The organism is Stenotrophomonas sp. YJH_SMC_65, from assembly GCF_059369475.1.
Genome location: NZ_JCAFSR010000002.1, coordinates 335,961 through 392,958, shown reverse-complemented (window position 1 = coordinate 392,958; position 56,998 = coordinate 335,961). Strand labels below are relative to the sequence as shown.

At 68.0% G+C, this 56,998-nt stretch carries 49 protein-coding genes (2 of these 49 only partly in view); 23 read left to right on the top strand and 26 right to left on the bottom strand.

The window, feature by feature from the left end; all coding sequences use genetic code 11:
* On the bottom strand, window positions 1–448 hold the start of the coding sequence (locus tag AC5P7A_RS04840; protein ID WP_495219930.1) for a serine hydrolase. The gene continues 1,115 nt to the left of window position 1, outside the view; only the first 448 of its 1,563 coding nucleotides appear in the window; the start codon lies at window positions 446–448; its stop codon lies off the left edge, out of view.
* Window positions 449–558: 110 nt separating this feature from the next.
* On the opposite strand from AC5P7A_RS04840, the gene AC5P7A_RS04835 reads away from it, so the two are divergent.
* Together AC5P7A_RS04835 and AC5P7A_RS04830 are read left to right on the top strand one after the other, a co-directional pair.
* Window positions 559–1,002, top strand: a complete 444-nt coding sequence (locus tag AC5P7A_RS04835) for a VOC family protein (RefSeq protein WP_014646472.1) — start codon at window positions 559–561, stop codon at window positions 1,000–1,002.
* Window positions 999–1,874 (top strand): DUF72 domain-containing protein, encoded by an 876-nt coding sequence (locus tag AC5P7A_RS04830; protein WP_111206628.1) that lies wholly within the window; start codon window positions 999–1,001, stop codon window positions 1,872–1,874. The genes AC5P7A_RS04835 and AC5P7A_RS04830 overlap by 4 nt, the downstream gene beginning before the upstream one ends.
* Here AC5P7A_RS04830 and AC5P7A_RS04825 read toward each other — a convergent pair.
* Window positions 1,795–2,409, bottom strand: coding sequence for a Pr6Pr family membrane protein (locus tag AC5P7A_RS04825; RefSeq protein ID WP_049441536.1), 615 nt, complete (start codon window positions 2,407–2,409; stop codon window positions 1,795–1,797). The two genes, AC5P7A_RS04830 and AC5P7A_RS04825, sit on opposite strands and share 80 nt — an antisense overlap.
* Window positions 2,410–2,488: 79 nt before the next feature.
* On the opposite strand from AC5P7A_RS04825, the gene AC5P7A_RS04820 reads away from it, so the two are divergent.
* Complete coding sequence (locus AC5P7A_RS04820) at window positions 2,489–3,436, top strand: DMT family transporter (RefSeq protein ID WP_014646470.1); 948 nt, start codon at window positions 2,489–2,491, stop codon at window positions 3,434–3,436.
* A gap of 30 nt (window positions 3,437–3,466) precedes the next feature.
* Here the strand turns inward: AC5P7A_RS04820 and AC5P7A_RS04815 are convergent, their stop codons facing one another.
* The 6 genes from AC5P7A_RS04815 to AC5P7A_RS04790 all read right to left on the bottom strand — a co-directional run bounded on the left by AC5P7A_RS04815 (window position 3,467) and on the right by AC5P7A_RS04790 (window position 13,048).
* The gene (locus AC5P7A_RS04815; RefSeq protein WP_014646469.1) at window positions 3,467–4,627 is read right to left on the bottom strand and encodes an AAA family ATPase; all 1,161 of its coding nucleotides are present in this window, start codon (window positions 4,625–4,627) and stop codon (window positions 3,467–3,469) included.
* 122 nt (window positions 4,628–4,749) lie between these two features.
* The gene (locus tag AC5P7A_RS04810; RefSeq protein ID WP_329768023.1) at window positions 4,750–5,820 is read right to left on the bottom strand and encodes a GGDEF domain-containing protein; all 1,071 of its coding nucleotides are present in this window, start codon (window positions 5,818–5,820) and stop codon (window positions 4,750–4,752) included.
* A 117-nt stretch (window positions 5,821–5,937) separates the two neighbouring features.
* Window positions 5,938–6,660: a pseudouridine synthase gene (locus AC5P7A_RS04805; RefSeq protein ID WP_014646467.1), complete on the bottom strand. Its 723-nt coding sequence runs from the start codon at window positions 6,658–6,660 to the stop codon at window positions 5,938–5,940.
* Window positions 6,661–6,694: 34 nt separating this feature from the next.
* Window positions 6,695–8,359: a sensor domain-containing diguanylate cyclase gene (locus AC5P7A_RS04800; protein ID WP_049441532.1), complete on the bottom strand. Its 1,665-nt coding sequence runs from the start codon at window positions 8,357–8,359 to the stop codon at window positions 6,695–6,697.
* Window positions 8,360–8,468: 109 nt separating this feature from the next.
* On the bottom strand, window positions 8,469–10,892 hold the full coding sequence (locus AC5P7A_RS04795; RefSeq protein WP_053495335.1) for a putative bifunctional diguanylate cyclase/phosphodiesterase: 2,424 nt from the start codon (window positions 10,890–10,892) through the stop codon (window positions 8,469–8,471).
* Window positions 10,893–11,110: 218 nt separating this feature from the next.
* Entirely contained in the window at window positions 11,111–13,048 is a 1,938-nt protein-coding gene (locus AC5P7A_RS04790; protein WP_262224931.1) for a DEAD/DEAH box helicase, read from the bottom strand.
* 266 nt (window positions 13,049–13,314) lie between these two features.
* On the opposite strand from AC5P7A_RS04790, the gene AC5P7A_RS04785 reads away from it, so the two are divergent.
* Window positions 13,315–13,536 (top strand): RNA-binding S4 domain-containing protein, encoded by a 222-nt coding sequence (locus AC5P7A_RS04785; protein ID WP_014036469.1) that lies wholly within the window; start codon window positions 13,315–13,317, stop codon window positions 13,534–13,536.
* Window positions 13,537–13,547: 11 nt separating this feature from the next.
* Here AC5P7A_RS04785 and ubiM read toward each other — a convergent pair whose 3' ends face one another.
* From ubiM to AC5P7A_RS04765, 4 genes are all read right to left on the bottom strand, one after another.
* On the bottom strand, window positions 13,548–14,726 hold the full coding sequence (gene ubiM, locus AC5P7A_RS04780; RefSeq protein WP_049407006.1) for a 5-demethoxyubiquinol-8 5-hydroxylase UbiM: 1,179 nt from the start codon (window positions 14,724–14,726) through the stop codon (window positions 13,548–13,550).
* A gap of 79 nt (window positions 14,727–14,805) precedes the next feature.
* Window positions 14,806–15,195, bottom strand: coding sequence for an MAPEG family protein (locus AC5P7A_RS04775; RefSeq protein ID WP_495219929.1), 390 nt, complete (start codon window positions 15,193–15,195; stop codon window positions 14,806–14,808).
* 11 nt (window positions 15,196–15,206) lie between these two features.
* Window positions 15,207–15,752 (bottom strand): DUF4019 domain-containing protein, encoded by a 546-nt coding sequence (locus tag AC5P7A_RS04770; protein ID WP_197557005.1) that lies wholly within the window; start codon window positions 15,750–15,752, stop codon window positions 15,207–15,209.
* A 58-nt stretch (window positions 15,753–15,810) separates the two neighbouring features.
* Window positions 15,811–16,974 carry a COG3904 family protein gene (locus tag AC5P7A_RS04765; protein WP_041863185.1) on the bottom strand — a complete coding sequence of 388 codons (1,164 nt, stop codon included), beginning with the start codon at window positions 16,972–16,974 and terminating at the stop codon, window positions 15,811–15,813.
* Between the two features lie 470 nt (window positions 16,975–17,444).
* Here AC5P7A_RS04765 and AC5P7A_RS04760 point away from each other — a divergent pair, with 470 nt between their 5' ends.
* From AC5P7A_RS04760 to AC5P7A_RS04750, 3 genes are all read left to right on the top strand, one after another.
* Window positions 17,445–18,923, top strand: coding sequence for a DNA-3-methyladenine glycosylase 2 family protein (locus tag AC5P7A_RS04760; protein WP_014646458.1), 1,479 nt, complete (start codon window positions 17,445–17,447; stop codon window positions 18,921–18,923).
* Window positions 18,920–19,411: a methylated-DNA--[protein]-cysteine S-methyltransferase gene (locus AC5P7A_RS04755; RefSeq protein WP_005408696.1), complete on the top strand. Its 492-nt coding sequence runs from the start codon at window positions 18,920–18,922 to the stop codon at window positions 19,409–19,411. The genes AC5P7A_RS04760 and AC5P7A_RS04755 overlap by 4 nt, the downstream gene beginning before the upstream one ends.
* Before the next feature lie 418 nt (window positions 19,412–19,829).
* Window positions 19,830–21,080 carry an alkaline phosphatase family protein gene (locus AC5P7A_RS04750; protein WP_046429675.1) on the top strand — a complete coding sequence of 417 codons (1,251 nt, stop codon included), beginning with the start codon at window positions 19,830–19,832 and terminating at the stop codon, window positions 21,078–21,080.
* 130 nt (window positions 21,081–21,210) lie between these two features.
* On the opposite strand, the gene AC5P7A_RS04745 is transcribed toward AC5P7A_RS04750, so the two are convergent.
* Together AC5P7A_RS04745 and AC5P7A_RS04740 are read right to left on the bottom strand one after the other, a co-directional pair.
* Window positions 21,211–21,390, bottom strand: coding sequence for a 30S ribosomal protein THX (locus AC5P7A_RS04745; RefSeq protein ID WP_004150462.1), 180 nt, complete (start codon window positions 21,388–21,390; stop codon window positions 21,211–21,213).
* Between the two features lie 110 nt (window positions 21,391–21,500).
* Entirely contained in the window at window positions 21,501–21,914 is a 414-nt protein-coding gene (locus AC5P7A_RS04740) for a MerC domain-containing protein (RefSeq protein WP_008264835.1), read from the bottom strand.
* A 136-nt stretch (window positions 21,915–22,050) separates the two neighbouring features.
* On the opposite strand from AC5P7A_RS04740, the gene AC5P7A_RS04735 reads away from it, so the two are divergent.
* The 4 genes from AC5P7A_RS04735 to AC5P7A_RS04720 all read left to right on the top strand — a co-directional run bounded on the left by AC5P7A_RS04735 (window position 22,051) and on the right by AC5P7A_RS04720 (window position 27,863).
* Window positions 22,051–24,261 (top strand): TonB-dependent receptor, encoded by a 2,211-nt coding sequence (locus AC5P7A_RS04735; RefSeq protein ID WP_329768020.1) that lies wholly within the window; start codon window positions 22,051–22,053, stop codon window positions 24,259–24,261.
* Window positions 24,262–24,460: 199 nt separating this feature from the next.
* Window positions 24,461–25,027, top strand: a complete 567-nt coding sequence (locus AC5P7A_RS04730; protein ID WP_014646454.1) for a TetR/AcrR family transcriptional regulator — start codon at window positions 24,461–24,463, stop codon at window positions 25,025–25,027.
* Window positions 25,027–26,700 carry an MFS transporter gene (locus AC5P7A_RS04725; protein WP_495219928.1) on the top strand — a complete coding sequence of 558 codons (1,674 nt, stop codon included), beginning with the start codon at window positions 25,027–25,029 and terminating at the stop codon, window positions 26,698–26,700. Before AC5P7A_RS04730 ends, AC5P7A_RS04725 begins: the two co-directional genes overlap by 1 nt.
* A gap of 8 nt (window positions 26,701–26,708) precedes the next feature.
* Complete coding sequence (locus AC5P7A_RS04720) at window positions 26,709–27,863, top strand: HlyD family secretion protein (RefSeq protein WP_049420618.1); 1,155 nt, start codon at window positions 26,709–26,711, stop codon at window positions 27,861–27,863.
* Between the two features lie 111 nt (window positions 27,864–27,974).
* Here AC5P7A_RS04720 and AC5P7A_RS04715 read toward each other — a convergent pair whose 3' ends face one another.
* The 7 genes from AC5P7A_RS04715 to creB all read right to left on the bottom strand — a co-directional run bounded on the left by AC5P7A_RS04715 (window position 27,975) and on the right by creB (window position 35,818).
* On the bottom strand, window positions 27,975–28,466 hold the full coding sequence (locus AC5P7A_RS04715; protein WP_004150412.1) for a Fur family transcriptional regulator: 492 nt from the start codon (window positions 28,464–28,466) through the stop codon (window positions 27,975–27,977).
* Between the two features lie 34 nt (window positions 28,467–28,500).
* Window positions 28,501–29,904 (bottom strand): glutamate--tRNA ligase, encoded by a 1,404-nt coding sequence (gltX, locus tag AC5P7A_RS04710; RefSeq protein WP_014646451.1) that lies wholly within the window; start codon window positions 29,902–29,904, stop codon window positions 28,501–28,503.
* A gap of 154 nt (window positions 29,905–30,058) precedes the next feature.
* Entirely contained in the window at window positions 30,059–31,651 is a 1,593-nt protein-coding gene (locus tag AC5P7A_RS04705; RefSeq protein ID WP_227863654.1) for a M20/M25/M40 family metallo-hydrolase, read from the bottom strand.
* A 155-nt stretch (window positions 31,652–31,806) separates the two neighbouring features.
* Window positions 31,807–32,217 carry a hypothetical protein gene (locus AC5P7A_RS04700; RefSeq protein ID WP_164077456.1) on the bottom strand — a complete coding sequence of 137 codons (411 nt, stop codon included), beginning with the start codon at window positions 32,215–32,217 and terminating at the stop codon, window positions 31,807–31,809.
* Window positions 32,218–32,227: 10 nt separating this feature from the next.
* Complete coding sequence (gene creD / locus AC5P7A_RS04695; protein ID WP_049441519.1) at window positions 32,228–33,547, bottom strand: cell envelope integrity protein CreD; 1,320 nt, start codon at window positions 33,545–33,547, stop codon at window positions 32,228–32,230.
* 81 nt (window positions 33,548–33,628) lie between these two features.
* Window positions 33,629–35,089 carry a two-component system sensor histidine kinase CreC gene (gene creC, locus AC5P7A_RS04690; protein ID WP_046429643.1) on the bottom strand — a complete coding sequence of 487 codons (1,461 nt, stop codon included), beginning with the start codon at window positions 35,087–35,089 and terminating at the stop codon, window positions 33,629–33,631.
* 3 nt (window positions 35,090–35,092) lie between these two features.
* Window positions 35,093–35,818, bottom strand: coding sequence for a two-component system response regulator CreB (gene creB, locus AC5P7A_RS04685; RefSeq protein WP_075076204.1), 726 nt, complete (start codon window positions 35,816–35,818; stop codon window positions 35,093–35,095).
* A gap of 35 nt (window positions 35,819–35,853) precedes the next feature.
* Here creB and AC5P7A_RS04680 point away from each other — a divergent pair, with 35 nt between their 5' ends.
* The 4 genes from AC5P7A_RS04680 to AC5P7A_RS04665 all read left to right on the top strand — a co-directional run bounded on the left by AC5P7A_RS04680 (window position 35,854) and on the right by AC5P7A_RS04665 (window position 41,629).
* Window positions 35,854–36,711: a 23S rRNA (adenine(2030)-N(6))-methyltransferase RlmJ gene (locus AC5P7A_RS04680; RefSeq protein ID WP_014646445.1), complete on the top strand. Its 858-nt coding sequence runs from the start codon at window positions 35,854–35,856 to the stop codon at window positions 36,709–36,711.
* Between the two features lie 95 nt (window positions 36,712–36,806).
* Window positions 36,807–37,352: a GNAT family N-acetyltransferase gene (locus tag AC5P7A_RS04675; protein WP_014646444.1), complete on the top strand. Its 546-nt coding sequence runs from the start codon at window positions 36,807–36,809 to the stop codon at window positions 37,350–37,352.
* A 149-nt stretch (window positions 37,353–37,501) separates the two neighbouring features.
* A complete protein-coding gene (mfd, locus tag AC5P7A_RS04670) occupies window positions 37,502–40,966 on the top strand; it encodes a transcription-repair coupling factor (RefSeq protein ID WP_014646443.1) in 3,465 nt (1,154 codons plus the stop codon).
* A 45-nt stretch (window positions 40,967–41,011) separates the two neighbouring features.
* On the top strand, window positions 41,012–41,629 hold the full coding sequence (locus AC5P7A_RS04665; RefSeq protein WP_014646442.1) for an HD-GYP domain-containing protein: 618 nt from the start codon (window positions 41,012–41,014) through the stop codon (window positions 41,627–41,629).
* Window positions 41,630–41,829: 200 nt separating this feature from the next.
* Here AC5P7A_RS04665 and AC5P7A_RS04660 read toward each other — a convergent pair whose 3' ends face one another.
* Window positions 41,830–43,923, bottom strand: a complete 2,094-nt coding sequence (locus AC5P7A_RS04660; RefSeq protein ID WP_046429631.1) for a M13 family metallopeptidase — start codon at window positions 43,921–43,923, stop codon at window positions 41,830–41,832.
* Between the two features lie 137 nt (window positions 43,924–44,060).
* Here AC5P7A_RS04660 and AC5P7A_RS04655 point away from each other — a divergent pair, with 137 nt between their 5' ends.
* Window positions 44,061–44,522, top strand: coding sequence for a hypothetical protein (locus tag AC5P7A_RS04655; protein WP_346601126.1), 462 nt, complete (start codon window positions 44,061–44,063; stop codon window positions 44,520–44,522).
* 110 nt (window positions 44,523–44,632) lie between these two features.
* On the opposite strand, the gene gpmA is transcribed toward AC5P7A_RS04655, so the two are convergent.
* Window positions 44,633–45,382 (bottom strand): 2,3-diphosphoglycerate-dependent phosphoglycerate mutase, encoded by a 750-nt coding sequence (gene gpmA, locus AC5P7A_RS04650; RefSeq protein WP_014036448.1) that lies wholly within the window; start codon window positions 45,380–45,382, stop codon window positions 44,633–44,635.
* Window positions 45,383–45,475: 93 nt separating this feature from the next.
* Here gpmA and nfi point away from each other — a divergent pair, with 93 nt between their 5' ends.
* Complete coding sequence (nfi, locus tag AC5P7A_RS04645) at window positions 45,476–46,150, top strand: deoxyribonuclease V (RefSeq protein WP_346601127.1); 675 nt, start codon at window positions 45,476–45,478, stop codon at window positions 46,148–46,150.
* Between the two features lie 38 nt (window positions 46,151–46,188).
* On the opposite strand, the gene AC5P7A_RS04640 is transcribed toward nfi, so the two are convergent.
* A complete protein-coding gene (locus AC5P7A_RS04640; protein WP_032958024.1) occupies window positions 46,189–47,169 on the bottom strand; it encodes a cation diffusion facilitator family transporter in 981 nt (326 codons plus the stop codon).
* A 180-nt stretch (window positions 47,170–47,349) separates the two neighbouring features.
* Entirely contained in the window at window positions 47,350–49,599 is a 2,250-nt protein-coding gene (locus AC5P7A_RS04635; RefSeq protein ID WP_495219927.1) for a TonB-dependent siderophore receptor, read from the bottom strand.
* A 286-nt stretch (window positions 49,600–49,885) separates the two neighbouring features.
* Between AC5P7A_RS04635 and AC5P7A_RS04630 the strand changes: the two genes are divergently transcribed.
* Window positions 49,886–51,301, top strand: a complete 1,416-nt coding sequence (locus AC5P7A_RS04630) for a GGDEF domain-containing protein (RefSeq protein ID WP_032958025.1) — start codon at window positions 49,886–49,888, stop codon at window positions 51,299–51,301.
* Window positions 51,302–51,396: 95 nt separating this feature from the next.
* On the opposite strand, the gene AC5P7A_RS04625 is transcribed toward AC5P7A_RS04630, so the two are convergent.
* Window positions 51,397–52,599, bottom strand: a complete 1,203-nt coding sequence (locus AC5P7A_RS04625; protein ID WP_495219926.1) for an MFS transporter — start codon at window positions 52,597–52,599, stop codon at window positions 51,397–51,399.
* An 89-nt stretch (window positions 52,600–52,688) separates the two neighbouring features.
* Here AC5P7A_RS04625 and AC5P7A_RS04620 point away from each other — a divergent pair, with 89 nt between their 5' ends.
* From AC5P7A_RS04620 to AC5P7A_RS04600, 5 genes are all read left to right on the top strand, one after another.
* On the top strand, window positions 52,689–53,138 hold the full coding sequence (locus AC5P7A_RS04620) for a winged helix-turn-helix transcriptional regulator (RefSeq protein WP_495219925.1): 450 nt from the start codon (window positions 52,689–52,691) through the stop codon (window positions 53,136–53,138).
* Between the two features lie 73 nt (window positions 53,139–53,211).
* A complete protein-coding gene (locus tag AC5P7A_RS04615) occupies window positions 53,212–54,339 on the top strand; it encodes a metallophosphoesterase (protein WP_495219924.1) in 1,128 nt (375 codons plus the stop codon).
* 133 nt (window positions 54,340–54,472) lie between these two features.
* Window positions 54,473–55,156 carry a response regulator gene (locus AC5P7A_RS04610; protein ID WP_014646433.1) on the top strand — a complete coding sequence of 228 codons (684 nt, stop codon included), beginning with the start codon at window positions 54,473–54,475 and terminating at the stop codon, window positions 55,154–55,156.
* Window positions 55,153–56,532 (top strand): sensor histidine kinase, encoded by a 1,380-nt coding sequence (locus AC5P7A_RS04605; RefSeq protein ID WP_049441505.1) that lies wholly within the window; start codon window positions 55,153–55,155, stop codon window positions 56,530–56,532. Before AC5P7A_RS04610 ends, AC5P7A_RS04605 begins: the two co-directional genes overlap by 4 nt.
* Before the next feature lie 80 nt (window positions 56,533–56,612).
* Window positions 56,613–56,998: the beginning of an alpha/beta hydrolase gene (locus AC5P7A_RS04600; protein ID WP_032958029.1), read on the top strand. 451 nt of this gene lie beyond the right edge of the window; only the first 386 of its 837 coding nucleotides appear in the window; the start codon lies at window positions 56,613–56,615; its stop codon lies off the right edge, out of view.

The following is a 56,998-nucleotide window of genomic DNA, read 5'->3' as shown; positions in this document are numbered from 1 at the left end:
AGGTGGTCGGCCAGAACAACAGGTCACCGGCGCCCAGGCTCAGGCCGCTGCGATGCGACAGCAGGTCGCGGATCGTCATCTGCCCGGTCACGAACGGGTCGGACATGCGGAACGACGGCAGGTGGTCGATCACCTTGTCGTCCATCTTCAACTTGCCCTCTTCCGCCAGCAGGTTCAGCGAGGTGGCCGTGAACGCCTTGGTGTTGGACGCAATGGCAAACAGCGTATCGGCCTGCACCGGTTCCGGCTTGCCCTGCTCGCGCACGCCCCAGCCGCGCTCCAGCACCACCTCGCCATCCTTGACCACCGCTACGGCAATGCCGGGCACGTCGAACTGCGCGCGCACGCGCTCGACGGTCGCATCCAGGTCCTGCAGCGGCGGCGGGGTCGCCGCGCTCGCCATGGTCGTGCACGCCAGCAGCACGGCTCCTCCGATCCAGGGTTTCATCCAGCACGATCTCCGAACAGGGGTGGCGGCCATGTGCAGGCCGTCACCGGGGTTTCGCGGGATGGTAACGTCCGGCGGCGCATCCTGCCCTGTGCCATAGGAGGGGTGTCATGGGCGAGAACGGCCAACCCAGCAGCGGCTCCACGATCATTCCGTGCCTGCGCTATCGCGACGCGCAGGCCGCCATCGACTGGCTGCAGCGCGCCTTCGGCTTCCATGCCCAGGCCGTCTACGCCGATGGCGATACGGTCTTCCATGCGCAGCTCACCTTCGGCAGCGGCATGATCATGCTGGGCTCGGCCAGCAACCAGAGTGCGTGGAGCAAACACGCTGCCCTGCCTGACGAGGTCGGCGGACGCCAGACCCAGAGCGCCTGCGTGATCGTCACCGATGCCGATGCGCACTACGCGCGGGCCAAGGCCGCCGGTGCCCGCATCGTCATCGACATCGCCGACCAGGACTATGGCGGACGCGGCTACGCCTGCGCCGACCCGGAAGGCTACCTGTGGTGGTTCGGCAGCTACGACCCGTGGCGCACGGACCACGGCCAGTGACCACGGCCGGCCGGCAGGCAGAGATCCGCTGCGGCATCGGCGGCTGGGTGTTTCCCGGATGGCGCGGCGGTGTGTTCTATCCAGCAGGCCTGCCGCAGCGGGAGGAACTGGCCCACGCCAGCCGCACCCTGCGCTGCATCGAGATCAACGGCACGTTCTACCGCACGCCAACTGCGGCCCAGTGCGCGCAATGGGCTGCGCAGACACCCGACGGTTTCCGCTTCTCGATGAAGGCGCCGCGCTACCTGGTGCAGCGACGCGACCTGTCCAGCACCGTGGAAGCGGCCACACCGTTCCTGCAGGCGGCACTGGCGCTCGGTGACCGGCTCGGCCCATTGCTGTGGCAGTTCGATCCGCGCCACCCGGCCGACGCCGATGCACTGGAGGCGCTGATGGCACAGCTGCCTAAGCAGCTGGACGGGGTGCCGCTGCAGCATGCGCTGGAGGTCCGCAACGCCGAGGCACATGGCCCGGCACTGGTCGACGCCGCCCGCCGCCATGGCGTGGCGCTGGTGATCGAGGACAGCGACGAGGCGCCATTGCACGGTGATGTCAGTGCCGGCTTCGTCTATGCGCGGATCAAGCGCAGCCAGGCCCGCTTGAACGAGGGCCTGCCGGCGCCCGTGCAGCAACGCTGGGCCGAACGCGCACGCCGCTGGTCACGCGGTGAACCAGTGGATGACCTGCCCTGCCTGGCCGGGCCCGCTGCGGAGGCCCCGCGCGAGGTCTACCTGCTGTGCATCGGCGCAGGCAAAGCGCGCAACCCGGCGGCAGCGATGGCCCTGCAGCGCCTCATCGACAGCGCCAGCGGTCCAGCCCCCACAGCAGGGTCCACCCCACCACGAACACGCTCGCAACGCGCAGCACGTTGAGCAGGAACGCCGCCAGCCCCAGGCGTTGCAGTTCGAGGAACGGATACGGCGCCTGTCCTGTCACTTCGGCCACCAGCATCGCCCAGCCCAGGTACACCAGCGGTACCAGCAGCACCCCGCCCAGTGCGCGCCAGCGCAGCGCGCCATGCGGCAGCAGCCACCACCACCCCAGCAGGTACAGCGCCGGCACAGCGTAGTGCAGGCCGGCATCGACCCACCATTGCAGCCCGGTGGGTTGCCACAGCCCCTGCAACGCCAGCACGTAGATGCACGCGGTCACCCCGATGCACAACGCGATCACCGCGGCGACAGTCGCGTTCAGCACACCCGCACGGATCAGCCAGACGCATCCCAGGCACACCGCCAGGTTGCTGAGAATCGTGAAGTAACCAACGAAGCGCAGCGTCGCCATGCCGACCCCGGCAGCCGCCCCGGGGCCATGCAGCAGCAACAGGTATTGCAGCAGCAACGAGGTGGCCGCCATCAGTGCAGTCAGCGCTGCCCATGCACGCTGGGCGGAACGGTTGGCAGCCATTGCGGGGTTCCCCTGGGGAGTTTCCGCGAGCATGCCACAGGCATCGCCGGCGGCCGTGCGATTGCCGCACAATAGGCGGATGAGCACACCCGACACCCGCAAAGCGTTGTGGCAGATTCACTTCTGTGTCCTGCTGTGGGGCGTCACCGCCATCCTCGGCAAGCTGATCACCCTGCCCGCACTGCCGCTGGTGTGGTGGCGCATGCTGCTGGTGACGGCGATGCTGGCGCTGCTGCCGCGGGTCTGGCGTGGACTGCGTACGCTGCCAGTGCGGCTGGTGGCCGGTTATGCCGGCATCGGCGCCCTGGTCGCCCTGCACTGGCTGACGTTCTACGGCGCGGTAAAGCTGGCCAATGCGTCGGTGGCCGCCACCTGCATCGCGCTGGCGCCGGTGTTCACCTCGATCATCGAACCGTGGGTGGCCAAGCGGCCATTCCAGCTGCGTGAACTGGCGTTCGGCCTGGCGGTGCTGCCGGGTGTCGCGCTGGTGGTCGGTGGCGTGCCCGACGGCATGCGCCTGGGTGTGCTGATCGGCGCGATCTCGGCGCTGCTGGTGGCAGTGTTCGGCTCGCTCAACAAGCGCATGGTCAGCCACGCCGATCCGCTCACGGTCACCGCGCTGGAGCTGGGTGCGGGCACCCTCACCCTGACCCTGCTGGCGCCGCTGATGCCCTACCTGCTGCCTGCGCTGGCCAGCCCGTTGTGGGTGGTCCCGGACCTGCACGACGGCATCCTGCTGCTGGTGCTGGCCGGGTTCTGCACGCTGCTGCCGTTTGCCCTGGCCCTGGTCGCACTGCGCCACCTGAGCGCCTACACGGTGCAGCTGGTGACCAACCTGGAGCCGGTCTATGCGGTGGTGCTGGCGGTGGTGCTGCTGCGCGAGCAGCACGAAGTCACCCCGTGGTTCTACCTCGGCGTGGCGATCATCGTAGGCGCCGTGTTCCTGCATCCGCTGCTGAACCGCCGCAAGCCGGTGCAGCATCCGGAGATTCTTGGCACGGCCGAGGCGCGCAACATCGCCGATTGAGTGCATCCACGCATGACGTGGATGCCCGTATCAACGCTGCGGCCAGTGCCATGCAGGTGCATCCAGCAGGCCCTGCCCGCTCAACAGCGTGCGGCCCTGTTCCTTGTACAGATGCAGCGAATGGCACCCTGGCGCCTGTTCCAGCGCCGCGATCAGCCGGCTGGCGTGCGACACCACCCATACCTGGCTGCGCGCACTGGCTGCGATGATCAGCCGCGCCAGCGCCGGCAGCAGGTCCGGATGCAGGCTGGTCTCCGGCTCGTTGAGCACCAGCAGCGGCGGTGGACGCGGCGTGTGCAGCGCAGCGGCCAGCAGCAGGAAGCGCAGCGTGCCGTCGGACAGTTCGGCCATCGACAAGGGCCGCAGCAGCCCAGGCTGGTGGAAACGCAGCGCCAAGCGTCCATCCAGCTCCTCGAAGCCGACCGTGGCGCCCGGGAACGCATCGTCGACGCTGCGTGCCAACGCCACCGGGTCACCGATCTCGAGGATGGTGACCCAGGCCGCCGCCAGATCCCGGCCGTCGTGATGCAGCACCGGCGTGCGCGTGGCCATCGCCGGTTGCCGCGCCGGGGCATCGGCATCACTGCGGAAATGATCGTAGAAGCGCCAACGCCGGATGTACTCGCGCAGGGCGATGGTTTCCGGCAGGCGCTGCGGATCGCCGACCTGGGTGAACAGGCTGTCGAACAGCGACAACCGGTCATCCACCAGATCCCAGCCGCGCGCATGGCGTTGCCGCACCATCGCTCCACGACGGTCGACCAGCAGGTTGGCGCTGCGCAGGAACGGGCCGGCCCAGATCGCCTCGGCCTTGATCTGCGGGTCCAGTGCGAAGGCCGATCGACTGGGCGGCGGGTAGCCCAGATCGATGGCGTAGCCGAATTCGTCAGTGGCGAAGCCCAGCTTCAATCCCACCGATTCCTGGCGTGGGCCGCCCTGCAGGGGGATTTCGCCGGCAGCAACCCGACGGTCCATCTTTTCCGGACCCGCCCACAGCGCCGAGCCCAGCCCGCCTTCGCGGGCCAGCACCGCCGCGACGCCGCCCTGCGCGGTCTCGGCCAGCAGGCGCAGGGCACGGTACAGGCTGGACTTGCCACTGCCGTTGTCACCGGTCACCACGTTCAACTGCTGCAACGGCAGTACGAGCCCGTGCAGCGAGCGATAGTGGGCGATGGCCAGGGTCTGCAGCATGGTCGGCGTCCGTGGGAACAGGAGCGGCATTTTCGCCGGGCGCAATCGCACAGGCCGCGACACGGCGTGATCCAATCGGCAAAAGCATCCACGCATGGCGTGGATCTACTGCATGCAGGGCTTCAGCCCGCCCGTTCCACCCGGTTGCGGCCATTGCCCTTGGCCCGGTACAGCGCCTTGTCGGCACGTGCCAGCGTGTCATCCACGCTTTCACCGGGCTGGTGCTGGGCCACACCAATACTGATCGTGACCGGGAATCCAAGCGGCAGATCAGCCACGGCCAGGCGCAGGAACTCGCACTGCAGTTCGGCGGTGCGCAGGTCGGTAGCCGGCATCACCGCCACGAATTCCTCGCCGCCATAGCGCGCGGCCATGCCGCGACCGGCGAAATGCGAACGCAGCAGCACGCCCAGTTCGGCCAGCACGCGGTCACCGGTGGCGTGGCCCTGGAAATCATTGATGTGCTTGAAATGGTCGATGTCCAGCAGCGCGACGCAGGCCCCCCCGGGCTGGTCTCCGTTCACCGCCACCGCCTCTTCCAGCGCTGCCGCCATCGCACGGCGGTTCGGCAGGCCGGTCAACGCGTCGGTGCGGCTCTGTTCGGCCAGGTCGGCATTCTGCGCGAGCAGTACGTCCTGGTACTCAGACAGCAGTCGCTCGTAGTCATCGCGCTCCAGCATGTGTTTCTGGATGTCGAGCGCGAAGCGGCGCAGTTCCATCACCAGCATCACCTGCCGCGACAGCGCCGCCAGCGCTTCAGCCTTGTCGCTGGCCAGGTGCTGTGGCTGCGCATCGAATACGCACAGCGTGCCCAGCGGCAGGCCATCGGAGCTGATCAGCGGCGCGCCCGCATAGAAGCGGATGTGCGGATCGCCCACCACCACCGGATTGTCGTGGAAGCGGATGTCCTGCAGCGCGTCCTCGATTACCATGACCTGCTGCGGTTGCAGGATCGCGTGGCCGCACATCGATTCGCTGCGCAGGTTTTCTGCCGCATCGATGCCCTGGATCGACTTGAACCATTGCCGCTCGACGTCGATCAGGGTCACCGCCGCCATCGAGGTGCCGCAGACCGCCTTGGCGATCACCACCAGGTCGTCGAAGGATTTTTCACGCTCCGAATCGAGGATACGGTAGCGGTACAGCGCCTCAAGCCGAAGGGCTTCATTGGCAGGCTTGTCGGGCTTGATCATGCAGCGTCACGTTCCGGCAGGTCACCGCGAAGTCTAGCTGATGTAGAGCCGAGCCCATGCTCGGCTGCACCCGGACAAAAGAGCAGCCGAGCATGGGCTCGGCTCTACAGAAGCCGTTTACCAGTCCAGCTGCCTCGGCAGCAGGCCCTGCAGCTCCTGCTCGGTCAGGTTGCGCCACTGGCCCGGCTTCAGCGCACCGATCTTGATGTTGTCGATGCGCACGCGACGCAACTGGGTCACCCGATAGCCGAACTCGGCCGCCATCAGGCGGATCTGTCGGTTCAGGCCCTGCTGCAGGGTGATGCGGAAACCGAACTTGGCGATGCGCGAGGTCTTGCACGGCAGCGTCATCTGGTCGTGGATGCGAACGCCACGGGCCATGCCACGCAGGAACTCGTCGGTGACCGGCTTGTTCACCGCCACCAGGTACTCCTTCTGGTGGCCGTTCTCGGCGCGCAGGATCTGGTTGACGATGTCGCCGTTGCTGGTCATCAGGATCAGGCCTTCGGACTCCTTGTCCAGGCGGCCGATCGGGAAGATGCGCTGTTCATGGCCGACGAAGTCGACGATGTTGCCCTTGACCGAGGTCTCGGTCGTGCAGGTGACGCCGACCGGCTTGTTCAGCGCGATGTAGACATGGCGGCGGGCACCGGGCTTGCGGGCCACGCGCGCGCGCAGCGGCTGGCCGTCGACCAGCACCTGGTCTTCCTCGCCCACCACCGCGCCGGTGCCGGCCGGATGGCCGTTGACGGTGACCCGGCGGGCGGCGATCAGGCGATCGGCCTCGCGGCGGGAGCAGAAGCCGGTGTCGGCGATATGTTTGTTGAGTCGGGTGGTCATCGCCCTATTATCCGGCATCCCCGCCCGCTGCGCTTCATGCCGGGGCCGGCGGATCGAGTTCTTCGCCGTCGAATACCCGGTTGCGGCCGGCACGCTTGGCCACGTACATGGCATGGTCGGCCCGGCGCAGCAGCGCGGCGAGATCGTCCTCGCCCGGCCGCCACTGCGCCAGGCCGATGCTGGCGGTGACCTCCAGGCCGGGCACCTGCAGCGCCCGGGCCGCCTCGGTGAGGTGCTGGCGCAGGCGATCCAGGCGCGCCGATGCCGCCTCGCGCGGCATGCCCGGCATCAGCAGCAGGAACTCTTCGCCGCCCATCCGCACCACCTGGTCCTGGCTGCGGACCGCGGCACGCAATGCACGTGCCACCGCCACCAGTACCTGGTCACCCACGGCGTGGCCATGGCGGTCATTGATGTCCTTGAACAGGTCGATATCGAGGAAACCGATCACCAGCGGGCCGCGCTCGCGATCAACCCGTTCCAGATGCCGTGCCAGCTGCTGCAGCCCGGCACGGCGGTTGGGCAGACCGGTCAGGCCATCGGTCTCGGCCAGCTGGCGAAGTTCATCGCGCTGCTGGCGCAGGCGGCCCAGCCGCTGGTTCAGCGCATAGGCAGCCATCATCAGCAGCCAGGTCACCGACAGTTGCAGTGCCTCCACGCGGTACTCCAGCAACCACGCAGCGCGGCAGGCGTCGGCCAGGATCAACACCAGCATCGGTGCCAGCGCCGCCAACCCCGCCTGCGCCCAGCGGTCGCCGCGCAGCCATGCCCACACCCCGGCCATCAATGCCAGGCCGCAGCCCAGCAGGTAGGACACCTGCAGGCCCTGCGCCACCCAGGCCAGGCTGTCCCGCTGCAGCCAGGGCACCCACGCGGCCAGCGCCAGCAATCCCCACAGCGCCAGCAGCTGCACCGGGCGCGATCGCGGCAGCAGGCGGTCGCCGCCGTTCAGTCGCCACAACGCGGGCAGCACCAGCGCCTGGGATGCAGCGGTCAACGACAGCAGCCACCACGCGCTGCGCTCACCCACCGGCAGCCATGGCTCGGGGTAGCCGCTCAGCCCGCCGAGAATGGCCTGCCACAGCACCAGCACGGCGGTACCGGCGATGTAGACCAGGAAACTGCGGTCGCGGGTGGTAAGGAAGGCCATCAGGGCCGACAACGCCAGTGCGATTGCCACGGCGATGCAGGCCGCGCGCACCAGCAGGCGGGCGGTATCGTTCTGCTGCACGGGACTGGGCGCGCCCAGCCGCAGGGTCGGTACCCAGCGCGCCTTCAGCGGCGTCTGCCATGACACCAGGAACGGTTCATGGCTGCCCGCCGGCGGCACCGCGACCAGGCCGATGCCTGCGCGGAACCGGGAATCACGGGTACGGGCATCGTGCATGTTGCCGCAGATTTCGCGATCCCCATGCTGCACGCGGACTTCGCCCGCGAACACATTGAACACGTCCAGTGCCTGCGGCTGGCCCGACCAGCCGCCCGCTGGCGCGGACACCTGCACCTGTTGCCGTGGCCCCGCCAGCATCTCCGGCGTGCATGCGCGATGCGGGGTGGGTTCATCGGTCGCCGCACCGACCAGCAGGTAGTCACGCCCGGCTTCGGCTACGGCCGCCGACAGCGGCCACGGCATTGCCAACCACACCAGCAGCACGACCAGCACCGCTCCCGTTCCGTACTGCCCCTGCCTGCCGCCCACGCCACGTCCTGTTCCTGCTTACGCCCGCGCCCACTGCGCGTCGCCCCTGCCGGGCATTATCGCAGCCGCGGCTGCAGCCCACGTGTAGACCAAAGTCGCCGACGGGCGTTCAGCCAGCGGCGGGCGGACCTTTCACCGCCACCAGGCGCACCGGCCGCAGGTCGGCCAGGGTCATCCGCTCCAGCGGTTGCGGCCGCTCGACCGCATAACCCTGCAGGCCCTGCACCCCAAGCCGGGTCAGCGCGGCGGCGACGTCGGCAGTCTCCACCCATTCGGCCACCACCTCCATCTGCAGCTCGCGCCCCAGTTCACTGATCGCGCGCACGGTGGCATGGCTGACCGGATCGGTATCCATGTCGCGCACGAAGGCCCCGTCGATTTTCAGGATGTCGGCCGGCAGCTGGCGCAGGTAGCCGAACGAGGACAGCCCGGAACCGAAATCGTCCAACGCCATCCGGCAGCCACGCGCCTTCACTGCATCGATGAAGGCACGCGCCTGGCTGAGGTTGCTGATCGCAGCGGTCTCGGTGATCTCGAAGCACAGCTTGGAGGCCAGCGCGCGGTTGCGCTCCAGCAGGTCGCAGACGAAGGCGAGGAAGCCGGGCTCGGCGATCGACTGCGCCGAAACGTTGACGTTGCACAGGCCCAGCTGCCGCACGTGTGCCGGGCACACCTGCAGGTGCCGGAACAGCAGGCCAAGCACGTGCCGGTCCAGCGCCACGGCCATGCCATAGCGCTCCACCGCCGGCATGAACTGGCCCGGCAGGTGCAGGCTGCCATCGCTGCCACGCATGCGCACCAGTACCTCGTAGTGCAGGTAGGAGGGATCGCCGACGCGGGCGATGCGCTGCGCATACAACACCATGCGGTTTTCGGCCATGGCCAGGCTGACGCCCTGCAGCCGCTCGGCTTCCTGGCGCCGTTCCTCCAGCGCCATGCGGTTCTCGTTGAAGCAGTGCACGCGGTTGCGGCCGGCCTGCTTGGCCGCATAGCACGCGCTGTCGGCGGCGCTCATCAGCCAGTTCACATCCGGCGCATCGGCGCTGACCTCGACCACGCCGATGCTGCAGCTCAGCTGCGGGCTGCCTTCGCTGACCGGGAACGTCGCCTGCCCCAGGTTGCGGATTACCCGCTGCAGCACGCGCTTGGCCTCGTCCTGCCCGGCATGGGCCAGGAACACGGCGAACTCGTCCGCGCCCAGCCGGCCCACCCAGTCGCCATCGCGCACCGCCGCCACCAGGTAGTCGGCGAAGCTGCGCAGCATCTGGTCGCCGGCGGCGTGACCGAAGCTGTCGTTGACCAGCTTGAAATGGTCCAGGTTGATGTAGCACAGCGCGTGCGTGCCACCTTCGCTGCGCACCTGCAGCAGCGCGCGTTCCAGCAGCCGTTCGATCTCGCGGCGATTGATCAGGCCGGTCAGCGGGTCGTGGCTGGCGTGGTGCTCGATCTCGCGCGCCAGTGCATGGTTCTGGCTGACGTCTTCGATGATGGCGAACACCGACAGGCCACCGCCGGTGCTGCGCACGCCGGTGCCGCTCCAGCGGCCCCAGACAAGGCTGCCATCGCGACGGCGGAAGCGCAGTTCGCTCGGGCGCAGCTGGCGGTCCCAATCGATGCGGCCCACCCCATCGATGACCAGCTCGCCGTCCATCAGCAGGTCGCCCAGCGACAGCTGCAGCAGCATGTCACGACGATGGTCGAGGATATCGGCCATCGCCTGGTTGGCCTCGATCACCTTGCCTTCGGCATCGAGCTTGAGCATGCCGACGTTGGCCTGGTAGAACGCCGCGCGGAAACGGCTCTCGTGTTCGGTCAGGTCCTTGCCGACGCGGCGCGCCAGGGCGACCGCCATCAGGCTGATCGCCAGCACCGACAGGCCCGCCACCATCAACGTGGCCAGCCTCACCAGCGTCGCCATCCGCAGCAGCGCCTGCGAGAACGCCTGGCTCTGCACCTTCATCCGCTGGTCCAGGTCACGCAGCTGCTGCAGGTAGCGGTCGCGTGCGGCAACGGGCACCAGGTTGCCGTCGTGCCGCAGCTGCAGTTCATCGATCAGTCGCTGCAGCGCCATCAGGTCGCCATCGGTCTGCCGCCACAACGCGCTCGCTTCGCGGAATGCACCGATGTCGCGCGCGTAGCGGAACGAGAACACCAGGCGTGGGATGTCGGCACGCGCATTGCCGCCCTGCAGGAAGCCCTGCCTGGCCTTCTCCTCGTCCGGTTCGGCCTGTTCCAGCGCCAGTCGCGCCTGCAGATCGCCCAACGGCACCTGCAGGGCCTGGCGTGCGTCGTCCAGGTCCTCGGCATCGCCACGCGCCAGGTAGCGACTGAGTGCGGCAGTGGCATCCTGCTGGCCACGCGACCAGTAGCCCTGGCCGGCGATCCAGGCAGTAGAGGCCGCCTGCAGTTCCTGGATCAGGGCGGACAGTGCGACCAGTCCGATCGCCATGCCGGTCAACAGCGCAAATCGCAGTCCCAGCCCCCGGGTCATCGGCACCCGCCGGCTGTGTTGGTCCGTGCCACTCCTACCCATCCCGGATCCCCCTGAATGTGCTGCGGTGACAACCTCCTTAGGAACCGGCCCAGCCTAGGACCGGCAATGTGTGGGCCATGCGAAAAAGGGGACGGAGGGGATTAAGTCGTTCTTGGCACAGGCGCATGACCAGCCAGATACGACTTAATCCCCTCCGTCCCCTTTTTCTGTCCGCCAGCCCGGGGGCTGGCGGTGGTGTGGACGGCTGCGGGTGCGGCTTAGAAGCTGCGCGGGCCGCGCGGCTTGAAGCCGTCACGACGCGGCGGGCGACTGTCGCGGTCACCGCCGCGGTCGCCACCCTGGCCGCCCGGGCCGCCACGACGCGGGCCACCCGGACCGCCCGGGCCACGCTTGTCGAAGCGCGGCTTGAACGGGCGCGGGGCCGGGTTGGTGTCTTCACCCGGAGCCAGCGCACGCATCTGCAGCTGCTGGCCGGACACCCAGACCTTCTGCAGGTGCGACAGCACGTCCGGCGGCATCTGTGCCGGCAGGTCCAGCAGCGAGAAGTCGTCGTGGATGTCGATGCGGCCGATGAAGCGGCTTTCCAGGCCGGCTTCGTTGGCAATGGCGCCGACGATGTTGGCCGGCTTCACGCCATGCTGGTGACCGACCGAAATACGGTAGGTCTCCATGCCCTGCTCCGGTGCACCACGCGGCGGAACCTCACGGCGCGGACGCTGTTCAAAACCACCTTCGGCGTCGTCACGGCGCGGGCCACGCTCGAAGCGCGGACCCCGTTCGTTGCGGTCGAAGCGATCACCACGTTCCGGGCGGTCACCACGGTCGAAGCGCTCGCGCGGTGCGCGCTCTTCGCGCGGGGCACGCACCGGCGGCTGCAGCAGGAACGGGGTATCGCCCTGCAGCAGCTTGGCCAGCGCGGCAGCGATCTCGATGGCCGGCACGTTCTGCTCGTTCTCGAAGCGCTCCAGCAGCTGGCGGTAGAAGTCCAGGCCACCGGCGCCGAGGGTTTCGCTGATGCGCGAGGTGAACTTGTTGATGCGGGTGTCGTTGACCGCTTCCACGCTCGGCAGCTGCATCTCTTCGATCGGCTGGCGGGTGGCGCGCTCGATCTGGCGCAGCATGCCCTTCTCGCGCGGGGTGGCGAACAGGATCGCCTCGCCGCTGCGGCCGGCACGACCGGTACGGCCGATGCGGTGCACGTAGCTTTCGGTGTCGTACGGGATGTCGTAGTTCAGCACGTGGCTGATGCGCTCCACGTCCAGGCCGCGCGCGGCCACGTCGGTGGCGACCAGGATGTCCAGCTTGCCTTCCTTCAGCATGGCGATGGTCCGCTCACGCTGGGCCTGCTGCATGTCACCGTTGATGGCGGCAGCGGCCAGGCCACGCGCCTGCAGCTTGCTGGCCAGTTCTTCGGTGCCGGCCTTGGTCCGCGCGAAGATGATCATCGCGTCGAACGGCTCGACTTCCAGGATGCGGGTCAGCGCGTCCAGCTTGTGCATGCCGCTCACCCACCAGTAACGCTGGCGGATGTTGGCCGACGTAGTGGTCTTGGCCGCGATGGTCACTTCCACCGGGTCCTGCAGGTAGGTCTGCGCGATGCGGCGGATCTGCGGCGGCATGGTGGCCGAGAACAGGGCCACCTGGCGCTGCTCCGGCAGCTTCTTCAGCACCGCTTCGACGTCGTCGATGAAGCCCATGCGCAGCATTTCATCGGCTTCGTCCAGCACCAGCGTCTTCAGCTCGGACAGGTCCAGGGTGCTGCGGTCCAGGTGATCGATCACGCGGCCGGGGGTACCGACCACGATATGCACGCCGCGGCGCAGGGCCGACAGCTGCTGGCCGTAGGGCTGGCCGCCGTACACCGGCAGCACGCGGAAGCCGGGGATCTTCGACGAATAGGACTGGAACGCCTCGGCAACCTGGATGGCCAGTTCGCGGGTCGGCGCCAGGATCAGGGCCTGGGGCTTGATCTGCTGCAGGTCGATGTTGGACAGTACCGGCAGTGCAAAGGCAGCGGTCTTGCCGGTACCGGTCTGGGCCTGGCCCAGCACGTCGCGGCCTTCCAGCATCGCCGGGATGGTGGCGGCCTGGATCGGCGACGGGGTTTCGTAGCCGATGGCGGTGACGGCCTGCATCACGGGCTCGGACAGGCCGAGCTGCGCAAACTGCAGCGGCGCTTGGGAATCTTGGGACATGGGGAACTCCGAAGGCACTGCCGTCTTCCTGGCAGTGCGATAAAAAAGGTGATGGTCCGCGCTTTGGGCGCCCTTCTTATCGCGTGCCCTGGCGCTGCTCGGTCGGAGGAGATTTCACTCGCTCAGAGCGGAATGATACCGCATTGATGCTGAACGAGGCATACAGCTTTCCTCACAGATGCCGTCGGGCCCGTGCTGGCGCACAATACGCGCCCTCTTACCGGCCCGGCCGCTGGCCTGCGCCCTCTTCCCAGGAACCCCGCTCCATGCAGATTCTCGAATTCGACCTCGACGGTGACTACGTCGAACTCAAGCAGCTGCTCAAGCTGGCCGATCTGGTCACCAGTGGCGGCGAGGCCAAGATGGTCATCAGCGAGGGCCAGGTACGGGTCGACGGCGAAGTGGAACTGCGCAAGGCCTGCAAGATCCGCGCAGGCCAGGTGGTCGAATTCGCCGACAGCCAGATCCGGGTGCTGGCTGCAGGCTGATCTGAAGCTGTTCAGGCCACGCGCTGGGTCAGGTGCGAGGCAATCAGCTGCCTGAACGGTGCCACGCCCTGCGCCAGGCGCAGGCCGGCCGCACGCAGCAGGCGCGCCGGGCGACGGTCGTCGGTGTACAGGCTGGCGATCGCATTGGTGGCCTCGTACAGCGGCCGCGACGCCAGCCGATGACCACGCTGGTAACTGGCCAGCATGCCGGCGGCGGCAATGTCGGCACCACGGCGCTGCTGCGCGACGATGCCCTGCGCCAACCGCTGTGCGCTGGCCAGGCCCAGGTTGAAGCCATGCGCGGTGACCGGATGCATGCCCACCGCGGCATCACCGATCAGCGCAGAACGCTCGCCGACGAAGCGATCCGCGTACACACCCACCAGCGGATACGCCTGCGGCGTGGCCACCGGCTGCATCCGGCCCAGGCGGTGTTCGAAGCAGGCACTGATGGCCTCACCGAAGGCTACCTCGTCCATCGCCAGCAGCGCCTCGATCTGCCGCGGCGGCAGCGTGATCACCGCCGATGCCTGGCCCTCGTTGAGCGGCAGCAGCGCCATCGTGCGGCCGTAGCCGAACCACTCCCAGGCGGTGTGGTGATGGTCGCGCTCGACCTGCATGCGGCACACCAGCATCGACTTGCCGAAGTCGCGCATCTGCGCACCGATGCCGAGCATGCGGCGGGTGGCGGAGAAGCGGCTGTCAGCGGCCACCAGCAGCCGCGCATGCAGTTGGCTGCCGTCATCGAGTTTGACCACGTGGCCCTGCGCATCGGCCTGCACGCCCAGCACCTTGCGCCCGTCGAACAGCTCCAGGCCGTCCTGGCCCTGCACGGCATCCCACGCGGCGCGACGGATCAGATGGTTGGGTACCAGCCAGCCCAGCGGCTGGCCGTCGACCTGGCTGCTGGCGAAGGTCAGCGCGAACGGCGAGCCGCCGTTCATCACCCTGGCATCGCGCAGATCAGCAATTTCAGCGTGCGGCAGGCGCTGCCACAGCCCCAGCTGCTCCATGCTCTGCCGCGAGGCATGGGTCAACGCGATCTCACGGCCATCAAAGGCGGCCTCGGCCAGCGCCTGGCGCGGCTGCACTTCGACCAGCCCGACCTGCAGCCCGCTGCCGGCCAGCGCGCGCGCGAAGCACAGACCTGCCGGTCCGGCGCCGACCACCACCACGTCCATCCTGCGCATGCGCGCCTCCTGCCGTTGATCCAGTCCGCGCCAGCATAGCGCCGCGCGCCTGAGCGGCCTTGATCTGGATCAGGCCGACTTACAGGAGTGCGAACACCAGCGCCAGGATCGACAACAGCGACACCAGCCACACCAGGCTGCGCACGTAGGGCACGCCCGCGGCATACAGCGGCAGATAGACCACGCGCGCCCAGAAGTAGGCCTGCGCGGCCAGCGCCGTGGTGTCGTTGCCGCGCCCGGCCACGACCACTGCGATGGCGGCGGCGGCGAAGAACGGGAAGGTCTCCAGGAAGTTGGCCTGCGCACGCTGCAGGCGACCGGCCAGCGGGCTGAGCGGCTTTGCATCGCCATCGCGTGCCGAAGCATTCCACTTCATCCCGCGCTCGCGGGTGACCACCGTGGAGGTGGCGAAGATGTGCACGAAGCCCAGCAGTACCGACCAGGCCAGCATCGTCAGTTCAGTTGCCATCATTCACCTCCTCAGGGTGCCGACGCGCGCAGGCTGTAACCGGCCAGGCGCCACACCTGGTCCTCGTCGAAACGGAACGAGACCAGCTCGCGCACCGGCTGTGCGCTGTTGGCGAAACGGGTCGGGAAGCTGACGTTGATGTACAGCCCTTCCGGCACTGCTGCACCGGCGCTGTACTTGACCCGGGTGATGGTCGGCTGGCCACGCCCGGCCAGCGCACCCAGGCGCGTGCGCTCGGCGGCCAACTGGCTGACGAAGGCGGCCTTCGGCACCGCACGACGCGCGACGGCCGAAGCGCCATCCCACAATTCGCCGGCGCGGTTGGCGTCGACCAGTTGCGCTGCCTTCACTGCGGCGGCGCCCATTTCCGCGTCCTGTTTCTGCACCTGCGCCTGTTGAGCAGCGGTCAACGCAGGGGAACCGGCGGTAGCGGGCTTCGCAGCTGCCGGCGAGGATGGTGCCGGGCGTGCCGGGGCCGGTGCAGGCGTGGCCGGCGCAGGGGCCTGCGCCAGCACGGTCAGGGGCAGCAGGGACAGCAGCAGGAACGCGCGCTTCATGGACACCGCCGGTTTTCTGGAGAGAACCGCAGTCTACGCCAGCGCGGTGACTACGCCGTCAGCGTGCCGGAGCGTTGCCCTCCACCGCTGCCGCATCAGCTTGCGCGGCGGGCGCGGCGGTGTTCGCTGGCGGCTGCTCGGCCACCGGCGGCGGCTCCGACGGTGCCGGTGGCAGCGTCGCCACATCGATCTCCGACAGCGGGCTTTCGTCCGGGCATACCGCATCCGGGAAACCGAAGCGCTGCTTCAGGGCCTGGCCGCAGCTGTTGATCGATTCCATGTCGGCGCCGTCGCGCTTGCACTGCTGGTCGAAGGCGATCAGGAACGCGTCCTTGCGCTGCACGAAGTCATCGCCGCAGGCGCGCATCTGCTTGATCCGTTCCAGATCGTCCTGCACCGCGTTGGTGCCATCCAGGCCGTACTGGCGCAGCTCATCCGGCGTCAGCAGGCGCAGGCTGCGATTGGGCACGGTCATCATCAGATCGGCCACGCCCACCGCCACGCCATTGCGCTGCAGGTAATCCTTCACGTTGTCGTAGACTTCGTGCAGCTCGCGGTTGAGCTCGGCGCGCGAGGTGGCCTTGGAGCTGATCCGCATCATGCGGTGGATGCCGACCTTGCCCGACAGCAGGCGGTTGTCACCGGCAGCCAGCACGAACACGCAGGCGCTGTGGCAGATGGAGCCTTCGCGCACCCAGATGGTCCAGCCCGATTCACCGATGCTGTCACCGGCCACGATCGCCGACTCCACCTGGCCACCACTGGAGTCCAGGTCGAGGATGCGCTTGTGGATCTTCAGTTCGTCAGCGACCACCGCCAACCGCCACATCATTTCGGCGAAGCCCGGATTGATCTTGCCGGCGTAACGCACGCGCATCAGCCCACGCTCGGCACACGGCGCCAGGGCCTGGGTGATCTGCTCGCGCTGCAGCCCTTCCAGTTCGGCACCGTCGCCGGCATCGCCCGCATATTCCGTGCTGCAACTGACCCACGCACGCCCATTTTCCAGCTGCGCCTGCGGCCACGGCCGACCCGCCTGGCTGCGCGGTGGTGCCGGTGCCGGTGGCGCGTCGGCGGCATTGATCGAAACCATGTTCTCGCCATCACTGGCCGGCGCCCGCGCTGCCTTGTCGGCAGCGGTCACGTTGCCCGGATTCTCCAGCTGACTGCAGCCCGCCAGGGCCAGGCACAACAGGGGCAACCAGCGGAATTTGGCGGACATCGGGCAACCGGGATTCATGGGACCAAGAGCCACAGTCTACCCGTCCAGGCCGCGCATTCAGCGCGTGGCACTGAACCCCTTCTGACCCTTGGGAAAGCGTGTCGACCAAGGTCGGCACCTACCAACAGCCTCAGGAACCTGTCGAAGGCGTGGTGGGTCCGGTGGCAGGGGTGCGAGCGGCATGGATGCCGCGACCAAGTCCCCAGGGGTGAGGGCGCTTTGCTTGCGAAGCACTGCTTCGCAAGCGCCCGAACGCACAGCCGCCAGCGGCTGGGCCGGTCTGGGGGTTCACGGCGTCCCCTGCCACCGGACCCACCACGCCATCCCACAGGAATCCCGCTTCTGCTGTTGCTGTTGCCGGCCAGCGGCCGGCACTACCGCGGGTCCGGGCGCAGCCCGGCGTGACCCCCTTCAGCATCCATGTCCGAATGTGGCGAGTATCCCCGCCCGCACCCGCCTAGACTGCCGCCATGGACACCGCCCTCGCCCTCGACACCGCCGCCTGCGACCGCGCCCGCCTGGCCCGCGACGCACGTTTCGACGGCGTGTTCTTCACCGCCGTGCGCAGCACCGGCATCTATTGCCGCCCGGTCTGCCCCGCACCGCCCCCGAAGCCGCGCAACATCACCTACTACCCGACCGCCGCGGCCGCCGCGGCCGCCGGCTATCGCCCGTGCCTGCGCTGCCGCCCGGAGCTGGCACCACAGGCCCAGCAGGCACTGGCCGGGCAGACCGTACAGCGCGCCCTGGCCCTGATCCACGGCGGCTTCCTGCAGGAGCAGCCGGTGGCCGATCTTGCTACGAAGCTCGGCCTCAGCGCGCGCCAGCTGCAGCGCCTGTTCGTCGAACGCCTGGGCGCGACGCCCGGGCAGATCCACGCCACCCATCGCCTGCTGCTGGCCAAGCAACTGCTGACCGAGACCACGCTGGCGGTGACCGACGTCGCACTGGCCGCCGGATACAACAGCCTGCGCCGCTTCAATACGGCATTCCTGCAGGGCTGCGGCATGGCCCCCACCGCACTGCGCCGCCAGCATCAACCGCTGGCCGCCGACGATGGCGGCCTGGTGCTGCGCCTGGGCTACCGTCCGCCGCTGGACTTCCCGCGCATGCTGGCGTTCCTGCGCAAGCGCAGCCTGCCCGGCATCGAACTGATTGGCGAGGACAGCTACCAGCGCGTGCTGGGCACGCCGGAGCGCCCCACCCTGCTGCGCGTCACTGCCGACCCGAAGCGCCCGGAGCTGCGCCTGCAGCTGGGTGCGGTGGATCCGCGCCTGATCCCGGACATCGTGCGCCGCGTGCGTCGCGTGTTTGATCTGGATGCCGACCTGCAGCAGGTGCACGCCGCATTGGGTGAGGAACCCTTGCTGGCGCGCGGCATCGCCGAGCGCCCGGGGCTGCGCGTGCCCGGCGGCTGGGATGGCTTCGAAGTGGGCGTGCGCGCCGTGCTCGGCCAGCAGGTTACTGTTGCCGCCGCCACCACCTTCGCGCGGCGGCTGGTCGATGCCTATGGCGCGCACCTGCCGGGCATGTCGTCCGACTTTGATCGCCAGTTCCCGGCACCCGAGGTATTGGCCGAGGCGCCTCTGGAATCAATCGGCCTGCCGCGCAGCCGCGCCGCGACCGTGCGTGCACTGGCCACCGCCTGCGCCAGCGGCCAGCTCGACTTCGGGCCCGGCCAGGCGCTGGAAGAGTTTGTTGCCCGCTGCGTGGCACTGCCCGGCATCGGCCCATGGACCGCGCAGTACATCGCTTTGCGTGGCCTCGGCCAGCCCGATGCCTTCCCGGCCGGCGATCTTGTACTGCAGCAGGTCCTCGGCCACGCGCAGGGCCAGCGCCTGAGCGAACGCGCAACCGAAGCGCGCTCGCAACCGTGGCGTCCCTGGCGCGCCTACGCCGTGCTGCACCTGTGGCACCTGTCCGGCACATTCGTTGGAGAACCGACATGACACTGTTGTTCGATCGTTTCGACAGCCCGATCGGCGTGTTGACCATCGCCGGCGACGAGCGTGGCCTGTCACACGTGCTGTTCCCGGAGAACCGCCACCCCGCGCGCGGGCGTGATGACTGGCATTACGCACCGGATGCCTTGCCGGAAGCACGCGAGCAGCTGCTGCAGTTCCTGCACGGCGAGCGCAACAGCTTCGACCTTGTGCTGGCGCCGCGTGGTACGCCGTTCCAGCTGCGCGTGTGGCAGGCGCTGGCGCTGATTCCGTTCGGCCAGACCTGGAGCTACCTGCAACTGGCGCAACACCTGGGACAGCCCAGCGCGACCCGCGCGGTGGGCGCGGCCAACGGGCGCAACCCGTTGCCGATCATCCTGCCCTGCCACCGCGTGATCGGCAGCAACGGTGCACTGACCGGTTTCGGCGGTGGCCTGGAAACCAAGGCCGCGCTGCTGCGGCTGGAACAACGCCAGGCCCCGCTGTTCGCCTGAGAGGGCCGGCCGGGCTGCGCCCGGCACCCGCAGAGGCTAGAGCAACAGCAACAGCGGGCTTCCTGCCGGGAGGCAGGGTGGGTCCGGTTAGGGGACGCTGCAAGTACGTCCCTGTAAGCTCGGTCGCGCCATCCATGGCGCTCACGCCCCTGCAACCGGACCCACCCCGCCTTCGACTGATTCCTGCGATCTGTCGGGGTGGTGCACTGCGCAACTGTTGGTAGGTGTCGACCTGGGTCGACACGGTAGATCCACGCGATGCGTGGATGGAGGCACCTGGAATATGTCTGGAGAAAAGCCTCCTTCTTGTTGAAGGGGGCGCGCCGACAGGCGCGGGGATAAGGAAAAATGCGCGGACACGGCACGCGGTAGCGCGCCGTGTCTTGGGCCGGTAATTGCACCGGCTTATCATGCACGGATGACTTCCGTACGCCTGACCTGTTCGCTGGCGCTGCTGCTGCCATTGGCTGCCTGCACCACTGCGCCTGCCCCTACCGCCTCCGTTCCCACGTCCGTCGCATCGGCCGCACCGCCGAAGCTGCTGCTGATCTCCATCGACGGCCTGCGCGCCGATGCGCTGGACCGCGGGCTGACCCCGAACCTGCAGCGGATGATCGACGGCGGCGTGCGCGCCCGCTGGATGACACCGTCCTATCCTTCCCTGACGTTTCCCAACCACTACACCATCGTCACCGGCCTGCGACCGGACCACCATGGCATCGTCAACAACAGCATGGACGATGAAGCGCTGGGCCGTTTCGAGCTGAGCAACCGCGAGGCCGTCACCACCAGTGCCTGGTGGGGCGGTGAACCGATCTGGGTCGGCGCCGAGAACGCCGGCGTGCGCACCGCCACGACGTCGTGGCCGGGCAGTGAATCGGAAATCCGTGGTGTGCGCCCCAGCCAGTGGCGCATCTACGACGGCAAGGAACCGCTGGAGCAGCGTGCCGGTATCGTGCTCGACTGGCTGGCACAGACCGACGCCGATGCCCCGCGACTGACCACGCTGTACATGGAGCACGTGGACAAGGCCGGGCACAACTACGGCCCCGGGTCGAAGCAGTACGCCGACGCCATCGCACGCGCCGACCTGATCGTCGGCCAGGTGCTCGACGGCCTGCAGCAGCGCGGCCTGGCCGCCACCACCAATGTGATCGTGGTGTCCGACCACGGCATGGCCAGCGTCGCCGACGGCCACGTGATCGCCACCGAATCGATGGCCGACCCGTCCATCGCGCGCAACGTCAGCCAGGGCCAGTCGGTGGGCTTCGCGCCAGTGGCCGGTCGTGAGGCTGAGGCCGAACGCGCCCTGCTCGGCCGCCATGCGCACTACGAGTGCTGGAAGAAGGAGAACCTGCCGGCGCGCTGGCACTACGGCACGCATCCGCGGGTTCCGGCCATCGTCTGTGCGATGGATGAAGGCTGGGATGCGCTGCACCGCGAGAAGATCGCCAAGCGCGCGAAGCAGGACCGTGGCTCGCACGGCTACGACAACGCCCTGCCCTCCATGCGCGCAGTGTTCGTGGCCAGCGGCCCCTCGTTCCGCCAGGGCCTGGTGATCGACGGCTTCGACAATGTCGACGTCTACCCGCTGCTGGCCCACCTGCTGCAGGTGCCGGCCGCGCCGAACGATGGCAATCCGGAAACGCTGAAGCAGACCCTGCGCTGAATTCCCTGTAGAGCGAGCCCATGCTCGGCTGCATTACGCCAGCCGAACATGGGCTCGGCCCTGCAGGAACGTGCATAAAAAAACGCGGCGCCAGGCGCCGCGTTTTCCTTGGACCGGTCGGTCGGCCTGATCAGGCCTTGGCGACGGCCTTCTTCGCCACGGCCTTCTTCGCCGGAGCCTTGGCCACGGTCTTCTTGGCAACCGGGGCGGCGGCGCCTACGGCGACCTTGCTCGCGGTGTGCGAACGGGCGTTGCCGTAGCTGGCGTTGTAGCGCTTGCCCTTGGCGGTCTTGCGGTCACCCTTACCCATGTCTTCAACTCCTCAAGTGTGAAATCTGGTTACCCCGTACTGACACGGGTTCGGCGGGGCCGCCTTGCTGGGCGCCCCCGCGCACGATCGGAAATCCTATCACGGCGTGCCTAGTGCGCGCAGCTTGCGTCGTGCACGTGGCCGTGGTTGAGGCGCAGGTTGACCAGGTGGGCAACGCCCACCAGCAGGCCGCCGATGGTCATCACCACCGCATGCGGCACCGCATTGTGGTGCAGCGGGTCGTACAGCACGCCGGCCCACAGCGCGACCAGGCCGGGGATCAGGAAGCCGAGCGCACGCAGCGCACCGTGGCGGCGATAGCCCCAGACCAGGCTGAACAGCCCGAGCAGGGTCACGAACACCACCAGCGCCTGTTCCACGCCATCGCTCAGCCAGAACGACAGGCCCAGCGACGGCGCCGCCGCCAGCAGCACGGGGATCACCGCGCAATGCACTGCGCACAGCATCGAACCAGTGGCACCGAAACGGTCGAGCAGGTGGCGCAGGCGTGAGGACAGGGACATGACTTCCAGCAGGGTCGGCGAATCGTTATGGAATAATATAACATCCCTCTCCGAACCGCACGGTTTTCCCTCCCCCTGTCCCCTCGACGGGATTCGTGCGCCCTGCGATTGATACATTGTAACAAAGGACCTGCCCATGCCCGCCCACACCCCTCGGCTCAAGCCGCATTCCCTGGCCCTGGCCCTCGCCGCCCTGTTGCCGTCCGTCGCCTTTGCAGCCGGCCAGGACACCTCCCACCGTGACCGCCACCTGACCGAACTCTCCTCGGTACAGGTCACCGCGTCGCCGCTGCAGGGCGATGCCGAATCCCTGGCGCGCCCGGTGGACGTGCTGGCCGGTGAGCGCCTGGACGAGCAGAAGGCCGGCACCCTGGGCGATACCGTGGCCAAGCTGCCGGGCGTACAGAGCACCTTCTTCGGCCCCGGCGTCGGCCGCCCGATCATCCGCGGCCAGGAAGGCCCGCGCGTTGCCGTGCTGTCCAACGGCATGGGCAACATGGACGCCTCCACGGTCAGCGCCGACCATGCCACCAGCATCGAGCCGTTCCTGGCCGACCAGATCGAAGTGCTGAAGGGTCCGGCCACGCTGCTGTTCGGCAGCGGCGCCATCGGTGGTGCGGTCAATGTGGTGGATGGCCGCATCGCGCGCGAACTGCCGGAGCGCCCGCTCAGCGGTCGCGCCGAGCTGCGCGGCAACTCGGTGAACAATGAGCGCAGCGGCATGTTCCGCCTCGATGGTGTCAGCGGCAATGTCGTGCTGCACGTGGATGGCCTGGTGCGCAATGGCGACGACTACCGCATTCCCGGCTACGCGGTGATCGACAGCCTTGAAGACCACCATGACCACGATCACGACCATGATCACGATGCAGCCGAGGGCGAAGAACCGCGCCGCGGCCGCCTGGACAACAGTTCGATCCGCACCCGCGCCGGCGGCGTCGGCGCAACGTGGCTGGGCGACGGTGGTTACTTCGGTGTGTCGGCCAGCACCTATCGCACCAACTACGGCATTCCCAACGGCGCGCACGTGCATGCCGATGGTGATGACCATGGCCATGACCACGGTCACGACCACGGCGATGAAGAGGAAGGCGGCGACGAGCATGACGTGCGCATCGACATGGTGCAGAACCGCTTCGAGACCAAGGCCGGCATCTACAACCCGGTCTCGTTCCTGAAGAACATCAACGCACGCGTGGCTTACACCGACTACGAGCACGTGGAGCTGGAGGCCGGCACGCCGTCGACGCGCTTCACCAACCGTGGTATCGAAGCGCGCCTGGAAGCCGTGCAGCAGCAGATCGGCGGCTGGGACGGCGCGTTCGGCCTGCAGTTCGGCAACAGCGATTTCGGCGCCAAGGGCGAAGAGGCGTTCGTACCGGATACCGGCACCAGGAACATCGGCCTGTTCGTGCTGCAGGAAAAGCAGTTCGGCCCGTTCAAGCTGGAACTGGGTGGCCGCCACGACCAGGTCAAGCTGGACCCGACCGGTGACTACCGTCGCCGCACGTTCGGTGCCACCAACCTGTCTGCCGCCGGTATCTGGAAGCTCAACGATGCCGTTGACCTGCGCATCGGCGTGGACAGCTCAGAGCGTGCACCCACCAACGAAGAGCTGTACGCCGCCGGCGCGCACATCGCCACCCGCTCGCTGGAGATCGGCGACGCCAACCTGAAAACCGAGCGCGGCCAGCGCGTCGAACTGGGCATCCATACCCACAGCGATCGCCTGGACTTCTCCGCGTCGGTCTACCAGACGAAGTTCAAGGACTTCATCTACCTCGCCGACACCGGTGTTACCGAAGGCCTGCCGGTCCGCGCCTGGACCCAGCAGGACGCGGTGTTCCGCGGCGCCGAGGCCGAAGCGCTGGTGCACCTGTTCGAGGGTGGCGCCGGTGACTGGGATCTGCGCCTGTTCGGTGACTATGTGAAGGCCAAGCTGGATGGCAGCGGCAGCCGCAACCTCGACATCGCCGTGCCGCACGGCGACCACAACCACAATTACAACGTGGAGCTGGCCAATACCGGCTACCTGCCGCGCATCGCCCCGGCCCGCGTCGGCGCCGACCTGCGCTGGTCGAAGGACGGCTGGCGCGCCTCGGTCGGTGCGGTGCGTTACAGCCGCCAGAAGGACGTCGCCCAGAACGAAGCCCCGAGCGACGGCTACACGCTGGTCGACGCGCACCTGGCCTACCGCTGGGATCGCAACGCGGGCAACAGCTACGAGGTGTTCCTGGATGGCAGCAACCTGACCAACCGCGAAGTGCGCCCGCATACCTCGCTGCTGCGCGACTACTCGCCGCTGCCAGGCCGTGGTGTCGCATTCGGGATCCGCGCGTTCTTCTGATCGCGCTCGGCGGGGTCGGATCCCTTTCCGAAGGAAAGGGCTCTGGCCCCACCCCATTCCACGGGGGCCTTCGGGCCCCCGTTTTCATTCCGCCCCGCGCCATCACACATCCGTCACAAAGGTGTGCGTACGACAACAACCGGACAATCCCGTCACTCAAAGTCTCGCCAATCGGACACTTTTGTCCGAAAATGATTCCATGACCGCTCAACGTGCCGATGCTGCTGCCCGCCGTGCCCTCATCCTCGACGCCGCCGATCATGTCTTCGGCCAACATGGCGTCACCGCCCCGCTGGATCTGGTGGTCGAACGCGCCCAGGTGGGCCGCGCCACCCTGTACCGCAACTTCCCCGACCGCACCGCGCTGATCCAGGCGCTGCTGCAGCGCACGGTCGACCGCATCCGGCGCCAGGTCGAACAGCTCGGTGACCGCGATGACGCCCTGTTCGAGGTGTTCGAGGGCATGGCCCAGCGCATCATCGATTCGCCGGCACTGGCCGATTACTGGCGTGCGGTTGATTCGGACGTGCCGTCCATGCGCGCCGCGCGCGAGACCGTGCGCGACCTGCTGGAGGAACCGATCGCGCGCGCCAAGGCCGCCGGGCTGTGCCGTGACGACCTGGAAAAGACGGATATTTCACTGATCTCGGGCATGCTGGGTGCGGCCCTGCGCGGCAAGACCCGCGACGAGCGCGCCCAGTTGGCCGGGCGTGCCCTGCAGCTGCTGCGTGGGGGTCTCCAGGGAGCTGCCAGCGAGGCCCGTTGATGGTCCAGCCGTATCTGAAGCCGGTTCCGGATTGGGAGGAGCATGAGAAGCCGACCATGCCCGGCTCGGCGTCGATGCCTTGGCACCCGCCGTACCGGCGCGCGGCCTATGCGCTGGTATCGTTGCTGGTGGCGATCACCGGCGGCCTCGGCAATGCGCTGGTCACCGCCAACCTGCCGTTCCTGCAGGGCCAGCTGGCGCTCACTCCGACCCAGGGCAGCTGGCTGGTGGCCGCGTATGCGATGGTGAATGTCACCGCCAACCTGCTGGCCTTCAAGTTCCGCCAGCAGTACGGCATCCGCCTGTTCGCCGAGATCGGCCTGGGCCTGTATGCGGCGCTGGCGGTGCTGCACCTGTTCGTCGGCAGCTTCGAGACCACGATGCTGACCCGAGCCGCCAGCGGCTTCGCGGGTGCGGCCTGTTCCACACTGGGCACGCTGTACATGCTGCAGGCGCTGCCGCGCCGATTCACCGGCAATCTCCTGGTGGTCGGTGTCGGCCTGTCGCAGCTGGCGGTGCCGATCGCCTGGATCGTTTCACCAGGCCTGGTCGATACCGGCCAATGGCACCAGCTGTACTCCTTCGAAGCCGGCCTGGCCCTGTGCGCGTTCGCGGCAGTGGTGGTGCTGAAGCTGCCGCCGGGCATCCAGGTAAAGGCGTTCGAGCCATTGGACTTCCTCACTTTCGCCCTGCTCGCGCCGGCGGTCGCGCTGCTGGTGATCGTACTGGCGCAGGGCTACACGCGCTGGTGGCTCAACACCCCATGGCTGGGCTGGGCGCTGGTCGCCTCGATCGTGCTGTCCACCACCGCCTTCATCATCGAACACTACCGGCGCAATCCGCTGCTGCAGATCCGCTGGCTGTCGAAGCTGCCGGTGCTGCACTTCATCGTCGGCGCGTTCCTGATCCGCTTCCTGACCACCGAGCAGTCCTACGGCGTGGTCAACCTGATGCGCACGCTGGGCATGGGGCCTGACCAGATGCGGCCGTTGTTCGTAGTGATCCTGGCCGGGGTGATCGTCGGCATCGCCGGCGCCTCGCTCACCTTCGGACCGAAGCGGCTGATCGCGCAGCTGCTGATGGCGATCCTGCTGCTGGGCGCCGCCGCGTTCTTCGACCAGCACCGCACCAGCCTGGACCGGCCGCACGACTTCTACGCCAGCCAGTTCCTGGCCTCGGTCGGTGCCGGCATGTTCATGGGCCCGCTGATCATGCTCGGCATCTCCGCCGCGTTGAAACAGGGCGTCGACCACATGATCACCTTCCTGGTGACGCTGTCGATCACGCAGACCCTGGGTGGCCTGGCAGGTTCGGCGCTGCTGGGGACCTTCCAGCTGCATCGCGAGCAGCTGTATTCCAGCGCGCTGACCAGCCAGCTCGATCCGGCCGATCCGGTGGTCGCGCAACGGCTGCGCATCCAGCAGCAGCTGTACGCTGCGCAGATCACCGACCCGGTGCTGCGCAGTGCGCAGGGCAGCGCGCAGCTGGCGCAGACCACGCGCCGCGAAGCCAACGTGCGTGGCTTCAATGACGTGTTCACGCTGAGCGGCTGGCTGGCGATCGGCTTCCTGTGCTGGTTGCTGCTGCTGTCGCTGCGCACCGCCGTGCTCAAGCAATGGCGCAAGCGCCACCCCGCCCTTTCCACCGCGTCCACGCCGGCCGCGTCCCGTTGAGTCCTCCCATGCCTCCCGTCCCGCCCCGCCCCGACGACACCGACAACGTCACCCCACCGCCGCCGACCGACGCGGCGCCCGCGGCCACGCCGGTAGAACCTGCGGTCGCGCCGAAGTACCTCAAGCCCAGCGCCCGCAGCGTGGTGGTGATGGTGGTAGTGGCCTTGCTGGGCATTGCGCTGATCCTGCGCGCCTGGCACCTGTGGCCGTTCACCAGCAGCGTGATGGTGACCGATAACGCCTATGTACGCGGCCAGATCACGGTGATGGCGCCGCAGGTCAACGGCTATGTGACCGAAGTGCTGGTGAAGGATTTCCAGCATGTGAAGCAGGGCGAGCCGCTGCTGCGCATCGATGACCGCATCTATGCGCAGCGCGTGGCCCAGGCGCAGGCGACGCTGGACAGCGCGCGCGCGGCGCTGGCCAACTCGGACCAGTCACAGGCGCAGAACCGCGCACAGATTGCCTCCGCCCGCGCCACGCTGTCGGCCGGCCAGGCCGAACTGCAGCGTTCGCGCAATGAATTGAAACGCTACGAGGAACTGGCGGCGCAGCAGCTGGTGTCCATCAACGACCGCGACAAGTTCCGCACCACCCAGGCGTCGGCACAGGCCAGCGTGCAACAGTCGCAGGCGCAGATCCGCATCGCCGAGGAAACGCTGGTGTCGACCCAGGTCGCGCGCAAGAGCCTGGAAGCGCAGGTGGAAAGCGCGCAGGCGCAGCTGGAACTGGCCCGCATCGACCTGGCCAACACGGTGATCCACGCACCACGCGACGGCCAGATCAGCGAAGCCAGCGTACGCGTGGGCCAGTACGTCGCTGCCGGTTCGCAGCTGCTGTTCCTGGTACCTGACACGTTGTGGGTGGTGGCCAACTACAAGGAAGGCCAGACCTGGGGCATGGCGATCGGCCAACCGGCGACGTTCTCGGTGGACGCGTTCCAGGGCCAGGTGCTGCGGGGCCGCGTGCAGGAGATCGCCCCAGCCACCGGGTCGGAGTTCAGCGTGCTGCGCCCGGACAATGCCAGCGGCAACTTCACCAAGGTGGTGCAGCGGCTGCCGGTGCGGATATCGATCAACAGGGATCAGAAGCTGGCAAAGCAGCTGCGGCCCGGCATGTCGGTGATCGTGCGGGTGGATACCCGGTCCAAGCCGATGGACTAGGACGCAGGCCCTGCCGCACCGGTATGAAACGGGGTCAGATCCCTTTGCCAGTAGCAAAGGGATCTGACCCCGTTTCCAAAATGCCGGCCAGCGGCCGGCCCTACCGTTGCGTTAGCCGGCGCAGCGCGCGCAGAGGCCATGCACTTCCAGCGTCTGTGCCTGCGGCTGGAAGCCCAGCTCCTTGGCGCGCTTCTCCAGCTGGGTGACGATCTCGCGGTCTTCCAGTTCCACCGCGCTGTGGCAGCTGTTGCAGATCAGGAACGGCACCGAATGCGCGGCACTGCTGGGATGGTGGCAGGCCACGAAGGCATTGACCGATTCCAGCTTGTGCACGAAGCCATTGGCCATCAGGAAGTCCAGCGCGCGGTACACGGTGGGCGGGGCATCGGCGCCCACGCCCTTGCCGTTGCGCACCCATTCCAGCAGCTCGTAGGCCTTGACCGGCTTGCCGGCCTCGGCGATCAGCTTCAGCACGTTGGCGCGGATCGGGGTCAGGCGCAGCCCGCGTTCGCGCGAGACACGCTCGACCACCGCCACGAAATCCGATGCGTCGTGGACATGGTGGTGCGGGGCGGTACAGGCAGTGGCGGTCTTGGCGGGCATGCGTGTTCTCCGGTTCGGGCCTGGCAAGGATGCCTCAGGCCGTTGCTACCTTGGTGATGGCCACATCAATGCGTTTCAAGGCCTGCTCGCGGCCGGCCAGGTACACGGTATGGGAGATGTCAGGACTGACCTGGGTGCCGGTGATCGCCACGCGCAGCGGCTGGGCGACCTTGCCCATGCCGATTTCCAGCGCTGCGGCCGCGTCGTGCAGGGCGACGCCCACCGACTCGGCGGTCCACTCCGGCAACGCTGCCAGCAGCTCGCGGGCCTTGCCCAGCGCCACCTCGGCACCGGCCTTGAGGTGCTTGGCCACCGCCGCTTCGTCGTACCCGGTCAGCGGCTGGTACCAGACCACGGCCTTCTCGGCCATTTCCTTCAGGGTCTGCACGCGTTCACGCAGGGCGATCACCACATCCTCCGGGGCCGGGCCGGCGGCCACGTCCAGGCCCAGCTTCTGCAGCTGGTACACCAGGTGCGGCACGATGGCGGCCACGTCCTCGGTCTTCAGGAAGTGCTGGTTGACCCAACCCAGCTTGGCCATGTCCAGGCGCGAGGCCTTGGAATTGCAGTCCTTCACGTCGAACAGGTCGATCAGTTCCTGGCGGCTGAACAGCTCCTGGTCACCGTGCGACCAGCCCAGGCGGGCCAGGTAGCTCAGCAGCGCGTCGGGCAGGTAGCCGGCGTCCTTGTACTGCATCACGTCGGCCGCACCGGTGCGCTTGGACAGCTTGGCGCCCTGCTCGTCCAGGATCATCGGCATGTGGCCGAACTTCGGCACCGGCGCACCAATGCCCTCGTACAGGTTGATCTGGCGCGGGGTGTTGTTGATGTGGTCGTCGCCGCGGATGACCTCGGTGATGCCCATGTCCCAGTCGTCCACCACCACCGCGAAGTTGTAGGTGGGGTAGCCGTCCGGGCGGAAGATGACCATGTCATCCAGCTCGCTGTTGGCGATCTCGATGCGGCCCTTGATCAGGTCGTCGAACACCACCGTACCTTCCAGCGGGTTCTTGAAGCGGATGACGCGGTTCGGGTCGTCCTTGTACGGCAGGCCCAGTTCGCGTGCAGCGCCGTTGTAACGCGGCTTTTCCTGCCTGGCCATGGCGGCCTCGCGCATCGCGTCCAGCTCTTCGCGGGTTTCGTAGGCGTAGTAGGCCTTGCCGTCGGCGATCAGCTGCTCTGCCACTTCCCGGTAGCGGGCGACGCGGTCGGTCTGATAGATCGGGCCTTCGTCGTAGTCCAGGCCCAGCCACTCCATCGCCTCCAGGATGGCGTCGATCGCACCCTGGGTGCTGCGTTCACGGTCGGTGTCCTCGATGCGCAGCACGAACTCGCCGCCACGGTGGCGGGCCTCCAGCCAGCAGTACAGCGCGGTGCGGGCACCACCGATGTGCAGGTAGCCGGTGGGACTGGGGGCGAAGCGGGTGCGGCAGGTCATGGACGGCTCGAGGAACGGGAATCCCCCGATTTTACCAGCCCGCCGCCCCCGACGGAAAAAGGGGACGGAGGGGATTAAGTCGCGATTGCCCAGCCCGTGGGTACTGCAACCGGGAAACGGAGGGGAGATGCGACTTAATCCCCTCCGTCCCCTTTTACGGTTCCACCTTGCGCGGGAACGGCTGCTCGCGCATCGCGGCGTTGTAGGCGAACGAGGCGACGATGGCTGCGGCCTGCTTCAGGTCTTCCGGTTCGGCGTGGTCCCAGGTGTCCAGGTGGCTGTGGTGGACATTGGTGAAGTAGTCCAGCCGGTCCTGGATGAACTGGAAGCCCGGCAGGCCGATGCGGTCGAAGCTGATGTGGTCGGTGCTGCCGGTGTTGCGGGTCGCCACGGTGGTGGCGCCGACGTCATGGAACGGCGCCAGCCAGGCTTCGAAGATCGGCATCGCCGCCAGGTTTTCCTGGGCGTAGATGCCCCGGAAGCGGCCGGAGCCGTTGTCCATGTTGAAGTAGACCTGGAACTTGCTGTAATCGCGGGTCTTCTGCAGTGCACCGGTCGGCTCGCGCAGCGACGCCGGCAGCGCCTTCTGCGCCGGGTCGGTGGGCTCCGGGAACCGGCCGAAATGCTTGGCCACATAGGCCTGCGAGCCGATCAGGCCCTGCTCCTCGCCGCTCCACAGCGCCACGCGGATGGTGCGCTTGGGCCTGGCGCCGGTGGCCTTGAGGATGCGCATGGCCTCCATCATCACCGCCACGCCTGCGGCGTTGTCGGCCGCGCCGGTGCCGCTGTGCCAGGAATCCAGGTGCGCGCCGATCATCACCACTTCATCAGGCCTGCTGCTGCCGCGGATCTCGGCCAGCGTGTTGTAGCCGGGCTGGTCGGCGTCATCGGTGAAGCGCGCGGCCACATCCACGCGCAGGCGCACGGTCTGCCCGGCCTTCAGCGCGCGCACCAGCGGGTTGAAGTGCTCGCTGATCATCGCCAGCTCGGGGATGCCGACCGGCTCGCCGGCCTTGCGCGAACCACCACCGGCAACGCGGATGATGCCGTTGTCCCAGCTGCTGATGCTGATCGAGGCCAGCGCCCCTTCTTCGACGAAGAACGCATTGACCCTGGTCGCCAGCTGCTGGCGTTCCTGGTACTCCTTGACCCGCTTGGCGCGCTCGGCGGTGGCGTCCTGGTCCTTGGGCAGGGTGAACGCCTGCAGGCCTTCCAGCGAGGTCGCGTCATGCCGATGGGAATCCGGCTCGGTGCCGCGCTTGTACTCGCGCGCCTCGCCCAGCAGCAGGATCTTGCCGCGCAGCTTGCCGCGGTACTTTTCGATGTCTTCGGGCTTCTTGATCTCGACCTGCACCAGCTCGCCTTCAACCGGCCCCTTGGTGCCCGGCGTCCAGGCCTTGGGCAGTGCATGCAGCGGCTGCACACGGTCACCCAGCATTTCCACGCTGGCCGAGGTGAACTCCCAGCCACGGCCAAAGTCATCGAACGCTTCGTCGTGGACGTTGTCCAGCTTCCATTCGTTGAACTTGCCGCGGGTCCACGCGTTGGCGCGGCCCATCGCCGGGGAGTTGGTCAGCCGCGGGCCGATGCGTTCGGTGAGATAGCTGAAGGTGTCCATCACCTGCGAACGGTGGAAGGCCTCCTGGCGGATGCGGCTGACCATGTCCAGGTCCACCGTCTCGCGCTGCTGCGCCGCTGCATTGCCACCCATCGCCAGCGCTACGGCCAGCACGCCCCACTTCAACACATCGCACCCCTGCCTTCCGGCCTGCTCATCAACCCATCGAGTCTAGCCAGCAGCGGCGCCGCGATACCGTCCCATCGGTCATGGGCGGCGCGGAAGCGTGCGAACCAGGGTTCGCCCCCACAGAAGAGTGGTTGGGTCGCATCTGCCAAACCACCTCACCCACTCCACCCCAGCCACAGCTGCGCCCGCTCCGGCAGCAGCAGCAACCAGTGCCGCCGGTCGATGCTGCTGCAGCCATACACCGCCGCATGCGCGGGCCAGTCATCGGGCAGGCCACCGATGCCGATTTCCGCAAGTGCTTCCGCCCCGGCCTTCCATGGCCGGTAGCGCGGCACCCTCCCCGCCAGCGCACCGCGTCCCTGCCGCGCGCCCTGCAACCAGGCCAGGCCCTTGCCCTGCAATCCCTCGCAGGTCACCGCGGCCAGCTGGAAGCGGACCAGACCGGGGGCGATCCGTGCCCCCGGCAGGGCCGCCAGCACGCCATGTGCCTGCAGCAGTGCATCCACTTCCAGCAGGGCCGGAATGCCCTGCCGCGCCCGTTGCCGCAATCCCTGGCGCCAGCTCATGGCGTGCTCCTTACTTCAGGTCTGCGCCAAGCGCGTACCAGTCGACCCGGCGGGTCACCCACATCGCCAGCGCCAGGATCACGAACAGCAGCAGCGATCCCATCAGCAGTGCGTTGTTCTCCGACACCAGCAGGCCATACAGCGCGCCGTACAGCACGGTCAGCAGCGCAGCGAAGCCAAGGCCGCGCTTCCAGTGGCCCAGCACGTTGGCCAGGTACACCGCCTGCAGGCCGATGCAGGCCACGGCCGAGACCAGGTAGGCCTTCCAGAACGCGATGTGCTCGGACAGGCTGATCAGCAGCAGGAAGAAGATCGCCAGCGCCAGGCCGACCATCAGGTACTGCAGCGGATGGATGCGCAGCGACTTGATCAGTTCGAACAGGATGAAGCCGACGAAGGTCAGCACCACGAACAGCACGCCGTACTTCGAGGCACGGTCGGCCTGGGTGTAGGTATCGACCGGATCGACCAGCGACACCGTCACGGCCTGCGAATCGATCGTCCCCTCGCTGCGCAGCTGGCGCTGTGCATCGGAGGCCAGCGAGGACACCGCCCAGCGTGCTTCGAAGCCCTGTGCATCGACACGCCGTTCGTTGGGCAGGAAGGCGCCGCTGAACGACGGATGCGGCCAGCTCGACCGCAGCGCGATCCGGGTGTCATCGCCCACCGGCACCACCGACAGCATGCGGCTGCCATCCAGGCGCAGCTCCAGTTCAACGGTGCTGGCGGCCAGCGCGCCGCCCTGATCCGCGGCGAAACCGCTCACCGGCGCATGCAGGCCACGTCCGATTTCGCTGGCCACGCCTACACCGGGCAGCAACCGCAGCTGCTTGCCGTCCACCCGCAGGTTCGGCGTGCCCACCAGGCCGCGCACATCGGAAACCCCCAGCGCCACATAGGGCTGGCCATAGGTGCGGCCGTTCTTCACCGGATAGTCGTCTTCGGCGAAAGTCGCCTTCAACTGGCCATTCCAGCTGTACACCGGCACCTTGAACAGGCCGACCTCGCGCTGGCTCGGCAGCATCTCGCCGCCCACCTCCAGAGACGCCGGCATCTGCAGCCAGTGGCCCTCGGTCACCTGGATCTCGGTCTTCTTGACGCCCAGCGGGTCAACCAGTTCAACCTGCTTGCGTTCCACCCACGGCACCACCCGTACCGGGCCCACCAGCTGCTGCGTGCCGGCACGGCTGTCGGCCACCCGGGCAAAGGCCTCGTCGCGGTACTGGCTGCGCTCGGTGATGACCCCGCGGATCATCATCAGCGGCACCAGCAACAACAGGATCAGCCCGCCGACAATGGCGAACCTCAGCAGCATCTTCAGGGATTTCATGGTCCATCCTCGTTGGAGAGGGCTGCAGGATGGACCGCTGCGGTGAGCAGGGTTTGTGGCGAAGTTGAAGCGAGTGTGAAGTCAGCGGCGCGGACGCTGGCCCGGCACTGACAACGGCAGCCACAGGCTGGCCACGGTGCCACCGCCGTCGCGCGCGTCGAGGCTGGCGCGACCATCGTGCAGGCGCGCGACCTCCTGCACGAACGGCAGGCCCAGGCCGGAACTGCGCCGGCCGCTGCCGGGGCGGGCAAGCGAATAGAAGCGTTCGAACACCCGTTCGCGCGCGTAGTCGGGAATGCCGGCACCGCGATCCGCCACCTGCAGGCGCACGCCCTGCCCGTCCACCTCGGCCTGCAGTGCGATGTCCGCGCCGGGCGGTGAGAAGGCAATGGCGTTGTCGATCAGGTTGTGCAACGCCTGCCGCAGCAGATAGGCATCGCCCTGCACGCGCAGGTCGGGCGCGCTGCCGATGCTGACCTGCACGCCGGCCGCCTGCGCACGCACCTGCGCCGCCGCTGCCGCATCGGCCAGCAACGTTGGCAGCGCGATCGGATCGCGGGTCTGCAGCCAGCCGTGCTGTTCCACTTCGGCCAGCGCCAGCAGCTTGTCGATGGTCTCGGTCAGCCGCTCCTGCTGGTCGACGATGCTGCGCGCGAAATGCACGCGGTCGGCCTCGGGCAGCGGCTCCTGCAGCAGCTCGGCGGCACCGCGGATCGCCGCCAGCGGGCTCTTCATTTCATGCGTCAGTGACTGCACGTACTGTTCGACATAGGCCTTGCCCTCCAGCTTGCGGCGCATGGTTTCCAGCGCCTGGCCCAGGTCGCCGATCTCGTCGCGGCGGCGCCGTGGCGGTGGCACCGGTTCGCCGGCGCTGACCGCGCGTGCATAGCGGCTGAGCTGGCCGAGGCCGGTGGTGAGCCACATCGTCACCAGCACGCCGACCAGCGCCGACAGCCCGATCAACCAGGCGCCGCGCTCGATGATGGCGCGCTGGCTGGCGGCGATGAACGGATCGATGCTGCGGTTGGGCTGGGCCAGGCTGAGCACGCCGATCAGGGTGCGCCCATCGGCCGGGTCGTATACCGGCGCCGCCACGTGCATCACCGTATCGCCTTCTTCGCCTGGTATTTCCGGGCTGGAGCGGGCGCCGTACTCGCCACGCAGGGTGCGGTAGACATCGTTCCAGCGCGAATTGTCACGCCCGAGGTCGCGGCCCAGCGAGTCGTAGATGACGATGCCCCTGGCATCGGTGATGGTCACCCGGTAATCCAGCGATCGCTTGGGAAAACGCCAGACCATCGCCTTCAGGTCGCGCTGCCGCGCCTTGGCCAGGTTGCGGGTGAAGCTGCCGCTGCGGATGGTGCCGTCCTTGACGTCGGCGGCGGCCATCTCGGCCAGCACGTTGGCCGCATCGACCAGGGTCGATTCCATCGCCTGGCGCACACCGGGCTTCACCTCGTTGACGAATACGCGCATCACGAAGAACGCGGCGATGCCGGTGATCAGGAAGAAGCCGAGGAACAGCTTCAGTACCAGGCGCATCGGCTAGACCTCCAGCGCGTAGCCGAGGCCACGGTGGGTGCGGATCGGGTCGTCGCTGGCACCAGCCGCACGCAGCTTGGCGCGCAACGTCTTTACATGGGTGTCGACGGTGCGGTCGGCACTGTCGGCGCTGCTGTCCCAGCCCCGGTCCATCAGCTGCGCGCGGCTGAGGATGGCACCGGGGCGCTGCAGCAGCGCTTCCAGCAACGCGTACTCGTATCGGGTCAGGTCCAGCGCATGGCCGCGGAAGCGGATACGCCGGCCTTCGCGGTCGATCGCGAACGCCCCGTGTTCCTGCCAGCCGGCGTCCGCGCGGGGCGCTGCGACGACCGCTGCCGCACGACGCAGGCGCGCGCGCACCCGCGCCACCAGCTCGCGCGGCGAGAACGGCTTGGTCATGTAATCGTCGGCGCCCAGTTCCAGGCCGAGCACGCGGTCCACTTCATCGTTGCGGGCGGTCAGGAAGATCACCGGCAGCTGCGCCGCCGGTCCGGGCTGCGCACGCAGCCGCCGGCAGACCTCGAAACCGCCCAGGTCCGGCAGGCCCACGTCCAGCACCACCACGTCGATATCGCCGGCCTGCAGCCGTTGCAGGGCCTCGCCGCCCAGCAGGCAGTGGCTGGCGGCATAGCCTTCGCTGCGCAGCGCATAGAGCACGGTTTCGGCGATGGCGGCTTCGTCCTCGACCACCAGGACATGGGCAACGGGAGCTGTCATGGCGCGCAGCATAGCCGCTGCGGCCGCCGCCCCGTACACTGCCGCCCATGAACTATCGCCACGCCTTCCACGCCGGCAACCACGCCGATGTGCTCAAGCACATCGTGCAGCTGGCCCTGATCGACAGCTTCAAGCGCAAGGACAGCCCGTTCTTCGTGCTCGACACCCACGGCGGTGCCGGCCGCTACCTGCTGGCCAGCGAAGAGAGCCGCAAGACCCTGGAGGCCGAATCCGGGATCATGCGGCTGATGGCCCAGCCCAGGCTGCCGGAGGTGGTCGAGCGCTACCTGAAGGCGGTGCAGGCCGACAACCCGGTGGGCGCGCTGACCAACTACCCGGGCTCGCCGCTGCTGAGCGCACAGGCGATGCGCGCGCAGGACCGCATGGCGGTCTGCGAGCTGCAGGAAGCCGAAACGGCCACGCTGAAGGCCCTGTTCGCCCATGACAGCCGCGTCGATGTGCGCGCTGGCGATGGCTATGCCCTGCTGCGCTCGCTGCTGCCGCCGAAGTTCAACGGCAGCAAGATCGGCCGTGGCCTGGTGCTGATCGACCCGCCGTACGAGGCCCAGGACGCCGAGTACCAGGCCGTTCTGGCCGCCCTGGCCGAGACCCTGGCGCGCTGGCCGCAGGCGACCTGCGCGGTGTGGTTCCCGATCAAGCAGCGCCGCACCATCCTGCACTTCCTGCGCAAGGCCACCGCCCTGCCGGTGAAATCGGCGATGACGATCGAGTTCCTGGTGCGCCCGGACGACTCGCCGCTGCGCCTCAACGGCAGCGGCATGCTGCTGCTCAACCCGCCGTGGCAGTTCGACCGGGTGGTCGGCCCGGCCCTGCCGGCGCTGCGCCAGCACCTGGGCGAACCGGGGGCCAGCACCCGCCTGGATTGGCTCAAAGCCCCCGAATGACGGCCTTCACGAGGCTGTACCGCCGTGAGCCTTTCGTTCACGGAATGCAGCCCCGGTGATGCCACAATCGATGGACCACCAAGGAATCACCCGGTATGGCCACTCGCAACCGCATGCCGCCCTGGCATGAGATCTTCAAGGCTCCCAGCGGCCACGAGCTGCTGATCCGCCCCATCCGCCCGGAAGATGGCGCACCGCTGCAAGCGGCGTTCAGCCTGTTCGGGCCGGAAGAAATCCGTGATCGTTTCCTGCAGGCGGTGACCGAGCTTTCGCCGGAAACCACCCAGCGCCTGACCCACCCGAATCCCAAGACCGAGATCACCCTGGTCGCAGCCGAATCCCTGCCTGCTGGCGAAGCGGTGGTCGGCGCGGTCGCCCGGGCCTCGATCATCCCCGGCACCCGTGAAGCCGAGTACGCGATCCTGATCAGCCGCTTCCTCATTGGCCAGGGCCTGGGCCGGCAGCTGATGCGCAAGCTGGTGAAGTGGGGCCGCGGCAAGTACCTGGACCGCCTGTACGGCGACGTCGCCGCCGAGAACGAGCCGATGAAACAGCTGGCCGCCTCGCTGGGCTTCAAGCCGGTCCCGCACCCGGCCGGTGCCGAAGGCCTGGTGCGGATGGTGCTGGAGCTGGACAACTGACAGATGCGCCGGGCCCCGCCCGGCGACGCCTGCCGGTAGTGCCGGCCGCTGGCCTGAACTGCGTTACCCCAACGGCACATGAGGCTGACGGCAATCGGCCGGCACGACCCACCGGGCTTCGATCGGGCTTCTGCTAAAATCCGGGGTCCATGTCGCGTACCTCATACCCCGCCCCGCCGCTGCCGCGCGCCGGCCAGCTCCGCGCCTGGTGGCGCGCCCCCGCCTCGCCGACCGCCCTGGCCTGGTACCTTGCCCAGGCCGCGCGTGCGCACGACGCCCCGCTGCTGGTGATCGCCCGTGACAACCACGGTGCCAACCAGCTCGAAGCCGACCTGCACACCCTGCTCGGCGGCGATCCGGCCCTGCCGGTGGTCGCCTTCCCGGACTGGGAAACCCTGCCCTACGACCGCTTCAGTCCGCATCCGGACATCATTTCGCAGCGCCTGGCCGCCCTGCACCGCCTGCCCGCGCTGAAGCGTGGCCTGGTGATCGTGCCGGTGCAGACCCTGCTGCAGCAGCTGGCCCCGCGCAGCTACGTGATCGGTGGCAGCTTCGACCTGAAGGTCGGCCAGCGCCTGGACCTGGAAGCCGAGAAGCGCCGCCTGGAAAGCGCCGGCTACCGCAACGTGCCGCAGGTGATGGACCCGGGCGACTTCGCTGTGCGCGGCGGCCTGCTCGACGTGTACCCGATGGGTGCCGACGAGCCGCTGCGGGTGGAACTGCTGGACGAGGACATCGACTCGATCCGTGCCTTTGACCCGGAAAGCCAGCGTTCGCTGGACAAGGTCGAGGCGGTGCACATGCTGCCCGGCCGCGAAGTGCCGATGGATGAAGCCAGCATCGCCCGCGTGCTGGCCACGCTGCGCGAGCGGTTCGATGTCGATACCCGGCGCAGTTCGCTGTACCAGGACCTGAAGTCCGGACTGGCGCCGGCCGGCGTCGAGTACTACCTGCCGCTGTTCTTCGAACGCACCGCAACCCTGTTCGACTACCTGCCCAGCGGCAGCCTGCCGGTGGTCTGTGCCGGTGCGTATGAAGCGTCCGTCGCGTTCTGGGCGCAGACTGCGGACCGCTATGAGCAGCGCCGCCATGATGTGGAGCGCCCGCTGCTGCCGCCGTCGGCGTTGTACCTGTCGCCGGAGCTGCTGCGCGAGCGCCTGAACGATGCCCCGCGCATCGAGGTGTGGTCGGCTGACCATGCGCGCATCGCCGACGCGCACGCGCTGGGCGACCAGCCGCTGCCCCCGCTGCCGGTGGCCGCGCGCGAAGCCCCCGCTGGCGATGCGCTGAAATCCTTCCTCGGCCATTATCCGGGCCGGGTACTGATCGCCGCCGATTCACCCGGCCGCCGCGAGGCGCTGCTGGAAGTGCTGCAGGCCGCCGAGCTGAAGCCGCCGGTGGTGGCCGACCTGCCCAGCTTCCTCGCCGATGATGCGCGCTTCGCGATCGCGGTAGCACCACTGGAGGATGGCTTCGCGCTGGACGATCCGCGCATCGCGGTGCTGACCGAGCGCCAGCTGTTCCCCGAGCGCGCCGGCAGCACCCGGCGCACGCGCCGTGCCGGCCGCGAGCCGGAAGCGATCATCCGCGACCTCGGTGAACTGACCGAGGGCGCGCCGATCGTGCACGAGGATCATGGCGTCGGCCGCTATCGTGGCCTGATCGCGATGGACGTCGGCGGCATGCCCGGCGAGTTCCTCGAAATCGAATATGCCAAGGGCGACCGCCTGTATGTGCCGGTCGCCCAGCTGCACCTGATCAGCCGCTATTCCGGTGCGTCGGCGGAAACCGCGCCGCTGCATTCGCTCGGTGGCGAGCAGTGGAGCAAGGCCAAGCGCAAGGCCGCCGAGAAAGTACGCGACGTCGCCGCCGAACTGCTGGAGATCCAGGCCCGCCGCCAGGCGCGTGCCGGCCTGGCACTGCAGGTCGACCGCGCGATGTACGAGCCGTTCGCGGCCGGTTTCCCGTTCGAGGAGACGCCGGACCAGCTGGCCGCGATCGACGCCACCCTGCGCGACCTGGCCAGCAGCCAGCCGATGGACCGCGTGGTCTGCGGCGACGTCGGCTTCGGCAAGACCGAGGTGGCGGTGCGTGCGGCCTTTGCGGCCGCCAGTGCCGGCAAGCAGGTGGCTGTGCTGGTGCCGACCACGCTGCTGGCCGAACAGCATTACCGCAACTTCCGCGACCGCTTCGCCGATTACCCGCTGAAGGTCGAGGTGCTGTCGCGCTTCAAGACCACCAAGGAAATCAAGGCCGAGCTGGAAAAGGTCGCCGCCGGCACCATCGACGTGATCGTCGGTACCCATCGCCTGCTGCAGCCGGACGTGAAGTTCAAGGACCTGGGCATGGTCATCGTCGACGAGGAGCAGCGTTTCGGCGTACGCCAGAAGGAAGCGCTGAAGGCGCTGCGCGCCAACGTGCACCTGCTGACCCTGACCGCCACGCCGATTCCGCGCACGCTCAACATGGCCATGGCCGGCCTGCGCGACCTGTCGATCATCGCCACGCCGCCGCCGAACCGGCTGGCGGTGCAGACCTTCATCACCCAGTGGGACAACGCGCTGCTGCGCGAAGCCTTCCAGCGCGAGCTGGCGCGTGGTGGCCAGCTGTATTTCCTGCACAACGACGTGGAGAGCATCGGCCGCATGCAGCGCGAGCTGTCCGAGCTGGTGCCGGAGGCGCGCATCGGCATCGCCCATGGGCAGATGCCCGAGCGCGAGCTGGAAAAGGTGATGCTGGATTTCCAGAAGCAGCGCTTCAACGTGCTGCTGTCGACCACGATCATCGAGTCGGGCATCGACATCCCCAACGCCAATACCATCATCATCAACCGTGCGGACCGTTTCGGCCTGGCCCAGCTGCACCAGCTGCGTGGCCGCGTCGGACGTTCGCACCACCGCGCCTACGCGTACCTGATCACGCCCGACCGCCGCGCGATCACCCCCGACGCTGAGAAGCGCCTGGAAGCGATCGCCTCGATGGACGAGCTGGGCGCCGGCTTCACCCTGGCCACGCACGATCTGGAAATCCGCGGTGCCGGCGAACTGCTCGGCGAGGACCAGAGCGGGCAGATGGCCGAGGTCGGCTTCAGCCTGTACACCGAGCTGCTGGAGCGCGCGGTGCGCAGCATCAAGCAGGGCAAGCTGCCCGACCTTGATGCCGGCGAGGAAGTGCGTGGTGCCGAGGTCGAACTGCATGTGCCGGCACTGATCCCGGAAGACTACCTGCCGGACGTGCATACCCGCCTGACCCTGTACAAGCGTATTTCCAGCGCGCGCGACAGCGATGCGCTGCGCGAACTGCAGGTGGAGATGATCGATCGCTTCGGCCTGCTGCCTGATGCGGCCAAGCACCTGTTCGCCATCGCCGAGCTGAAGCTGAAGGCCAACACGCTGGGCATCCGCAAGCTGGACCTGGGCGAAAATGGTGGCCGCATCGTGTTCGAATCCAAGCCGAACATCGACCCGATGGCGGTGATCCAGCTGATCCAGAAGCAACCGAACCTGTACGCCATGGAAGGGCCCGACAAGCTGCGCATCAAGCACCCGCTGCCGTTGCCGGAAGACCGCTTCAACGCGGCCCGCGCCCTTCTGACCACCCTCGCCCCGGGTTGATCGCCCCCCGAACACCCCGCACCGGCCTCCACCCGGTGCGGGCGGATGACCATGTTTCCTGACGCCGTACCCGCCCCCGACCTGCTGCACGCGCAGGCCTGCCTGATCGATGCCCTCTCGATGTCGCTGCAGATGCGCGACGCCTACACCCGCCATCACTGCGACCGCGTCGGCCTGTTCGCGCAGCGGCTGGCCGCGCACTGCGATCTCGACGACGAGGCCTGTGCGCAGGTCGGCCTGGCCGCGCGCTTCCACGACATCGGCAAGATCGGCATTCCCGACGACGTACTGCTGGCACCACGCCGGCATACCGATGAGGAGCGCGCGATCATGCGCGAGCATCCGGTGCGCGGCGAGCACATCTTCCTGGCCACCGGCCGCAGCGACGCCGCGCCCGTGGCGCGGCTGATCCGCGCCCATCACGAAGCCTTCGATGGCAGCGGCTATCCCGATGGGCTGCGCGGCGAATCCATCCCGCTGGGCGCGCGCATCGTCACCATCGCCGATGCCTACGATGCGATGACTAGCGTGCGCCCGTACCGCGACGCGATGGAGCACGAAACCGCGTTGCGGATCATCGATTCGCAGTCTGGAGGGCTGGTGGATCCCTACGTGCTGCAGCGCTTCCATCGCATGCTGGCGCGGGAGCCGGAGCTGGCCTGAGATCTTCCGGAAGGTGAAACGACCCGTCGGTAGAGTCGACTGTCAGTCGACTGCTCTTCGTCCAGATCGCGAAAATCCCGCGCTGCGCGCGATAGTCGACTGACAGTCGACTCTACCAGTCGGCGCTGCGCTACCGGCCTGGAAGACAAAAGGCCCGGCATTTGCCGGGCCTTTCGCATCACGCAGTCACGGGTGATCGATTACCAGATCACCACGCGCTTGTCGTCGGCACGCACCATCGCGTCGCCGGCCTTGCACTGGAATGCAGCGGCATAGGACGGCATGTTCGACGGTGCGCCGTTGGCACGGAAGTTGGCCGGGGCGTGCGGATCGGTGTTCAGGCGGACGCGCAGCTCACCATCGGTGAAGTTGCGGCGCCACACGGTGGCCCAGTTCATGAAGAAGCGCTGGTCCTGGCTGTGGCCATCCACTTCGACATTCGCCTTCGGGTCTTCCTTCAGCGCCATCTGCAACGCGTCGTAGGCCACGGTCAGGCCGCCGAGGTCGCCGATGTTCTCGCCCAGGGTCAGCTTGCCCTTCACGAACACGCCCGGCACCGATTCATAGCCGTCGAACTGCGCGACCAGCTGGTCGGTACGCTCGGTGAAGGCCTTGCGGTCGGCGTCGGTCCACCAGTTGTCGAAGTTGCCGTTGGCGGCGAACTGGCTGCCCGAGTCGTCGTAGCCGTGCATCATCTCGTGGCCGATGACCGCACCGATGCCGCCGTAGTTCAGCGCCGGATCGGCCTTGGCGTCGAAGAACGGTGCCTGCAGAATCGCCGCCGGGAACACGATCTCGTTCTTGGTGGCGTTGTAGTACGCGTTGACGGTCTGCGGGGTCATGCCCCACTCGGTCTTGTCCACCGGCTTGCCGATCTTGTCCAGCATGTAGCGGTAGTTGAACGCACGCGCCGCCTGCATGTTGCCCAGGTAGCTGTCGCCGTTGGTCTGCAGGCCCGCCCAGTCACGCCACTTGTCGGGGTAACCGATCTTCGGGGTGAAGCTGGCCCACTTCTCCAGGGCCTTCTTCCTGGTTTCTTCGCCCATCCACGGCAGCTGCTCCAGGCGCGCCTTCAGCGCCTGCGACAGGTTTTCCACCAGGTGCTGCATGGCGACCTTCGACTCGGCCGGGAACACGGCGTCGACGTACAGCTGGCCCAGGGCCTCGCCCATGCCACCGTTGACCGACTCCAGCACGCGCTTCCAGCGCGGCTGCATTTCCTTCTGGCCACGCAGGGTGGTGCCATAGAAATCGAAGTTGGCCTTCTCGAACTGGCTGCTCAGGTACGGCGAGGCGTCGTCGATGGTGTGGAAGCGCAGGTAGGCCTGCCAGGTGCTGGCCGGCACATCGGCCAGCATCTTGTCCATTTCAGCGAAGAAGCCCGGCTGGGCCAGCGAGAACTTCTGCGCGGCCGGCACCTTGAGGGTCTCGAACAGCGCGGTCCAGCTGAAGTTCGGGGTCAGCTTGTCGGCCTCAGCCGCGCTGAGCGGGTTGTAGCGCTTGGCCGGGTCACGCATTTCGATGCGCGACATCGAGGCCTTGGCCAGGCGGGTTTCGAAGGCCATCACGGCCTTCGCCTGCTCGGCGGCCTGCGCCGCGTCCACGCCGGACAGGGTCAGCACCTGTGCGATATAGGCCACGTAGGCGTCGCGGATCTTGGCCTGCGCATCGTCGAAGTAGTAGCCCTTCTCCGGCAGGCCCAGGCCACCCTGGCCGACGTAGGCGATGACGTTGGCCGAATCCTTGTAGTCGGCATTGGCGAACAGCGAGAACAGCACGCCCTTGCCCTCGGCCTGGCTGTCGCGCAGGTACCGGGTGATGGCGGCGGTGTCGTTCAGCGCGGTGATCTTGTCCAGCTGCGGCTGCAGCGGCGCCAGGCCGGCAGCTTCGATCTTCGCTTCATCGTTGCCGGTCTTCCAGATGTCACCGATCTTCGCTTCCACCGAGCCCGCCTTGGCCTGGCTGGCGGCGGCCTGCTGCACCAGCGCGTGCTGCACTTCCAGCGAGCGCTCGCGCAGGATCTCGAAGCTGCCCCAGGTGGTCTGGTCGCCCGGCACCGGGTTGGCCTTCAGCCACTTGCTGTTGACGAAACCATTGAGGTCGGTACAGGCCGGAATGGCCGGATCGAGGTCGGCGCTGTTGAGCGAGATCAGCGGCGTCTTGATCTGCGACAGGTCGAAGGCCGGCTTGGCGTCGGCACTGGCCGCCGGGGCGGTTTCGTTCTTGCCACAGGCCGCCAGTGAGGCAGCGATGGCGATGGTCAGGCCCAGCGGGACCAGGTTGCGGACGTTCATGAGGCTCTCCTGCGGGTAATTTCACAGGGTAGCCGCGGGAGCGACGCTGGGGACCGGCCAAAGGTCACGAGCGCATGGCGCGGCTCCGTCTGCATGCCGCTATGCTCTGGCTTCCGCGATCACTGGACTTCATGACCATGGACGAAGCTGCGCTGCTGCAGGCCATCGACGCTTGTGAGTGTCTGTTCTTGGCGGGCATCGGCGAGCCGGAAGCGAATCGTCTGCGCCTGGTCGTCGAGGAAGGCCTGGTGGTCGGAAAGCCCTCCCGTGTGGAGCTCGCTCATGGACGTTCAATCGATGATGCGCGTGCGATAGAGGTGATGCCCCACTCGCAGCGTTTTGAGCTGATCTGGGACCACTACATCAGCTACGCCGTGCACAACGAGTCCTACCAGAGCTGGGACGACGCCGAAACCTGGAGCGGCAACCTGTTCCGCCGCTACAGCCGTTCGAAATTCCTCGATTCTCTGGACCATGCCACCTTTGCCGATGTCAGTTACCCGGGCCCATTCACGCACTATCAGGTGATATGCCAGGAACACGTCATCGACATTGCCGCGTTGCAGCCGCCGAAGGTGCGCCGCATGGATCCCTCGTAGCTGGCTGATGCAGCCCCCATGGCTTGGCTCTACCGGGTTGCGACAGCGCCGGCCGAGCGTGGGCTCGGCTCGACAAAAGCGAAGGCCGGCTTGCGCCGGCCTTGTGCTTCTTACTTCGCCTTGCCCTGGTTGGCCACGGCTTCGGCGGCCTTGCGCGCTGCTTCCGGGTCGCCCAGGTAGCGGAACGACTGCACGGTCAGGTCGTCGTTCAGTTCGAACAGCAGCGGGATGCCGGTCGGGATGTTCAGCTCGAGGATCTCCTCGCGCGAGACATTGTTGAGGTACTTGTACAGCGCGCGCAGCGAGTTGCCGTGGGCAGTGACCAGCACGGTCTTGCCATCCTTCAGCTGCGGCGCGATGGCGTCGTGCCAGTACGGCAGCACGCGGTCCAGGGTGGTGGCCAGCGACTCGGTGCCCGGCAGCGCGTTGCGGTCCAGACCGGCGTAGCGGCGGTCATGGATCGGGTGGCCCGGATCTTCCAGGTCCATCGGCGGCGGCGGGATGTCGTACGAACGGCGCCAGACCTTGACCTGCTCTTCGCCGTGCTTGGCCGCGGTCTCGGCCTTGTCCAGCCCCTGCAGGCCGCCGTAGTGCCGCTCGTTGAGGCGCCAGGACTTGTTCACCGGCAGCCAGTCCTGCTCCAGCTCGGCCAGCGCACCCTGCAGGGTGTGGATGGCACGCTTGAGCACGGAGGTGTGGGCGACGTCGAACTGCAGGCCTTCCTCGCGCATCAGGCGACCGGCGGCGGCCGCTTCCCGGCGCCCCTGCTCGGTCAGGTCGACATCGACCCAGCCGGTGAAGCGGTTGTCCAGGTTCCACTGGCTCTGGCCATGGCGCAACAGTACGAGTTTACGGGTCACTGCAGGGTCTCCAACGCGAGGAAAGGCAGGCCGCCATTGTAGCCCGGCCGCCGCTCACCGGGCCGTGGCGCCGCCCGTGCGATGCTGTGACCGATGAATACGGTGATCGATCCCGGATGTTGGGAAGGCAGCGTCTCCGCGGCACGCGCGCAGCAGCTCCAGCTGGCCGGCCGCGTGGAGCGCCAGGACCGCCTGCCACGCGAAGTCCGTTGGCTGGCCGGGCTGGATGTTGGCTTTGAAGACGACGGCGCCATCACCCGCGCCGCGGCGGTACTGCTGGACGTGGAGACGCTGAAGCCCGTGGCGCAGGAGATCGCGCGCATCCCCACGGTGATGCCCTACATCCCCGGTCTGCTCAGCTTCCGCGAGCTGCCGGCACTGCTGGCCGCGCTGGCGCTGCTGCCGCGCACGCCGGACCTGGTGTTCGTCGATGGCCATGGCATCAGCCATCCGCGCCGGCTGGGCGTGGCCGCGCATCTGGGCGTGGTCACCGACCTGCCCAGCATCGGCGTGGCCAAGTCAAAGCTGGTGGGCCGGTTCGTCGAACCGGGCGCCGAGGCCGGTGCACATGCGCCGCTGCAGGATGGCGACGAACAACTGGGCTGGGTGCTGCGCAGCAAGGTGCGCTGCAAGCCGCTGTTCGTGGCCGGCGGCCATCGGGTCAGTGCCGATACCGCGCTGGACTGGGTGCAGCGCACGCTGCGCGGTTACCGGCTGCCGGAACCGACCCGGCTGGCGGATCGGCTGGCCTCGCGACGCGACGAATGACCGCACCGGGCATTCCCCGGTGCGGCTTTCATTTTCATTCAATGATGCACGTGGCCGCGATGGCCCTGCGCGTCCTCACCGTGGTCGTGGCCTTCATGGCCCTGCTGCGCGCCGCCCTTGGCCGACGCCGGTCCAGCGCAGGCTTCACCACAGTGGTCCGCTTCGATCTGCAGCGTCACGTGCTCGATGCCGAAGTCATCGTGCAGGCGCCCGCCCAGCTCACGGCGCAGCGCATCGGCGTCGGTGCCGTCGCGCATCACGATGTGCGCGGTCAGCGCCGGCGTGCTGGAGGCCAGCGCCCACACATGCAGGTCATGCACGTCCAGCACCGCAGCATGACCGGACAGGCTGTCGCGCACCTTGGCCACGTCCATGCCCTTGGGCACGCCTTCCAGCAGCACGTTGATCGCCTCGCGCATCAGCACGTAGGTGCGCGGCAGTACCCACAGGCCGATCAGCACCGCCAGGATCGGGTCGATCGGCTTCCAGCCGGTCCACTTGATCAACAACGCACCGGCGATCACCGCCACCGAGCCAAGCATGTCCGCCCACACTTCCAGGTAGGCGCCCTTCACGTTCAGGCTCTCGCCGCTGCCGGCCTGCAGCAGGCGCATCGAGATCAGGTTGATGACCAGGCCTGCGGCGGCGATCACCAGCATGCCCGAAGATGCGATCTCCTGCGGTTCGCGGAAACGACCGATCGCCTCCCACAGGATGTAGGCGGCGACCACGAACAGCATGGCGCCGTTGATCATCGCGCCCAGCGCTTCCAGGCGTGCATAGCCGTAGGTGCGGCGCGCGTCCGGCGGGCGTCGGCTCAACCGCACCGCGACCAGCGCGATCATCAGTGCCAGTGCATCGGTGGCCATGTGTGCCGCGTCGGACAGCAGCGCCAGGCTGTTGGTCCAGAACGCGCCCACCACCTCGATGACGAGGAAGGTGGAGGTCAGGCCGAGCGCCCACCACAAGGGTTTCTCGTGGCGGATCTGGGACGGCAGGTGATCGTGGTCGTGGCCCATGGCAACAGCTCCTTTGCGATGCGGTGCAGGCTACGCCGTGCTGGCGGGGGAGACTATTACGGTGTTTATAACATTGCAGCCCAGGCGATCCCTCACCGGGCAAGGCCCGGCGCTACCGGAGCGTGGCCGGCAGCGCCAGGCCTGGCCTGGCGACCGCAGCGGACCGGCGTCCGCGTGCGGTCAGAACCCGAAGCGCAGGCTGGCCCAGTAGGCGCGGCCCGGTTCGTTGTAGGTCGCCGCACCGGCATCGCTGCTGTTGGCCTCGCGGAACAGGCGCTTGTCGGCCAGGTTGTTCACGCCGAAGCCGAAGCTGACCGTCTCGGTCACCCTGTAGCGCGCGCTCACGCCCCAGATGTTGTAGGCACCGCGGTCCTGCAGCGCGATCGAGGGATCGCAGCTGCCGGTGCAGCGCGGATCATTGTTGATGTTGGCGGTGGCCGGCTTCTGCTTGCCGTAGAACGTGCCGGTCAGCAGCACCGACAGCTTGTCGGTGGCCTGCCAGTCCAGCATCGTGTTGACGGTGTACTTCGGGATCACCGACAGCGGCTGGCCGGTGCTCTTGTTCTCGTTTTCCACCATGTAGGTGAAGTTGTTGCTCCATTTCAGGCGATTGCCCTGCTCGCCCAGCAGCGGGATCACCAGGTTGCCTTCAAGCCCCTGCACGATCGCCTTGGGCGCGTTCTCCCAGCGGAAGATGCGGCCCTTGGAGTCGGCGGTCAGGCCAACCTGGGTGTAGCCGGCCTGGATCTTGTCCTTGTAGTCGTTGTGGAAGTAGGTCAACGAGGCCTGCCAGCCGCTCTGCGGTGCCCACTCGATGCCCAGTTCCTTGTTCAGGCTGGTTTCCGCCTTCAGGTCCGCGTTGCCGCGCATGTAGCAACCGGCACCCAGGCTCGGCAGTGCATTCGGGCAGCCGTTGCCACGGGTGTAGTACAGATAGTCCGGATTGGACTGGTACAGGTTCGGCGCCTTGAACGCGCGGGCGATGCCGCCCTTCACCACCCAGTCGCTGTTGATGCGGAACTGCGCATTGAGGCTGGGGCTGGTGTTGTTGCCGAACTGGCTGTGGTGGTCGAAGCGCAGGCCCGGGGTGACGATCCAGCGCTCACCCAGGTAGATGTTGTCTTCGACGAACACTGCGGTGGTCTGCGCGTCGGCCTTGCCCCGCGCGCGATCGGCCGACAGCCCCGGGATACCGCCGCCGCTGCTGCTGGACTGGCTCATCGAGTACGGGTCGGTCAGGCGGCTGTCCAGGTATTCAAAGCCCAGCGTCCAGATGTTCTCGGCGCTGCCCAGCGAGGTCGGGAAGCTCACTTCGCCATCCAGCTGGTAGTTGCGCAGGCGCGAGGTCGACCAGTCGGTGCCGTTGAAGCTGCCTTCCGGGCCACCGGCCAGGCCTTCATTGATGCGCGAGTTGTTGACCGCTTCCACCGCGGCGGTCACCCGCGAGGTCACGTCGCCCCAGCGGCCGCGATGGGTGATCGCGCCGGTGTTGCGGTACATGCGGTTGGTTTCCGCTTCGCCTTCGGCCAGCGCCGCCAGGTCAACGCCGGTCGAGGTACCGGTAGTGCTGACCGCGCGGTCACCGGCGTAGATGTTGCCCTGGCGGCTGGTGCCGGCTTCGAACTCCACCACCTGGTCGGCGGTGATGTCCCAGCGCAGCAACGCGTTGACGTCGCGGTTCTTGACACCCTCGCGGCCAGCCGGCGGCACCGCGTTCGGGTTGGTGGCGTACTGGCGGTTGAGGTCCAGTGAGTCGGCGTCGGTCTTGTTGAGGTTGCCGTACAGGCGGAACGACAGGGTGTCGGTCATCGGCCCGCTCAGCTGCAGGCCGACGCGCTCGCTGCCGCCTTCGGCGCTGTGCTCGGGCACCAGGCCATACAGGTCGACCGCTCCGGTCAGGTCGCCGGTCGGGCGCTTGGTGATGATGTTGACCACGCCGCCGGACGCACCGGAGCCATAGCGTGCCGCCGCAGGGCCGCGCAGCACTTCGATGCGCTCGATCATTTCCGCCGGCACCCAGTTGGTATCACCGCGGGTATTGCGCTCACCGCTACGGCCCATGCGCACGGCATCACGCGCACCGATGCGCTTGCCGTCGACCAGGATCAGGGTGTTTTCCGGGCCCATGCCACGCAGGTCGATCTGGCGGTTGTTGCCGTACTGGCCCGAGGCGCTGTTGCCGGTGAGGTTGACGCCCGGCATGGTGCGCAGCAGCTCGGCGATGTCGTTGGCCGGCGGGCGCTTGGCGATGTCCTCGGCGGTGATGGTCGAGGTACCCAGTGCCTGGCGGGCAATCTGCGAGGCGGTGACATGCACCGTGTCGATATCGGTGGCATCGGTTTCGGCCTGGGCGGTCAGGGCGCTTCCCGCCAGCAGGGCGGCAACGGCGAGCGCCAGCGGGCGCGGCGAAAGGACAACGGCAGGAGACATGATCTGGACCTTCTGGCAGGGCAACGGGGCCTCTGGCAAAGGGCTTGAGGCAACGACGAGGGGGAGGCGGAGCGTCGCTGCAGTCGCCTGCGGGCCGATCCGTGCGCGCATTCTCCCATCAATGCGAGTGATTCTCAAATGCGTTCACTCATTGCCGCCGCGGCGCCGACGTGCTTTGCGCGCCGTGCAACCCTGCATCGCGCATAAACTGACCGGCCAACCCGCCATCAACCGTGCGCCACCGCGGCCGATACCCGTGGTTTGCCGTACGCAGTCAGAGATCGACGTGGAACCACCCCAACTGGACGATGCCAGCCAACCGCTGGCCGAGGCCTGGCAGCACTGCCTGCAACAGGCCGGCCCTGCCGCCACCGCGCTGCTGCACGCCGCCGCCGCCGATGCCCCGCCGGCGCTGGCCCAACGCTTCTACGAGGTACTGCTGCAGGACGGGCGTGCACGCCGCTTCCTGTCCCACGACCAGGTCAAGCAGCGCCTGCAGCCGGCCATGCAGCGCTGGCTGGTGCAGTTGCTGACCACCAATGCCGACGGTATTGCCGGCGCCGTTGCCTCGCAGCGGGTGATCGGCGATGTGCATGCCCGGGTCGGTATTCCGGTCGACCTGGTCACCCGCGGCGCGCGCGTGCTCAAGCACGAACTGTTCGTGCGCCTGCACGACGACGCGCCCGACAGTGCCACTGCGTTCGCCGCCATCGACTGCCTCAGCGCGATCATGGACATCGCCATGGAAGGCATGACCCTGGCCTATACCCATGCACGCGAGCGCTCGACCCGCGCCGATGCGGCGTACCGGCTGTTCTCGCTGGTGCAGAACGTCGGCACCGAACGCGAACGCCAGCGCGCACTGCTGCTGGACTGGGAGAACGCCCTGCTCTACGCGCTCGCTGGCCACGTACAGGCCAGCGACAGCGCCAGCCTGGCCACTTCCGAGTTCGGCCTGTGGTTCACCCACAAGGGCATCCCCAGCTTCGGCGAGAGCAGCGAGACCCGGCAGGTCGGCCAGCTGATGGCCCGCATCGACAGCAACTTGCAGCGGGCGAGCAACGATGCCCCGGCACAACGACTGGCGGTGCTGCCGGCCATCCGCGAGGACCTGGCCGCCATCCGCACCCTGATGACGCTGCTGTTCGAGCGCATCGGCGAGCTGGATGCCGGCAGCGATGCGCTGACCAACCTGCTCAACCGCCGCTTCCTGCCTACCGTGCTGCGCCGGGAGATCGAGCTGGCCACGCGCAACCGCACGCCGTTCTCGCTGCTGCTGCTCGACCTGGATCACTTCAAGGCGATCAACGACGGCCACGGCCACGACGCCGGGGACCGCGCGCTGCAGCACGTCGCCGGCCTGCTCGGCCAGCTGACCCGCGGCAGTGACTACCTGTTCCGCTATGGCGGCGAGGAGTTCGTGGTGGTGCTGGTCGCGGCCAGCGAATCACAGGCCGCGGTGATCGCCGAAAGCCTGCGGCGGCAGATCGCGCAGTCACCGGTGGCATTGGCCAACGGCCAGGTACTGGCACTGACCGCCAGCATCGGCGTAGCCGGCCATGACGGCCACCCGGACTACGAGCGGCTGATGGCACGGGCCGATGCGGCGATGTACGAGGCCAAGCGCAGCGGCCGCAACCGCGTGGTAGTGGCCAGCGCGGACCTTGAGGAAGCACCGGGACGGCGTGCACTGCAGCGATGACGACAGGACAGGTAGAGTCCACCGCTGGTCGACTATCGCACGCAGCGCGGGATTTTTCGCACGCGGGGCGAAGAGCAGTCGACTGACAGTCGACTCTACCGACAGTCGACTCTACCGGTTCGCCCGCCAGCCGATGCATTGGACGCCACCACCCGCCATGCTGCCCACCACAGCAGCGCCAGTGCCGCGATGCCTGCACCCAGCAGGCACACGGCAGGCCAGCCATGCCGGGCCTGCATCCAGGGCCCGGCAGCCGCACCGGCACCACTGCCCACTGCATAGAACAGCATGTACAACGCCACCAGGCGTCCATGCTGTTCTGCCGGTGCACGCAGCAGCAGCGCCTGGTTCGATACGTGCAGTGCCTGCCCACCGAGGTCGAGCACGATCACGCCCAGCAGCAGCAACGACAGCGACTGCGGCAGGCCCAGCAGCGGCCACCACGCGGCCAGCATCAGCAGCAGCGCGCCAAGACTGACCCGACCGGCGAAACCGCGGTCCATCCAGTGCCCGACCCGCGCCGCCATCAAGGCGCCCACTACGCCGGCCAGGCCCAGTGCGCCGATGGCCGCGGTGGACCACTGCAACGGCGGCGCCGACAGCGGCAGCGGCACCGCCGCCCAGAACACGTTGAGGCCAGCAAACAGCAGCAATGCCAGCGGCCCACGCTCGCGCAGCGCGCGGTCCCGGCGCAGCATGCCCAGCATCGAACCCAGCAGTTCGCGCCAGCGCGGTGGTACCGCCGGCACCGGCACCGCCGGCAGACGCCGCCACAGCAGCACGGCCAGGGCCGCCATCAGCGCTGCCGACAGCAGATAGACCGCCCGCCAGCCGACGGTGGCCGCGACCGCGCCCGATACAACGCGCGCCAGCAACAGGCCGATGAACACGCCGCCCTGCACCACGCCCACCAGGCGCCCGCGCTGCTCGGGCGGCGCAAGCGTGGCGGTATAGGCGATCAAGCCCTGGGTCAGCGCGGTGCCCAACAGCCCGGCCAGCAGCATGCCCGACAACAGCCAACCGGCCGTGCGTGCCGCTGCCAGCCACAGCAGGGCCAGCACCAGCGCCATCAACTGCATCCGCAGCAGGCGTCGCCGGTCACCGCGATCGGCGAGCGGCAGCAGGCCCAGCAATGCCAGCACACTGCCGGCCTGGGTTGCCGCCAACACTGCGCCCGCCACGGCACGGTCCAGTGCGAAGGCCTGTGCCAGCCGATCCAGCAGCGGTTGCGCGTAATAGACGTTGGCAACGCTGGCGCCGGCCGCGACCGCGAGCAGGGTCAGCAATGGGCGGGACATCGATGCGCTCATGGTGTAGTTGCAATTTGAAACTTGATGCAGGCTATCGTCATTGGTTTTAAACTGCAACCACATTCGGAGGCCACAGCATGCACGCCGACAGTCCCTGCCCCGTTGCCCGCAGCGCCGACCTGCTCGGTGATCGCTGGGCACTGCTGGTGATCCGCGATGCCTTCGACGGCGTCACGCGCTTTGGCGACTTCCAGCGCAGCCTCGGCGCGGCGCGCAACATCCTCAGCGATCGCCTGCGCAGGCTGGTCGAGGCCGGCATCCTGCAACTGCAACCGGCCTCCGATGGCTCGGCCTACCAGGAATACGTGCTCACCCACGCCGGCCAGGAACTGTTCCCGCTGCTGGTCGCGCTGCGCCAGTGGGGAGAACGCCATCGCTTCAGCGCCGGTGAAGCCCATTCGCAGTTGATCGAATCCAGCACGCGGCGACCACTGCCCTACATGCAGCCACACGGGCGCGACGGTCAGCCGCTGCAGGCCGCCGCCACCCGCGTGCGCAAGCTCAAGGACGACCGGCGCGGCGCCTGATCCGCCCATTCGCGCACACCACGATCGGGCCGCGCCGGTTAGCATCGGAGGTTTCCGCCGCCGGACGCCGCCGATGCCGCGCTATCGCCCTTTCCTGCTGACCGCCCTGCTGTTGCCGCTGCTGGCCTGCGCCACAGCAACCACGCAGGCCCGCGAGGTTGCCGCGCCCGCCGACCACGTGCAGGCCGATGGCCCCTATGTATTCCGCCAGGGCGACCAGCTGCAGGCCAAGTGGATCTGCGACGACAAGGTCGAGTCGCGCTCGCTGGCCATCAACACGACGGGCACCGATATCGCGCCGCGCTGTGGCTACGAACACACCGTGCACGTGGCCGCGCCGAATGCGGCCTCGGTCTCCGTGCTGCCGGCCGCGCCGCGCATCGTCGCGCTGTCGGATATCCATGGCCAGTACGGGCTGCTGGTGCGCCTGCTGCGCGCCCACCAGGTCATCGACGCGCAGGATCGCTGGGCCCTGGGCAAGGACACGCTGGTCATCGCTGGCGATGTATTCGACCGCGGCCCGCAGGTGACCGAGGCGTTCTGGCTGCTGTACGGCCTGCAGCAGCAGGCCGCCGCCGCCGGTGGCGCAGTGCACTTCGTGCTAGGCAACCACGAAACCATGGTGCTGTACGACGACCTGCGCTACGTCAACCCGAAGTACCTGCGCAGCGCCCAGCTGCTGGGCCGCAGCTACCCGCAACTGTATGGCGCCGACTCGGTGATCGGGCAGTGGCTGCGCACCCGCCCGGTGCTGCTGAAGATCGGCGATACCCTGTTCCTGCATGGCGGCATCTCGCCCGAAGCGGTGCAGCTGGCGCTGGACCCGGCACGCACCAATGCGGCCTATCAGGCCTCTCTGGGCCTGCCCAAGGCCGAAGTGAAGGCCGACCCGACCACCGCACCGCTGTATGACGGCAAGACCAGCCCGATCTGGTACCGCGGCTACTTCGATGGCCGCCTCGACACAGCGGGGGTACAGGCCGTGCTCGACCGCCTGCAGCTCACGCGCATCGTGGTTGGCCATACCTCGATGCCACACGTCAGCAGCTTCCACGGCGACCGCGTGATCGCCATCGACAGCAGCATCAAGAACGGCGAGAACGGCGAACTGCTGTTCATCGAGGATGGCAGGCTCAGCCGCGGCCTGCTGGACGGCTCACGGGTGCCGCTGGCACTGGGTGAGCCGGGCCTGCAGGACTGAATGGCGGGACAGCGCGACGGTGCCGGGAGGTGCCGGCGCGCTCCACCTTCACCCGGTTTGCGGCTACCCTCGGCAGCCGAGAGGCCCACCCCGTCCACCCGCTGGGCCCGACCGTTACAGGAGCTCCCCGCGCATGCGCGTTCTGATTGCTGAAGACGACCCGGACATCGCCTCCGGCCTGTGCGCCTCGCTGCGCCGGCAGGGGCATGTGGTCGACCACGTCGACAACGGCGCGCACGCCGACGCCGCGCTGGGTTCGACCCAATACGCGCTGCTGGTGCTGGACCTGGGCCTGCCACAGCTGGATGGCCGCGACGTGCTGCAGCGCCTGCGCCAGCGCGGCGATGGCCTGGCGGTACTGGTGGTGACCGCCCGCGACGGCCTGGCCGAACGCGTGCGCGTGCTCGACCTCGGTGCCGACGACTACCTGGTCAAGCCATTCGCACTGGACGAATTCGAAGCCCGCGTGCGCGCACAGCTGCGCCGCGTGACCAGCAATGGCAACCCGGACCTGCGCATCGGCCGCCTGCGCATCGATCTGGCCGGGCATCGGGTGTGGATCGACGACCAGTCGCTGGAACTGACCGCACGCGAGTTCGGCCTGCTGTCGGCACTGGCGGTACGCGCCGAGCGCATCGTCTCGCGCGCACAGCTGGTGGAGGCGCTGTGCGACTGGGGCCAGGACCTGACCGACAACGGCCTGGACATCGCCCTGCACCGCCTGCGCCGCAAGCTGCAGCCCGGCGGCATGGGCATCCGCACCGTGCGCGGACTGGGCTACATGCTGGAAGACGCGCAGGACGACAGCGCCCCGTGATCAGTGGCCCCCCCAGCCTGCGCCGGCGCCTGCTCGCCTTCCTGGCGTTGCCGATGCTGGGCCTGCTTACCTTCAATACGATCCTGGCCTATTACGTTGCGTTGGATTATTCCAACCGCATCCACGACCGTAACCTGATCGACGACACGCACTCGTTCGCGCAGATGCTGAGCACCATGCCGGTGACCAGCGACCTGTCTCCGCAGGCGCGCTTCCTGATCGAATACGAGCCCGACGGCCATCGCTATTTCAACGTGGACAGCAGCCGCCAGGGGACACTCAGCGGCAATGCGGATTTCAGTGCCTACGCGCCTTCGCAGGAATGCACCGGCGTGGACCCCACCCTGTACGATGGCATTCTCAACGGCCAGCCGGTGCGCATGGCCACCGTCTGCACGCGTGCGATGAACGATCCGCAGGACCAGCTGGCGGTGACGGTGGCCGAAAGCATGGCCGAACGACGCCAGCGCGCGCGCGAGATCCTGATGATCATCATCCCGCTGATGACCATGCTGGCGCTGGGCACCGCCGCGCTGGTCTGGTTCGGGGTGACCCATGGCCTGCGCATCCTGACCCCGCTGAGGACCCGCCTGGCGCAGCGCCGCGGCGAACTGGCACCGATCTCCGATGCCGACGTGCCCGAAGAGATCCAGCCGCTGATCAGCACCATCGACGATCTGTTCGCGCGCCAGGCGGAAATGATCACGCTGCAGAACCGTTTCATCGCCGATGCCGCGCACCAGCTGCGCTCGCCGTTGGCCGGCATGGCCCTGCACGTGGACCAGGCACTGGCACATGGCGACCCGGACACGGTGCGCGAGGCATTGCAGCACATCCGCCGGCTCAACCAGCGCACCGCCCGGGTCAGCACCCAGCTGCTCGCACTGAGCCGGGCGCAGACCGTGCCCGATACCGTGGAGGCACTGGACCTGTGCGAGCTGGTGCCGCAGTGGGTCGGCATGCGCGTGCCCGAAGCGATCCGCGATGGCATCGATCTGGGCTACCGCGGCAGCCCCCACCCGCTGCGCGTGCTCGGCAATGGTGCCCAGCTGCAGGAAGCACTGGACAACCTGATCGACAATGCGCTGCGCTATGCCGGCCGCGATGCGACCGTCACGGTCGGCGTGCATGCGCTGGATGACAATGACGTCGAACTGTACGTGGAGGACAACGGCCCCGGCGTGCCCGAGGACGTGATGCCACGGCTGGGCGAGCGCTTCTTCCGAGCGCCTGGCACCGCAGCCAGCGGCACCGGCCTGGGCCTGGCCATCGCGCACGAAGCGGTGGAGCATTCCGGCGGCCGCCTGACCTTCCTCAACCGCGCCGGTGGGGGCCTGAAGGTCGCCATCACACTGCCGCTGCTGAAGGCCCCCTGACCCGTACCGGGGCGCTGAAAGGCTGGCGAAAATCGCGCTTGCGATCCTGACCATCCCCACTGCCGTCCCGGAGCCGCCAGGTGACCGAATCGCACGACTTCTTCCTCCCCGGTGGCCCGCAGGGCGTGCTGCTGGTCCACGGCCTGACCGGCACCCCGGCGGAAATGCGCATGCTGGGCAAGGGCCTGAACAACGCCGGCTTCACCGTACACGGCGTGCAGTTGCCCGGCCATTGCGGCACCGTGGATGACCTGCTGGCGACCACCTGGGAACAGTGGTACCAGGGCGTGGAAGATGCAGCGGCGAGCCTGCGTGGCAAGGTCGACCAGTTGTTCGTCGGCGGCCTGTCGATGGGCGCGGTACTGGCGCTGGCGCTGGCTGCACGCCGCCCCGAATGGGTGTCCGGCGTCGGCGTGTATGGCGCCACCTTCCGCTACGACGGCTGGAACATTCCCGCCGTGGCCCG

Bases quoted from the DNA above. Each gene is read 5' to 3' on its own strand.
- AC5P7A_RS04835 (WP_014646472.1), top strand. From the start codon at position 559: ATGGGCGAGAACGGCCAACCCAGCAGCGGCTCCACGATCATTCCGTGC.
- AC5P7A_RS04825 (WP_049441536.1), bottom strand. From the start codon at position 2,409: ATGGCTGCCAACCGTTCCGCCCAGCGTGCATGGGCAGCGCTGACTGCA.
- AC5P7A_RS04820 (WP_014646470.1), top strand. From the start codon at position 2,489: ATGAGCACACCCGACACCCGCAAAGCGTTGTGGCAGATTCACTTCTGT.
- AC5P7A_RS04815 (WP_014646469.1), bottom strand. From the start codon at position 4,627: ATGCTGCAGACCCTGGCCATCGCCCACTATCGCTCGCTGCACGGGCTC.
- AC5P7A_RS04810 (WP_329768023.1), bottom strand. From the start codon at position 5,820: ATGATCAAGCCCGACAAGCCTGCCAATGAAGCCCTTCGGCTTGAGGCG.
- AC5P7A_RS04805 (WP_014646467.1), bottom strand. From the start codon at position 6,660: ATGACCACCCGACTCAACAAACATATCGCCGACACCGGCTTCTGCTCC.
- AC5P7A_RS04795 (WP_053495335.1), bottom strand. From the start codon at position 10,892: ATGGGTAGGAGTGGCACGGACCAACACAGCCGGCGGGTGCCGATGACC.
- AC5P7A_RS04790 (WP_262224931.1), bottom strand. From the start codon at position 13,048: ATGTCCCAAGATTCCCAAGCGCCGCTGCAGTTTGCGCAGCTCGGCCTG.
- AC5P7A_RS04785 (WP_014036469.1), top strand. From the start codon at position 13,315: ATGCAGATTCTCGAATTCGACCTCGACGGTGACTACGTCGAACTCAAG.
- ubiM (WP_049407006.1), bottom strand. From the start codon at position 14,726: ATGCGCAGGATGGACGTGGTGGTGGTCGGCGCCGGACCGGCAGGTCTG.
- AC5P7A_RS04775 (WP_495219929.1), bottom strand. From the start codon at position 15,195: ATGGCAACTGAACTGACGATGCTGGCCTGGTCGGTACTGCTGGGCTTC.
- AC5P7A_RS04770 (WP_197557005.1), bottom strand. From the start codon at position 15,752: ATGAAGCGCGCGTTCCTGCTGCTGTCCCTGCTGCCCCTGACCGTGCTG.
- AC5P7A_RS04765 (WP_041863185.1), bottom strand. From the start codon at position 16,974: ATGTCCGCCAAATTCCGCTGGTTGCCCCTGTTGTGCCTGGCCCTGGCG.
- AC5P7A_RS04760 (WP_014646458.1), top strand. From the start codon at position 17,445: ATGGACACCGCCCTCGCCCTCGACACCGCCGCCTGCGACCGCGCCCGC.
- AC5P7A_RS04755 (WP_005408696.1), top strand. From the start codon at position 18,920: ATGACACTGTTGTTCGATCGTTTCGACAGCCCGATCGGCGTGTTGACC.
- AC5P7A_RS04750 (WP_046429675.1), top strand. From the start codon at position 19,830: ATGACTTCCGTACGCCTGACCTGTTCGCTGGCGCTGCTGCTGCCATTG.
- AC5P7A_RS04745 (WP_004150462.1), bottom strand. From the start codon at position 21,390: ATGGGTAAGGGTGACCGCAAGACCGCCAAGGGCAAGCGCTACAACGCC.
- AC5P7A_RS04740 (WP_008264835.1), bottom strand. From the start codon at position 21,914: ATGTCCCTGTCCTCACGCCTGCGCCACCTGCTCGACCGTTTCGGTGCC.
- AC5P7A_RS04735 (WP_329768020.1), top strand. From the start codon at position 22,051: ATGCCCGCCCACACCCCTCGGCTCAAGCCGCATTCCCTGGCCCTGGCC.
- AC5P7A_RS04730 (WP_014646454.1), top strand. From the start codon at position 24,461: ATGACCGCTCAACGTGCCGATGCTGCTGCCCGCCGTGCCCTCATCCTC.
- AC5P7A_RS04725 (WP_495219928.1), top strand. From the start codon at position 25,027: ATGGTCCAGCCGTATCTGAAGCCGGTTCCGGATTGGGAGGAGCATGAG.
- AC5P7A_RS04720 (WP_049420618.1), top strand. From the start codon at position 26,709: ATGCCTCCCGTCCCGCCCCGCCCCGACGACACCGACAACGTCACCCCA.
- AC5P7A_RS04715 (WP_004150412.1), bottom strand. From the start codon at position 28,466: ATGCCCGCCAAGACCGCCACTGCCTGTACCGCCCCGCACCACCATGTC.
- gltX (WP_014646451.1), bottom strand. From the start codon at position 29,904: ATGACCTGCCGCACCCGCTTCGCCCCCAGTCCCACCGGCTACCTGCAC.
- AC5P7A_RS04700 (WP_164077456.1), bottom strand. From the start codon at position 32,217: ATGAGCTGGCGCCAGGGATTGCGGCAACGGGCGCGGCAGGGCATTCCG.
- creD (WP_049441519.1), bottom strand. From the start codon at position 33,547: ATGAAATCCCTGAAGATGCTGCTGAGGTTCGCCATTGTCGGCGGGCTG.
- creC (WP_046429643.1), bottom strand. From the start codon at position 35,089: ATGCGCCTGGTACTGAAGCTGTTCCTCGGCTTCTTCCTGATCACCGGC.
- creB (WP_075076204.1), bottom strand. From the start codon at position 35,818: ATGCTGCGCGCCATGACAGCTCCCGTTGCCCATGTCCTGGTGGTCGAG.
- AC5P7A_RS04680 (WP_014646445.1), top strand. From the start codon at position 35,854: ATGAACTATCGCCACGCCTTCCACGCCGGCAACCACGCCGATGTGCTC.
- AC5P7A_RS04675 (WP_014646444.1), top strand. From the start codon at position 36,807: ATGGCCACTCGCAACCGCATGCCGCCCTGGCATGAGATCTTCAAGGCT.
- mfd (WP_014646443.1), top strand. From the start codon at position 37,502: ATGTCGCGTACCTCATACCCCGCCCCGCCGCTGCCGCGCGCCGGCCAG.
- AC5P7A_RS04665 (WP_014646442.1), top strand. From the start codon at position 41,012: ATGACCATGTTTCCTGACGCCGTACCCGCCCCCGACCTGCTGCACGCG.
- AC5P7A_RS04660 (WP_046429631.1), bottom strand. From the start codon at position 43,923: ATGAACGTCCGCAACCTGGTCCCGCTGGGCCTGACCATCGCCATCGCT.
- AC5P7A_RS04655 (WP_346601126.1), top strand. From the start codon at position 44,061: ATGGACGAAGCTGCGCTGCTGCAGGCCATCGACGCTTGTGAGTGTCTG.
- nfi (WP_346601127.1), top strand. From the start codon at position 45,476: ATGAATACGGTGATCGATCCCGGATGTTGGGAAGGCAGCGTCTCCGCG.
- AC5P7A_RS04640 (WP_032958024.1), bottom strand. From the start codon at position 47,169: ATGGGCCACGACCACGATCACCTGCCGTCCCAGATCCGCCACGAGAAA.
- AC5P7A_RS04635 (WP_495219927.1), bottom strand. From the start codon at position 49,599: ATGTCTCCTGCCGTTGTCCTTTCGCCGCGCCCGCTGGCGCTCGCCGTT.
- AC5P7A_RS04625 (WP_495219926.1), bottom strand. From the start codon at position 52,599: ATGTCCCGCCCATTGCTGACCCTGCTCGCGGTCGCGGCCGGCGCCAGC.
- AC5P7A_RS04620 (WP_495219925.1), top strand. From the start codon at position 52,689: ATGCACGCCGACAGTCCCTGCCCCGTTGCCCGCAGCGCCGACCTGCTC.
- AC5P7A_RS04615 (WP_495219924.1), top strand. From the start codon at position 53,212: ATGCCGCGCTATCGCCCTTTCCTGCTGACCGCCCTGCTGTTGCCGCTG.
- AC5P7A_RS04610 (WP_014646433.1), top strand. From the start codon at position 54,473: ATGCGCGTTCTGATTGCTGAAGACGACCCGGACATCGCCTCCGGCCTG.